Raw genomic sequence first — 56,894 nt, 5'->3', positions numbered from 1 at the left:
CGGGGAGAGCACGATCTTGTTGCCCCTGGCGACCGCCTCCGCGACGTCGGCGTCCTGGCCGTCGGTGTCCCAGAACTGCCCAACGGCCGAGGTGGGCGGGTCCACCTGCATGATCTCGTCCCAGCCGTAGATGGTCTTGCCGTACTTGGCGACCATCGGCATGACCCGGTCCATGAACTTCTTGTAGTCCTCGTCCGTGGTGGCGTGCGCCTCGTCCCCGCCGATGTGCAGGTACGGGCCGGGGGTCATCTCGGCTAGCTCGCGGATGACGTCCTCGACGAAGGTGTACGTGATCTCCGAGTCGATGCACAGCGAGCTGTAGCCGACCTCGATGTCGGTGCGCGGTGGCACCGCGACCCCGTCACAGTTCAGTTCGGCATAGGCGTGCTGAGCGGCGTTGGTGTGCCCCGGCATGTCGATCTCCGGGATGATCGTGATGTGCCGGGACGCGGCGTAGGCGTTCAGGTCGGCGTACTCGGCCTTGGTCAGGAAGCCAGGGCCTTCGCCGTCGACGCCGGTGCCGGGGCCGCCGCTCTTCGTGGTGAGGTCCGGCCAGCTGTCGATCTGAATGCGCCAGCCCTGGTCGTCGGTCAGGTGCAGGTGCAGGTAGTTGATCTTGTACGCGGCGATGTGGTCGATGTAGGCCTTGATCTCGTCCGGCTCGTGGAAGTGGCGGGCGAGGTCCAGCATCGCGCCCCGGAACTCGAACCGCGGGTAGTCCACGATGCTGCCGCCCGGCACCTTCCAGATCCGCGGCTGCGGGGAGTCCGCGGCGATCTGCGCGGGCAGCAGCTGACGCAGGGTCTGCGCGCCGGAGAACAGGCCGTCGGCGGTGTTGGCCTTGATGGTCACGCCGCGTTTGGTCACGTCGAGCTGGTACCCCTGGTCGCCGACGCGAGGGTCGGTCTTGCCCAGTTGCAACGAGATACTCGGCAGGAAGGAGTGCTTCGCCGAGGTCACCGGAAGGGGGTATCCGGTGGCGGGGCGCAGGGTGCTCGCGAGGTACTTGCCGACCTGTTTGGCCTCCGCCGAGCCGGGCTGGGTGCGGATGTGGGTGAACGGACTGAGCCAGAAGTCGGCCCTGGGGTTGGACTTGGCCTCGACGGGTGCCGGGATCACGTCCGACAAGCTCTGCTGGCCGTGTGACGCCGTGGACGACGTCGGCGGGGTCGCCGCCGCGGTGCCCATCCCAGCCGACAGGCCGAGGGTGGAAAGACCCAGCGTCGCCGCGGCGAGCAGGCTGGTCACGGGTATGCGCTTACGCACAGAACACCTCCGATACGGGGTGAGGAGACCCGTAAAGGTATAGACCAATCTCGTTCCGGGGAAATCCGCCAATTGGAGTACTCGTCCGTCGAGGGGCGCCCGTACCCCACCCGCCCACTTTCCCGGGAAAGTGCCGCGCGCGGCTGCTCCGCCCCCAGCTCCGGGCTTAACGCGGGCGCACTTTCCCGGGAAAGTGCGAGTTTCGGAGGCCCACTTTCCCGGGAAAGTGCGCGTGTGCGGGCCGCGCGGACTCAGGCCGGTCCGCGCAACACCTCGCGGAGCGCGTCGAGCACCGCCGGGTCCTCGATGGTGGACGGCACCGGCTCGTCCCGGCCGTCGGCGATCCCGCGCATCGTCCTGCGCAGGATCTTGCCGGAGCGGGTCTTCGGCAGCGCGTCCACCACGGCGACGTCCCGGAACGCCGCGACCGGACCGATGTCCGCGCGCACCGCGGCGACCAGCTCGTCCCGAAGCACCTTCTCTTCAATGTCCACACCGGACTTAAGGACGACGAAACCACGCGGCAGCTGACCTTTGAGCTGATCGCGCACACCGATCACGGCGCACTCGGCCACCGCCGGATGGGCGGCGAGCACCGCCTCCATCGATCCGGTCGACAACCGGTGCCCCGCCACATTGATCACGTCGTCGGTACGGCCCATGACGAACAGGTAGCCGTCGGCGTCCCGATACCCGGAATCCCCGGTGAGGTAGTAGCCGGGGTAGCGCGACAGGTAGGCCTCCACATAGCGCTCGTCGTCGCCCCACAGCGTCGGCAGCGCCCCAGGTGGCAGCGGCAGCCGGATCGCGATCGCGCCCTCCTGCCCTGCCGGGAGTTCCTCGCCGCTCTGGTCCAGGATCCGCACGTCCCAGCCCGGCATCGGCACGGTCGACGAGCCCGGTTTGACCGGCAGCGGTTCGAGGCCACGCGGGTTGGCCGAGATCGGCCAACCTGTTTCCGTCTGCCACCAGTGGTCGATGACGGGCACGCCGAGGGTGTCGCGCGCCCAGTGGTAGGTCTCGGGATCCAGCCGTTCCCCCGCGAGGAACAGCGTGCCGAAGCGGGAAAGGTCGTACTTGGCGAGCTCGGCCGCGTCCGGGTCCACCTTCTTGACCGCCCTGAGCGCGGTGGGCGCGGTGAACAGCGCCTTCACCCCGTGCTCGGCGATGACCCGCCAGAACGCGCCCGCGTCCGGGGTGCCTACCGGCTTCCCCTCGTACAGCACGGTCGTCGCGCCCAGCAGCAACGGCGCGTAGACGATGTAGGAGTGACCGACGACCCAGCCGACGTCGGACGCCGTCCACCAGATGTCACCGGGCTGGATGCCGTAGACGTTGCGCAGGGACCACGTCAGCGCGACCGCGTGCCCACCGGTGTCGCGCACGACGCCCTTCGGCTTGCCCGTCGTGCCGGAGGTGTAGAGCACGTAGAGCGGGTCGGTCGCGGCCACCGTAACCGGGGCCACGGGCTCGGCATCGTGCATCAGCCCGGCCCAGTCCAGGTCACGTTCACCGAGGTCGGCCCGTGCGGCGTCGCGCTGCAGCACGACCACCCGGTCGGGCTGGTGCTCCGTCGTCGCCAGTGCCGCATCGATGATCGGCTTGTACTCCACCACCCTGGTGGGCTCGATTCCGCAGGACGCGGCCACGATCACCTTCGGCTCGGCGTCCTCGACCCTGGCCGCCAGCTCCTTCGGCGCGAAGCCGCCGAACACCACCGAGTGCACGGCTCCGATCCGGGCGCAGCCCAGCATCGCGATCACGGCCTCGGGCACCATCGGCAGGTAGATGATCACCCGGTCGCCCTTGGTGACTCCGAGCGAGGTCAGCGCACCGGCGAACCGGGCGACCTGGTCCAGTAGCTCCGCGTAGCTGAACCGCTTTTTCGCTCCGGTCACCGGTGAGTCGTAGATCAGCGCGGTCCGCCCGCCGTGCCCGGCCGCCACATGCCGGTCGAGCGCGTTGTACGACGTGTTCAGCTCCCCGTCCGGGAACCACCGGTAGAGCGGGGCGGCGCTGTCGTCCAGTGCCCGGGTCGGGGGCCGGGTCCAGTCGATCGCCTTCGCCGCCTCCAGCCAGAAACCCTCCGGATCCTCCAGGCTGTGGCGGAAGGTCTCGGCGTACGCACCCATCGGCTCTCCTCCTACGGCATCGAGCGGTCTGCTCGCCTCATCATGAACCGTGTGCGCTCGAGCCGCGAGGGTTGCGTAGACGTGTCCAACCTGACGGCCGGGCAACCCCGCCAGTAGGCCACGCGCCATACTGTGTGGCGGCGTGACCGTGTGACGCGGCACGCGTTCGATCGGATCGGCCGGACCGGCGACAGCGAGGGAGCGAGGGGTGGATTCATTCGCGAGCTCGTTGCTGGTGCTGGCCTATGAGCTCTTCGCCCCGGGTTTCTGCCCTGGGGACTGGGTGTGGGCGACCAGCACCGCCGGGGCGCTGATCGCTCTCTTCCCGGTACTCGGCGCGGTGACCGTCGCGATCATCCGCAAGGGCACCGGCAACCGCTACAACGCGGTGACGATCTCCGTGTTCGCCGGAATCGCCGTGCTCTTCGTGTTGCTGCTGCCACTACTCCTGATGAACGGCATCTCCGGGATCTACCGGGCGGCGTTCTCCGGTGATCCGACCGGGCTCGGCGGCAACGGCGACTCGCTGAAGACGGAGTTGTGCGGTTTCGTCGGAGTTCAGTCGGAGTACCTCGGCGGCGGGCAGAACGTCTACGAGGTGCTGTTCTACCCGTCGAACGACGCGCTCGCCTATGGCTACTACCTGGGTGCGCTGGTCGGTCTTCCGCTGCTGGCCCTGCTGTTCATCGCGCTGCAGGCGCGCTCCGCGTTCCGCCGCGGGCCCAGCTGGCCGGGCCGCTTCTTCTGGGGCTCCTTCGTCGCACTGTTCTTCCTCTCCGTGCCGGTCGAGGCCAATACGGCTGTGCACCTCTGGCTCGGCTTCCTGCCGATCACGGTGCTCGGCATCATCCCGGTCGCGCTGATCGGCCCACCGAGCTGGAGCGCAATCAAGCGCTCGGAGCAGCAGCCGGAGCGGCCACCGGAACGCCCCCAGCCGCCGCCCTACGTGCCACCGGAGCCCGAGCCCGCACCGCCGCCGCAGCCCCCGAAGCAGTACCCGCCGACCTCGGTGGCGCCCGCCGCGCTCGCGGCCGCCCCGGGCCCGGTGCCGTTGCCGCCCGGAGCGGGGCAGTCGGGCAGCAGCCGCTACCGCCGCGTCCGCAGGCTCGGCCACGGGGGCTTCGGCACCGTGTGGGAGGCCGTGGACAACCAGCTCGGCCGCACCGTGGCGCTGAAGATCGCGCACGCTCCCGACCGGGACACCGAGGAGCGCATGCAGCGCGAGGCGCGGGCGCTCGCGGCGCTGAACCACCCCAACTGTGTGCGGGTGTACGACCTGGTCGAGGAGCCGGACGGGCTCGCGCTCGTGATGGAGTACCTGCAGGGGCAGCCGCTGGCCACCGTCGTGGACTCCGCGGGCGCGCTGGACGACATCGCGGCAGGCAGGCTGTGGGCGACGATGGCCGGAGCGCTCTCCGCCGCCCACGACAAGGGCGTGCTGCACCGGGACGTCAAACCGTCCAACATCATCCTCGACCCGGCGGGGCTGGCGCACCTGATCGACTTCGGTATCGCCCGCAGCAAGGGCGACTCCACGATGACCGCCACCGGAATGATGATCGGCACCCCGGACTACGTCGCGCCGGAGACAGCGGCCGGGGCCGCGGCCAGCCCGGCCTCCGATGCCTGGCAGCTGGCCGCGACCGTCAGCTATGCCCTGTCCGGCACCCCGCCGAGGGGGACGCGGGAGACCCCGATGGCGGCACTCATGGCCGCCGCGCGGGCGGAACCGCCGTCCCGGCTCCCGCGCCGCAGCGTGCATGCCCGGCTGCTGATCGCGTCGCTCGATCCGGAACCGCGCAACCGGCCGACACTGAAGTCCGTGCAACACGAGATCGAGGGCTGGTTGTCCCGGTCCGGGACATCGGCCGACGGCCCGGTGACCCGGATCGTGCCCCGGATCCGCTAGTTGTCGTCACGCGGCACCAGGTCAGAACGGCGTCAGGGTCACGGTGAACCGGGACGGGCTGCCGTCCTGGACGTAGGAGGCGTACTCCGCCACGTCGTCGTAGGCGAAGCCGTACGCCCGCCCGTCCACTGTGTTGGCGTGCATGATTCTGGCGTAGTGATTGGTGACGGGATCACGGTAGAAGGAGCCCGCGTCGGTCGTCGGCTGGTCGGCATGGCTGTGCAGTGTCGACCTGTTGAGCCCGGCGGCGAGAATGGCTCCGACAGGGCCGGTGATTCCGTCGTTCGGCGAGGTGAGTGCGCCGTCGCAGAACAGGACGTCCCGGGTGCTGGGCCTGGCGAATGGTGCGGTTCGTTCGCCGCCGTCGCTGAGGAATGTGAACTGGTCGGCGGAATCCACCCTGCCCGTGAACAGTCCCCTGTTCGTCCGGATCCGCAGGTCGGTTCCGCGGTAGGTGTGCCAAACCTTGTCCACATAGGAACGGTAGTAGCCGCTGTCGAACCGGCCCGCGTCCAGCCCGTGACCCGGTGCGAGAACGCGCAGGTCGTCCACCACAAGTGACGAGAAGCCAGCCTGGGCCCGGATCTGGGAGAAGATCTTCTGCCTGCCGCCGGCAACCAGCGTTCCCGTCGTCTGGAAACGGGAACCGTCCAGCCTGATGGCGAGCGGAACGCTGAACTGGTCGACCATCGTCGTGTTGCAGTACATGCCGGGATTGAGATCGCCGACACCCGGCGCGACATAGGTGAACTCGACGCTGTCGTGCAACAGCCGGAAGTTCGGATCGGACTCGACCCAGCCCGCCGGGTACTGCAGTGCCGGATTGCCGTTGCCGTCGGCGACGACCCTGAACTTCAGTTCCCCACCAAGGGCGAAGTAGATCCGGCCGGACATGCTCGGCAGGCTCAGCATGGTCTCGCCCGAGCCGGCCAACGGGATCGCGTAGTCGGCGAAACCGTCGGAGCCGTTGTCCGACAACGACACCGGAACCAGTCGGCCGTCGGCGGTCACCCGAGACTGCGTCTTCGTCTCCAGATCGGAACCGACGATGTACATCCGGATGGAACCGTTGCCGAACTCGCCGGAGTTGTTCACCACGGTGAGCGGAAGGCCTGCCTGCGCGGATCTGCGTCCGGGGCTCGCCCACGCGGTGGCTGTGGGCGCTGCCAGCGCCACTGCTCCGAGACCGGCAAGGAACGCTCTGCGACCAACCATGGCAAAACCCTTCGTCGGTGAAGTGGTCTATACCACCGTCGTCGGCTTTCTCGATTCCGGCAATAGGCGTATCAGGTGACAAGCCTGTCGCGTTTTGTCAGCCTCGTTCGCCGAGAATTGTCAGTGGCGGTCTATTTCCACGACGGCAGCCACAGTTGCGACTGCCAGTGGTCGTTCGTGATCGAGTCCCCGTTGAGGATGGGCCACAACCAGACGAAGTTCGCGACGACCAGTCCTGTGTAGAGGGCTACCGCGAGCAGACCTGTCCCGCGTCTTTCGACTCCGGCTCGAGCCCTGCCCAGTATCTGGCCGAGCGCCAGTGTCAGGCCGAGTATCAGGAACGGCGCCATCGGGGTCGCGTAGAAGAAGTACATCTGCCGGTCCAGGTTGAGGAACCAGGGCAGCAGGCCGGCCAGGTAGGCGACGAGCACGGCCGCGTAGCGCCAGTCCGCGCGGAACACCGAGCGCCACAGACCCCAGCCGATCATCGGCAACGAGAGCCACCACAACGCGGGTGTGCCAATCAGCATCGTGGCCCGCACACACTCCGACTGGCCGCAGCCTGCCGCGTTGTCACCGTTCTCGAAGTAGTAGAGCATCGGCCGCAGGCCCATCGGCCACGTCCACGGCTTCGACTCCCACGGATGCGGATCGTCCTTCGGTGTGGACAGCGACTCGTGGAAGTCGAGCACGTTGAACGTGTAGCTCAGCAGCGAGCGCAGTGCGTTGGGCACGAAGCCGAACGGGCCCGCGGCCACGTTCTCCATCTCGACGTAGTTGCGATCGGTCGCCGTCTCGCTGGCGAACCAGGCCCACCAGGTGCTCAGGTAGGCCAGCACGGCGATCACGCCGAGATTCCACATCGCGGGGCCGAGATCGCGCCGCAGCGCCCCGAGCCAGGGCTTGCGAACTCCGGCCGCGCGCCGGGCGGCGATGTCGAAGGCCACGCACAGCAGACCGAACGCGACGATGTAGTACGCGCCCGACCACTTGACGCCGGTGGCGAGACCGAGCAGCACTCCCGCGCCGAACCGCCACCAGCGGAAGCCGAGCCGGGGACCGTAGGGGCTCTCGTCGACCCAGCCCTCACGTACGGCGACGGCCAGTCGTTCCCGCACCTGCTCGCGGTCCATCAGCAGGCAGCCGAACGCGGCGAGCACGAAGACCGTGATGAAGATGTCCAGCATCCCCATGCGGGACTGCAGGTGCAGCACACCGTCGCAGATGACGAGGATCCCCGCGACGCCGCCGAGCAGCGTCGACCGGGTCAAGCGTCTTGCGATCCTGATGGTGAGCAGGATTATCAGGGTGCCGACGATCGCCGCGCTGAAGCGCCAGCCCCAGCCGTTGTAGCCGAACAGCCACTCGCCGACGGCGATGAGCTGCTTGGCCACCGGGGGATGGACCACGAGTTCGTAGCCCGCGTTGTCCTCGTACCCGCCGTTGCGCAGCATCTGCCAGGCCTGCGGGACGTAGTGCTTCTCGTCGAAGACCGGCGCGCCCTTGTCGGTCGGGAAGCCGAGGTTCTGCAGTCGCACGATGCCGCCGATGGCGGTGAGTACGAGCGTGACGATCAGGGCGCGGGCCCGATCGCCTGGCATGGGCCTGCCCAGTAGGGTCGCCTCGCGATCGCTCGGTGGTCGCGTCGACGGCTCCGGATCCGGACGTGCCCCGTCCCCGGACGTGCGGGTCAGCAGCGCGGTCACGAGGAGAGATCGTAGGCCCCGCCGTGTGAGATCGTCGTCCGTGCCTCGGTACCGCGATCGCGCGCTAGCCTGGATCGGTACCGAGAACAACGCGAGGAGTGCGAATGAGCAGCAGGCCACCGGCCGGTGGGCTGGTGCTGGCCGCCACCCCGCTCGGTGATATGGGGGACGCGTCCGCGCGGCTCGTCCAGGCGCTGGGCTCGGCGGACGTCATCGCCGCCGAGGACACGCGGCGCCTGCGGTCGCTGACCACGGCACTCGGTGTCACCCCGGCAGGCCGGGTGGTGAGCTTCTACGAGGACGTCGAGGTGGCCCGCCTGCCGAAGCTGCTGGGTGCGCTGCGGGACGGCGAGACGGTGCTGCTGGTGACCGACGCCGGCATGCCGAGCGTCTCCGACCCCGGCTATCGGCTGGTGGCGGCGTGCGTCGAGGAGGACCTGCCGGTCACCTGCCTGCCCGGCCCTTCCGCGGTCACCACCGCGCTCGCGCTGTCCGGGCTCCCTTCGGACCGCTTCTGCTTCGAGGGCTTCGCCCCGCGCAAGAGTGGGGAGAGGGCGCGCTGGTTCGCCGGACTGGCGGGCGAGGAGCGCACCACCGTGTTCTTCGAGTCACCGCACCGGCTCGCCGTGACGCTCGCCGATGCCGCGAAGGCCCTCGGCGGGGACCGCAGGGCCGCGGTGTGCCGGGAGCTGACCAAGACCTACGAGGAGGTCCGCAGGGGCGGGCTCGCGGAGCTCGCGGACTGGGCGGCCGACGGTGTCCGCGGGGAGATCACCGTGGTGCTGGCGGGCGCCGAGCCGCGCGAGGTGAGCATGGCGGACCTGGTCACCGAGGTGCGCGACCGTGTGGCGGCGGGCGAACGGATGAAGTCCGCGGCCGCCGAGGTGGCCACGGCCGCAGGCGTCTCCAAGAAGGAGCTCTACGACGCGGTCCTCCAGTCCCGCCCCTGACCCGACTTTGCACTTCCGGGGCCCGAGTTGGCAGTTCCGACGGTCGAATTTGCAGTTCCTGCGGGCTCCCTTCGAAGTCAGCGCAGCAGGGCGGCGACTGCCTCCCGCGCCTTGTCTGCGTCGGGCTGCCCGCCGGTGATGACGTCGGTGTAGATGAACGACTCGGCGATCCGGACCACCAGGTAGGCGAGGTCCGGCACGGGCAACGGCGGTGTCAGGTTGCCGAGGTGCACCTGCTCACGGATCACCTCGGCCAGCTTCGTGATCGTGCGCTGCTGGACGCCGCCTGCCTTCGTGGTCAGGACCCGCAGCGCCCGTTCCGGCTCCGCGCGGAGGAAGCCGCGGAACGCCTCGTCGGCGTTCACCGTCGCGGCGAACTCCCCGACGGTGGCGGCGACCAGATCGGCGCCCGTCTCGGCGCGCGCACGGTAGCGGCGGTCGAAGACGGGCTCGGCCAATGACCAGAGGATCTCGCCGAGCAGCTGGTCCCGGTTGCCCACCCAACGGAAGAGCGTGGCGCGGCTGACCCCCACCTCGGCGGCGAGGTCGCGCATGTCGATGCGCCTGCCCGCGAGGAACCAGTCTCGGGCAACCGCGTGGGCGCGGGCGGCATCGGGACGGGATGGTGCCACCGATGAAACATATCACTTGTATGTCTCATCGCTGATTGAGACATATGTAGGATCGTCTCATTCGAGCGAGAAGGGTGTGGTCATTTCATGCGTGCTGTGCAGGTCACCGAGTTCGGCGGGCCCGAGGTGCTGCGGCAGGTCGAACTGCCGGACCCGGAGCCGGGCGAGGGGCAGGTCCTCGTCGACGTCACCCATGCCGGAGTGAACTACGCCGACACCCACCAGGCGGAGAACACCTACCTCGCGCCGAGCGAGCTGCCGCTGGTGCCCGGCGGTGAGGTCGCCGGAAGGACCGGCGACGGCAGGCGGGTCGTGTCCCTGATCGACGGCGGCGGTTACGCGCAGCGCGCGGTGGCGGATCCGGCGCGGACATACGACATTCCCGACGGCGTTGACGAGCTGACCGCCCTGTCCTTCATCGTGCAGGGCACGACCGCCTGGATGCTGCTGCGCCGCAACGCACACCTGCGTGCGGGTGAGTCGGTGGTCGTGCACGCGGCAGCGGGCGGTGTCGGCACGATCGCGGTGCAGCTCGCCAAGGCCTGGGGCGCGGGCAGGGTCATCGCCACGGCGAGCAGCCAGGAGAAGCGCGACCTCGCGCGGAGCCTCGGCGCGGACGAGGCCGTGGACTCGCGCGCGGAGAACATGACCGCGGCCCTGCGTGCGGCCAACGGCGGTGAGCGCGTCGACATCGTCCTGGACATGACCGGTGGCAGGGTCACCGACGAAAGCCTTGCGGCACTCGCCCCGTTCGGCAGGCTCGCGTTCTTCGGAATGGCCAGCAGGGAGCAGCCGAAGCCCGTCGTACTGCCCACCCTGCTCAAGCACTCCACCACCGTGTCCGGGATGTGGCTGCCGCACGCCTTCACCCTGCCGGGCAACGTCTTCGGGGAGGCCATGTCCGAACTGTTCGAGCTGGCCCTCGCCGGTGACGTGCGGGCGATCTCGGGCGGGGTGTTCGGGTTGTCCGAGGCGCGTGCGGCGCACGAGGCGCTGAGGTCCCGCGGCACCACCGGAAAGCTGGTCCTCGACACCAGCAAGTGACGGGCGTGGGGTGGTGGTTGGGTTAGGGGCGAGGTGGTGTCCGCAGCAGTTCTTCGAGCGGAGCCGCCTTGTGCAGGCATTCCTGCCACTCCGCGGCCGGGTCGGACTCGGCGGTGATGCCACCACCGACCCCGAGGAAGACCCTGCCGTCGTGCAGTTCGAACGTCCGGATGGCGACATTGAACTCGAGCCCCGCAATCGGCGAGACCATGCCGACCGCACCGGTGTAGACACCGCGCGCGACCGGTTCCAGCTCGGCGATAAGGTCCAGTGCGCGCAGCTTCGGCGCGCCGGTGACCGAGCCCGGCGGAAACGTGGCGTGGAGCAGGTCGGCGTCGTCGTTGCCGACTGCCAGTGTGCCTTCCACTGTGGACTCTAGATGCCACACGCCGGGTGCGGGGGTGACGGTGAGCAGGTCGGGCACGTGCACGCTCCCGGTCTCGCACACGCGGCCGAGATCGTTGCGCACCAGGTCGGTGATCATCACGTTCTCCGCGACGTCCTTCGTGGACTCGCGCAGGCGGGCGGCCAGCAGGTCGTCGCCGGGGCCACGACGTGGCAGGGTTCCCTTGATCGGCGTCGAGCGGACGGTCCGGCCGGAGCGGGCGAGGAACAGTTCGGGCGACAGCGAGGCGACGGCGCCCCACTCGCCCGACAGGTAGGCCGCGCGCCGGGGCCGCATCCGCCGGACACCCTCGGCGAACAACTCGGCAGGGCAGCCGTCGAAGGTGCTCTCGAACCGGCTGCAGATGTTCGCCTGGAACAGCTCACCCGCCTCAATGGCCCGCACACAGGAGCGGACCGCGTCCTCGTGCAGCGTTGAGTCCGGCCGAGCCAGTCGTGCCGGTGTCCAGCCGGTCGGGACGGGAACCGGCCCGGCCAGTAGCTCCTCCAGTTCGTCGGCGAGGTCGGTGGGCTCCGGCTCGTCCGCCGGTACCAGAGCCTCGAACCACCATTGCGCTCGTGCGTCGAGCCGTAGCACGTGATCGGCCCAGCCACCGATGGCGGCGGGCAGCGGCGCGCTTCGGCCCTCCGGGTCGCTGAGCTGGTAGGAGAGGTAGCCGAACCAGCCGCCGCCGACCGCACCGTCGGTGGAGCCCGGCTCCACGGTGACCTTCCGGGCCACAGCGGCGAAGGCGTGTCCGGCGTTGTCGAGCGGTGAGGTCGCGAGGCTGGGTACGAGAACCGCACGGGAGGCGAACCACTCGCCGGACAGTGCGGCGGGCGCGGGCAGGCCACGGGCACGAGCGCGCGCCTCGAGCAGGAGCAGCGCCCGTTCCGGGGAGACCTCCGAGCGCAGGACCCTGCGCACCAACCGCATGTCCACATTGTCGCCTTACCGCCTTGGCGACCTTCGGCCCGTACGGTCGAAGCGTGGATCAATGGATCGCGGGCGGATCCAGGACCTCTCCCTCAAGCACCACGGCGTCACGTTCGGCCGCGCGGGCGAGTAGTTCGTCGCCGAGTTCGGCGAAGTTCCGCCCGAGCAAGCGCAAGGGGTCCGGGGGCAATTCGCCGCCATCCTGTTGCGCCATGATCTCGACCACCACCGTGCCGAGGTTGGAGTTCACCCTGCGCAGGCGAGCGAGGAGTTCCCTGTCGCGTTCGATCACTGCGGTCCGTCCTGGTGTTCGCGGTGGACGTCCTCGCAGGCGTGGCAGTCGTAGATGTGCGGTGAAGGCCGGTTGGCTTCCTCCGAATGCTCAAAGCCGCACAGCAGTGTCATCATCGCATTGTCTGCTGGTGGGACGGCCATTGGGATGCGATGTCGCAGACCGCCGATAATCGGGCGGTCGACCAGGGCCGGGTCGACCGCCCGAGCAGCTCGTCGGCGCACTCTGTCTGTCCAGAACATTCACCGCTCCGTTCGTTGGTCTTGGACATGTCGCAGCGTGCCGCCGTATGGAAGGCTGGAGGGACAGCGAAGGGACAATCGCGAGCGGAGTGACAATGACTGAGCAGGTCGGCGTCGGGGACCGGTTGCGCCAACTTCGCAAACTGCGTGGACTCACACAGCACCAGCTTGCTTTTCGCGCGCACTTCTCGTTGTCACTCGTGAAAAAGGTCGAGCAGGGTGCCGTTCCGCCGAGCGCGGCCTTCGTCGCCGGAGCCGCGCGGGCGCTCGGACTGCGCCCGTCGCACCTCTATGGCACCGACGAGCGGGAGATCGTGGAACAGCCCGCAGGCGAACTCGCCAACCTCGGCGCGCTGCGTACGGCGCTCGATGCCTACGACGATCCCGCCCCTGAGGGACCGGCGCTGCGGCTGGAGCCGGTCCTCGGCCGCCTCGCCGCCGCTGCCCACCATGTGTACGGACTTCGGTACGCGACGGCCGCGCACGAACTGCCCGACCTGCTCCACCAGTTGTATGTGCTGGCCGAGCAGCCCGGACATTCCGGCGAACGGGCGCGAGCGGCACTACACGATGCGTACCGAATGACGGCCACCGTGGCCGGACGCTTCCGGCAGGCGGACCTCGCCGCCGTCGCGTCCGAGCGGCACATCCGGCTCGCGCCGGAGACGGGCGACCCGCTGCGCATTGCGATCAGTGCCTATCACCGCTCCAGTGGGCACCTGCAGCACGGCGAGTACGCCTCCGGGCTCGGTGTCATCAGTCGCGCTCGGGAGCATGTCGGCACGCGGCGGGCGGGGCGCGCACTGACCGTGCAACTGAACTTGCGTGCCGCCGTGCTGGCAGCCAGGGCAGGCGACCGGCAGCAGGCCGACGGCTTTCTCGACGAGGCGAGGGCGCTGGCCGAGCAGTTTCGGCCACCCGAGACTCCGTACTACAACATCGATGCCAGCGCGACGAACATCGCGGTGCACTGGTGCGCGGTCCCCGTGGAGTACTACGACGGCACCGAAGCAGTGGGCCGCGCCGCGCGGGTACACGTTGTCGATCCACGTCGACCGGAGCGAGTCGGTCACCACCACATCGACATGGCCAGGGCATGGGCCCTGCACGGCGACCGAACGGAGGCTCTGGCGCAACTGAATGCCGCCCGTCGAGTCGCCCCGCACAACACCCGCCACCATCCGGCCGTGCGGGAGACGGTTCGCGCCTTGGCGAGCGCTGAGCGAGGCACGACCGACTCGCTCGCCCGATTCGCCCGGTGGGCCGGAATTCGGGTCTGATGCCGCGATCTCGCCAACCGGCGAGCCACGTGCGCACTGGGTAGCGTCGCGACCATGTCCGTTCGGCTCGTACCAGAAGTGACCACGCAGATCGCCACGGTGACCGGGGCTGGTTCGGTCAACCGCACCGACGAACGGTTCGGCATTCTCGCGACCGACCTCGGCATCCTCTGGGACGGCGGGGACGGCAGGGTGTTCGTGCTCTTTGGCGACACCTACGGCCGTGGCTGGGGCGGGAACGGCGCCGGCCCGCCGGACGCCGACTGGCGGTGCAACGTGCTGGCCTTCTCCAGCAACCGCGATCTGGACCGGGGGCTGCTGCTCGACGACGTGGTGGCCCGTCCGGACGGGGGAGCCACCCAGGTCATCGCCTCGGGCAGCGGCCGGGAGGCCACGATCATCCCGAACAGTGGCATCGCCGTCGACGGGAACCAGTTCGTGCACTACATGTCCGTGCGCGAGTGGGGCCGCCCGGGAACCTGGCGCACCAACTACTCGGGCGTGGCCGTCTCCACCGACGGCGGGGTCACCTGGGCCAAACCGCGTGCCGCGCGCTGGTCCAACAAGTGGGGCAGGAACAGCCGGTTCCAGATCGGCGCCTTCGCCCGTTCCGGCGAGCACGTCTACCTGTTCGGCACGACGCAAGGACGGTTCGGACCCGGGTACCTCGCCAGGGTCCACACAGCGGACATTCTTCGGTCATCGGCCTACGAGTACTGGACCGGCCGGGAATGGGCCGGTCACGAGTCATCGGCGGTACCGGTGCTGGACGGTCCGGTGGGGGAGCTCTCCGTGGCGTACAACGTCCACTTCGGATGCTGGCTGGCGATGCATCTGGACGAGGACCGGGCCGCGATCGTGCTGCGCGCAGCTGAGGAACTCACCGGGCCGTGGTCTCCGGGCGAGGTGGTGGTGTCCGGCCGGGACCATCCCGCGCTCTACGGCGGCTACCTGCATCCCTGGGCCCTCGACGGGCCGGATATCTACTTCCTGCTCTCCCAGTGGGAGCCGTACAACGTCTTTCTCATGCGCAGCAGGCTGATCCAGGGAGACTAGAGAAGCACGTCGGTCAGCGTGAAGGGATAGACGAGCGCGTCCCGGCCGTGCTCGTGCTGGTGCAGCCCGAGTCGGGCATGGAACCAGCCGGGTCTGCCGGGAATCCCGTTGTGCCGGGCCAGCCAGAGCACCACCTCGGAGTCGGCCCACTTGTCCGGGTGAAACGCGTGCGACCACTGCTCGAAGTCGGCGTAGACAAGTACGCGGCGGATGCCCGTGGCCTGGCGGACCGTCTTGATCCAACTGCGGATGAATCGATCGTCCACTCCCTCCACCCGGACGTCCAGCGCCGGTGCGAGGGAGCCGGGGGCGAATGCACCGAGCGGTTTCGCGATCCGGACGAAGTGCTCGGCCTGATCCGGCGCTCCACCGGGACGGGCGAAATGCCGGCCACCCGTATGCAATCCGGCCTGCTGAGCGCCCCCCAGGTTCCGTGCAGCGGCTGGATCGCTCCAGTTGGCACTCTCGGTGATCGTGATACTGGCGAAGTTGACACCGTCGGCGCGAACGGCGTGCCAGTCGTCCACCACCTCGTGGTGGGTCAGATTTATCCCGCGCGCCGGGTCCTGCATGGTCATTGTTGTGAGGCTATCCCTGTTGACGCGTCGAGGCGGGACAAACGCGCCAACAGGGATAATCGGTATCCGACTGTTCAGGCGTTCTCGCGCTGGAACGTTCTGGCGCCCCACAGCACCGCGAGCACGGTCATCACCAGAAGCAGTAGCCCTCCGGTGAACAAGGTGTCCATGCTGATGTCGCCCCGGAACACGGCTCGCTCGGCGTCGACCACATGACTGAACGGGTTGATCCGCGACAGGTTGTACAGCCACGCCGGAGCGAGGCCGACGGTGATCGGGATGAGGATTCCCGACAACAGCAGCAACGGAATCAGGATCGCGTTGAGCAGCGCGGGGAAGGCCTCCTCGCTCTTCAGTCGCAACGCGAGCGCGTACGACGAGGACGCCAGCGTCACGGCGAGCAGGCCGACCATGACCAGGCACAGCACGATCCCGCCGATGGGCGCACGCAGGCCGAAGACGAGGTACGCCAACACAATGATGATCACCGCCTGGGCGATCGCCTGCACGGCGTTCACGCCGACCTTGCCCAGCAACAGGGCGAGTCTGCTGGCCGGGGTGACCCGCAGCCGTTCCACAACGCCGGTGCGGTACTCCGCGAGCAGTCCGAAACCGACGAACGAGCTGCCGAACAGCGCGATCATCACGATCAGCGCGGGAGTCAGGATCAGCCAGACATCGCCGGGCGGAAAGCCGGGTGTGCTCTCGACGATCCGCTCCATCAACGGGCCGAACAGCACCAGGTACAGCAGCGGTTGCATGATCTGGATCAGTAGCCACGCCGGATTGCGGAGCGACACCGTCATGTCCCTGCGGAAGATCAACCACATGTCACGCCACATGGGACACCTCCGAAGAGGACGCGGTCTGGTTGCCGGTGCCCGCTTCGGCGTCGCGCAGCGAACGGCCGGTGAGCGTGAGGAACACGTCGTCGAGCGTGGGGCGATGCACCTGCATCGAGGTCATCACCACTCCGGACGTGTCCAGCGCGCGCAGTAGTTCCGGCAGGGCCGTGTCGCCACGTGGGACCCGGAACCGCACGGTGTCCTCTGTGGTCGTGACCTCGTGCGCACCTTCGAGCTTGGCCGCTGCCTCGGCGGCCCTCGGTACCGACTCCGCGGGCACGCCGATCGTCACCCCGTCACCGGAGACCCTGGCCTTCAACGAGTCCGGGGAGCCTTCCGCGACGATCTCCCCGTTGTCGATGACCAGGATCCGGTCACACAGTGAGTCGGCCTCGTCCAGGTAGTGCGTGGTGAGGAACAGGGTGACCCCGTGCTCGGCCCGCAGCCTGCGGATGTGGTCCCAGAGGTTCGCCCTGCTCTGCGGGTCGAGTCCGGTTGTGGGCTCGTCGAAGAACACGAGCTTCGGATCGTGGATGAGGCCGAGGGTGATGTCGAGCCTGCGCCGTTGGCCACCGGAGAGCGTTTTGGTCAGCCGCTGGTCCAGGTCGGCGATGTCGAGCCGTTCGGTGAGTTCGGCGCCCCTGCGGTGCGCGTCGGCCTTGCTCAGCCCGTACAACCTGCCCTGCAGTTCGATCTCCTCGCTCACCTTGCACTCAGGTGCGGTTCCGCCGCCCTGTGCGACGTACCCGATTCGCTTGCGGACCCCGAGGGGGTCACGTAAGAGGTCACAGCCGGCCACGGTCGCCGCACCCGAGGTGGGCCGCAGCAGGGTGGTGAGCATGCGCAGGGTCGTCGTCTTGCCCGCACCGTTCGGCCCGAGGAAGCCGACGAGCTCGCCCTCGGCGACATCGATGTCCACCCCCCGGACGGCGTCGACGGTCCGGCCCCGGGCGGCGAACCGCCGCGCGAGGCCGCGTGCCTTGATCATGGAAGTCCCTAAGGTATTCAAATTTGACTAGTTGGTGACGTCGACACTGTGCCCTACGCCTCAACGTTTGGTCAAACTTGACTAGCTGGGAGACTTCGGCGGGTAGGACGCGGGGTCGGTGTCATCGGCCATCGCGTACTCCCCGGCGCGCAGGCGCTCGATCAGGTCGTTCGTCCAGGTGCGGGCGGCCTCGATCTGGCTCAGCCACATCCGGTAGAGCGCGTTGACGTGCTCCGGCTGGCCCCAGTCGGAGCCGTGCAGGAGCACGGCGTCGAGGTTGGCCTTCTTTCCTTCGAGTTGCGTGAGGCGATAGGTGAGCAAACTGATCGCGCGCTCACGGGTCAACGCGGGCAGGAACGACAACGCGGCGGCGAGGTCGGTGCCGCCGCTGTCGTCGCGCACCTCGGCGAGCATCGTCTGCAGGAGCCGGTCGAACTGTGCCTCGCCCGAGGCGGTCACCCGGTACGCGACGCGATCGGGGCCCCCGGGCTCGCCGGTGGGCTCCACCAGCTCCAGCAGTCCTTCCTTGGTCAGCTTCTTCAGTGCGTGGTAGATCGAGCCCGGCTGCACGTTCGCCCATTTGTCCGCGTTCCAGGACAGCAACTCCTGCCGGACCTGATAGCCGTGGGCCTGCCCGTAGATCTGGACGACGCCGAGCACCAGTAACCGAGTCGCCGACACCCGTCGCCTCCGCTCCCTCGTGAAAAACAGCCAGAACGCTATCCGTAGGCTAAACAGGCATGAGCACCCCTGTGTTGACCGCGGTGGCCTGGCCCTACGCCAACGGCCCCCGCCACATCGGCCACGTGTCCGGTATCGGCGTCCCCTCGGACGTGTTCGCGCGTTATCAGCGAATGGCCGGCAACCGCGTGCTCATGGTGTCGGGCAGCGACGAGCACGGCACGCCGATCCTGGTCCAGGCGGACAAGGAAGGGCTGACCCCGCAGCAGACGGTCGACAAGTACCACAAGGTGATCGCCGAGGACATGCGCGGTCTCGGGGTGACCTACGACCTCTACACGCGGACCACTACCGGCAACCACACCGAGGTCACCCAGCAGATCTTCCTCTCGCTGTACCGCAACGGATACGTCGTGCCGAAGAAGACCACCGGCGCGATCAGCCCCTCCACGGGCCGGACCCTGCCCGACCGCTACATCGAGGGCACGTGCCCGATCTGCGGTTACGACGGCGCGCGCGGCGACCAGTGCGACAACTGCGGCAACCAGCTTGACGCGGCCGACCTGATCCGGCCGGTGTCCAGGATCAACGGCGAGTCCCCGAAGTTCGTCGAGACCGAGCACCTCTTCCTCGACCTGCCCGCGTTCACCAACTCGCTCGGCAAGTGGCTGTCCACCAAGACCGACTGGCGGCCCAACGTCCTGAACTTCACCAGGAACCTGGTGGACGACATGCGGCCCCGGCCGATCACCCGCGACCTCGACTGGGGCGTGAAGATCCCGCTGGACGGGTGGCGGGACGAGCCGCTGAAGCGTTTCTACGTCTGGTTCGACGCGGTCATCGGCTACTTCTCGGCCAGCGTCGAGTGGGCCCGCCGCTCCGGTGACGCCGACGCATGGCAGGAGTGGTGGAGCAACCCCGAGGCCCAGGTCGTGCACTTCATGGGCAAGGACAACATCACCTTCCACGCGCAGATCTGGCCCGCCCTGCTGCTCGGCCACAACGGCCAGGGCGACAAGGGCGGGGTGCCGGGTCCCTACGGTGAGCTGAACCTGCCCACGGAGATCGCGTCCAGCGAGTTCCTCACCATGAGCGGCTCCAAGTTCTCCACCTCCCGCGGCACGGTGATCTACCTGCACGACTTCCTCCGGGAGTTCGGCCCGGACACCCTGCGGTACTTCATCTCGGCCGCCGGTCCGGAGACCCAGGACGTCGACTTCACCTGGGAGGAGTTCGTCCGCAGGACGAACTTCGAGCTGGCCAACGAGTGGGGGAACCTGGTGAACCGCTCGATCTCGATGGCCCACAAGAACAACGGTGCCGTCCCTCGCCCGCAGGCGCCGCAGCAGGCCGACGAGGAGCTCAAGGCCCTGTCCAGGGCGGCGTTCGACACGGTCGGCGCGCATCTGCAGCGTTCCCGCTTCAAGCAGGCGTCGAGCGAGGCGATGCGCGTCGTGTCCGCGGCGAACAAGTACCTTTCCGACCAGGAGCCGTGGAAGCTCAAGGAGGACCCGGAGCGGCGCGACAGCGTGCTGCACACCGCGCTGCAGGTCGTTTCGGACGCCAACACGCTGCTCACCCCGTTCCTGCCGCACTCGGCCCAGAAGGTGCACGAGGCGCTCGGCGGCACGGGGATCTGGGCCTCGCAACCGGAGTTGCGGGAGGTGGAGGACCTCGACATCCCAGGGCGGATCAACCCCATCCTCACCGGGGACTACACGACCGAGCAGGCCAGCTGGGAGTCGAAGCCGATCGAGGTGGGCCGGCCACTGGCCAAGCCGTCCCCGCTGTTCGCGAAGCTCGACCCGAAGCTGGGCGAGACCGGACCCGAATGGGCACCCATTGAGCAAGGCTGAACTGCCACCGGTGCCGGATCCGCTTCCGGCGCCGGTGGTCGACGCGCACACCCACATGGACGCGTGCGGTGCTGCCACCGCAGAGGACGTCAGGGCGATGGTCGATCGGGCCGAGGCCGCCGGGGTGACCAGGGTGGTGACCGTCGCCGACGACCTCGCGGCCGCTCGCTGGGCCGTCGAGGCGTCCACCTGGGACTCCAGGGTTTTCGCCGCGGTCGCCGTGCATCCCACTCGTACCAAGGATTTCGGCGAGGCCGAGCGTTCCGAAGTGGAGCGTCTTGCCATGGGGGAACGGGTCGTGGCCGTCGGGGAGACCGGTTTGGACTACTACTGGGACTACTCCCCGGCCGCCGCCCAGCAGGAGGCGTTCCGCTGGCACATCGACCTCGCCAAGCGCCTCGGCAAGCCGCTGATGATCCATGACAGGGACGCGCACGAGGACGTGCTGCGCATCCTGACCGAGGAGGGCGCACCGGACGACGTGGTGTTCCACTGCTTCTCCGGGGACGCCGCGATCGCCCGCAGATGCGTCGAGGCGGGCTATGTGCTCTCGTTCGCGGGCCCGGTCACCTTCCGCAATGCGCGAGAGCTGCAGGAAGCCGCCAAGCTGGTGCCCGAGGGGCAGTTCCTGGTGGAGACCGACGCGCCGTTCCTGACCCCGCATCCGTTCCGGGGCAGGCCGAACGAACCGTACTGCGCGGCGTACACCGTCCGCGGGCTCGCCGAGTTGCGTGGTGAACCGGTCGAACAGGTCGCCAAAGCCGTCGACGCGACCGCTGACCGGGTCTTTCGGCTGAGAGCCTGCTGATGAACGGGAGTTGTGTCACGAGGGTGCCCCGAATATCTCGTGACGCGCGTTTGTCAACAGACGCTGAGATCGATTACGCCGTGTTGATCACGTTGCGACATTCGGGGAGCGTCAAGCGCCTACCTGGTGGAGTGACGAACATCACGACATTCCAGGGGGTGTTTGCGGAACCCGCCAGCCTTCGTTACTGTCCCGTGATCGTGCCCCTCGGTTCTCGACACCGAGTTTCGAGCGGCACGCCCACAGTCACGTCGGTGCACGTCGGGGAAGTGGCGCCGGGAACTTTCCGGGGTCACGAGGGATGGCGCTGGCTGCGGGAGCCCGAAGGTCCGGTGCGTGCGAACCTGCGCGCCGGGATGAAGGCAACGGCCTCTTTGTGAAAGGGATCGACCCAGTGACTGGTAGTTCCAGGCGAGCAGACGCGCGCCCCGACGCATCGCACGCTGCAGGTGTCGCGACTCTCGAGCGCCCTGACGGCGGCTCAGCCGGCTTCGACTACTTCGACTACTCGCCGGACCCCCGGGTCACGCCGCAGGACGTCTTCACCGCGCTGGGCCCCCAGGCCGACGACCTCATGGCCGAGGCCGACATCGACGTCGACGAACTGATCCGGCTGATCAACGCCGAGACCACCATGCTGCCCGCCATCGTCGTACCGGACGAGGCGAGCGAGGACAGGTCAGGACGCGGGCTGGCCGCCGAGGATGAGGAGCCCGTCGAGTCCGGCCTGCTGGCCGCGACCAGGACCTGGAAGAAGCGCTTCCTCAAGGGCACGATCCTTGCCGTTCTCATCACGCTGACCGGTGGCGGCGCCGCCGCGCTCGCGATGAACAAGAGCGTGACCGTCGACGTCGACGGTCAGCAGCAGACGGTGCGCAGCTTCGGCGACACCGTCGGCGAGGTGCTCCAGGACGCGGGCCTCTCGGTCGGCGCGCACGACGCGCTTTCCCCCTCCCCGCAGACCGCCGTCGGTGACGGCGGGGTCATCAAACTCGAGCGCGGGCGTCAGCTCAACCTCATCGTGGACGGCACCCCGCGCGAGTCGTGGGTGCGTGCCACCACTGTCGGTGAGGCGCTCGGCCAGCTCGGTCTGCAGGACCTGGTCAAGGAGGGCACGTGGTTCTCCACGGCCCCCGACGGTGAGGTGCCCCTCGACGGCATGACCCTGCACGTCAAGACACTGAAGAACATCACCCTCTTCGACGGCGGGAACGAGCCGAAGCAGCTCACCACCACGGCGGTGACCACGGAGGAGCTGCTCGCCGAGCTGAACCTGACGCTCGGCGCCGAGGACAAGGCCGAGGGTGGGCTGGACTTCAAGCTGCTCGACGGCGCCGATGTGCATATCAGTCGCACCGGCGTCTCGGTGATCAACGAGACCGAGGAGATCGAGCCTCCGGTCGAGGAGATCGAGGACTCCTCGATGCTCGTCGGCGAGGAGAAGGTCGAGGAGGAGGGTGTTCCGGGCGAGCAGATCGTCACCTACCGGATCACCAAGAAGAACGACAAGGAAGTTGCCCGCGAGGAGCTCTCCGCCAAGGTCGTCAAGGAGGCCGAGCCCAAGGTCGTCCGGGTCGGCACCAAGGAGCCCGAACAGCCGGTCATCTCCGACGGCGCGGTCTGGGACCGGCTCGCCCAGTGTGAGTCCACCGGCAACTGGGCCATCAACACCGGCAACGGCTACTACGGCGGGCTGCAGTTCGACAAGGGCACCTGGGACGCCTACGGCGGCGACCAATACGCCGCGTACCCGCACCAGGCCAGCCGGGAGCAGCAGATCGCCATCGCCACCAAGCTGCGCGACGACCGTGGCGGGTACGGCGCCTGGCCGCACTGCTCCAGCAAGCTCGGCCTCTGATCGACGGCATGACCTGGGTGGCTATGGTTGCCCGGTGAGTGAACCGTCGGCGACCACCCTGCTCGGCCCTGCCGAGATCCGCAGGCTGGCGGCCGAGCTGGATGTCCGGCCGACCAAGAAGCTCGGGCAGAACTTCGTGCACGACCCGAACACGGTGCGGCGCATCGTGGAACTGGCCGGCGTCGGCGATGACGACGTGGTGCTGGAGGTCGGCCCCGGACTGGGCTCGCTCACCCTCGGGCTGCTGGACGCGGGCTCGCGCGTCGTGGCCGTCGAGATCGACACCGTGCTGGCGGACCGGCTGCCCGCGACAGCACGTGAGCACGCACCCGGCGTGGCCGACCGGCTGACCGTGCTCCCCGCGGACGCGCTCCGGTTGCGCGCCGCGGATCTGCCGGAGCTGCCGACGGCGCTGGTCGCCAATCTCCCGTACAACGTGGCGGTGCCCGTGGTGCTCGGCCTGCTGGCCGAACTGCCCTCGCTCGTTCGCGGCCTGGTGATGGTGCAGACCGAGGTGGCCGACCGGATGGCGGCGGGGCCCGGTAGCCGCACCTACGGCGTCCCCAGCGTCAAACTGGCCTGGTACGGGCAGGCACGCAAGGTCGCGCCCGTTCCGCGCTCGGTGTTCTGGCCGGTCCCCAACGTCGACTCCGCGCTGGTGTCGTTCGAGCGCGGCGATGCCGTACCGGAGGGCGACCGCGCGGCCGTCTTCGCCGCGGTCGACGCCGCGTTCGCACAGCGGCGCAAGACGCTGCGTGCCGCACTGGCCGGTTGGGCGGGCTCCGCCGCGAACGCTGAGCGCATCCTGGTCGCCGCGGGCATCGACCCTCGCACGAGGGGCGAGCAACTCACGGTCGAGGACTTCGCCCGAATAGCCGCGGCCCGCTGAGTTCGCGATTCGCGGACAGGCGTGTGCATCCCATGGACACGGGTGTGCGTTCTGCACACGCGCCCCATGAAGGATCCCTCCAGCAGTGTGATTTGAGTCAACAGACTTGCGCTGTGACGTCCGTTTCGGGTCTACTCAAAGGGCATCCATCCCGAGCGGCTGAGAGACCTGGCTCGCCGACGCCGCAGCAACCACCCGAGCCCGGGCAGGTGCTACCGCCAGGACCGATGGAGGAATCCGTGTACAGGTCCCGAATGTTGACCAGACGCCGAGTAGTCGATGAAGGCCGCCGCACCGTGAGTGCGTGTCGAAGCCACACCGCCTCCGTCTGATCCTTTTCTCGTCTTCGCTGACTGTCCATTGCGGACGGTCTATTCGAGGTGGCAGCGCACCCGACGTGGTAGCGCGCCGCCATGGCGTACCTGGCTTTGGAGCAGTTGTGATCACCGTTGAAAACCTCAGCAAGACCTTCCCCGGCGCGGACGAACCGGTGCGTGCGTTGCACGACGTGAGCATCGATGTCGGTGCGGGTTCCCTGTTCGGCGTCGTCGGTCCATCGGGATCGGGGAAGTCGACCCTTGCCCGCTGCGTCGCGCTGCAGGAGCGCCCGGACCGTGGCGTCGTCCGGTTCGACGGGCTCAACACCGGTTCGCTCGACGGCAGGCGCCTGCGTGAGGCCCGTCGACAACTCGGTGTCCTCCCACAGCGTGCCGAGCTGCACGGCGAGCGCACTGTGGCGGGTAACGTCGCGGCGCCCCTCGAACTGCTCGGCCTGGACGGGCCACAGCGACGCAGGAAGGTCGGCACGCTGCTCGACCTGGTCGGCCTGACCAGGCGCGCGGGGCAGCACCCTGCTGACCTGACCCCGGGACAGCGCAGACGGATCGCGGTGGCACGGGCGCTGGCGACCGGCCCTTCCGTGCTGCTGGCCGACGATCCCACCGCCGGAGTGGAGCCCGAGGAGTCGGGCGCGGTGCTGGCGGTGCTCGACCGGGCCAGGGCCGAACTCGGTGTGACCGTGCTGGTGACCACACCCGACGCGGCGGTTGCCCGCAAGCTGTGCGACGACATCGCGCTGCTGGAGCAGGGGTCGCTGGTGGAGAGCGGCAACGTGCTCTCGTTGCTGTCCGACCCCGCGAGCAGGACCGCGCAGGCGCTGCTGCCTGCCATCGAGACCACCAGGACGCAGGCCGCGGCCTACGACCGCACGGCGGACGTGGTGTTGATCGGGTTCGCCACGGTCGGCGCGCTGCTGCCCGAGGCCACCACCCGCTTCGGTATCGAACTCGCGACCATCGGCGGCGGGCTGACGCGCGTGGGTGACACACCGGTCGCGCGGTTCCGGCTCGGCCTGCGTGGCGAGCGGGCGGACGCCGCCCTTGCCTGGATCGCCGAGCGTGGTGGCCATGTCACGCAGCAGGGACTCGGCCCCCAGGGGATCGCCGCCGCGTAGGAACAGCGGCTGGGGACGACGAAGCGCACTTTCCCGGGAAAGTGACATACGTGCGCACGCAAGGATGTCACTTTCCCGGGAAAGTGACATAACCGCCGAGTGTGCCCAGCCTCAGACGGTGACGGTATGTGGGCACGTAGGCTGGTCACGTGCTCGCAGTCGTCCCGCCTCCCGTCACGGTCCGGGTTCCGTCGAAGATCAACCTGCATCTTTCGGTCGGGGATCTGCGCAAGGACGGCTTCCACGAGCTGAACACCGTTTTCCACGCCCTCTCGTTGACCGACGAGGTCACCGTCGCCGCGGCCGAGGACTCGGGCGTCGAGGTGTACGGCGAAGGGGAGGACGTGGTGCCGACCGGCGCCAACAACCTCGCCTGGCGTGCGGTGCAGGCGCTGGCAGCCTACTGCGACAAACCCGCCGAGGAACCGAAGGTCCGCGTGGTGCTGCGCAAGGGCATCCCGGTCGCGGGCGGAATGGCGGGCGGCAGCGCCGACGCCGCCGCGACGCTCGTCGGGCTGGCCGCGCTGTGGCGGCTGGACATCACCCGCGACGAACTCGCCGGGGTCGCCGCGAAGCTCGGCAGCGACGTGCCGTTCGCGCTGTACGGCGGCACCGCGCTGGGCACCGGCAGGGGTGAGCAACTCGTCCCGGTGCTGTCCCGGCACACGTTCCACTGGGTACTGGCCTTCGACCACAAGGGCCTCTCGACGCCGCGGGTCTTCGGGGAGCTCGACCGCCTTCGCGAGGCCGGCGACCCGCCGCGTGTCGGATCGCACGCGCCCGTTGTCGAGGCGCTGGCCTCCGGCGATCCCAACCAGCTCGCACTGCTGCTGGGCAACGACCTGCAAGCCGCCGCGGTGTCGCTGCGGCCCGGACTGCGCCGCACCCTGCGGGCGGGGGTGAACGCGGGCGCGCTCGCCGGCATCGTCTCCGGGTCGGGGCCGACCTGCGCGTTCCTCTGCATGGACGGCCAGGCGGCGTTGTCGGTGGCGGCCGAACTCGCCGGTGCGGGCGTGTGCCGCACGGTGCGCGTCGCACACGGGCCGGTGCCCGGCGCCAGGGTCGTCAACGGTGACGAGCCGCCGAGAAGCCCACGACCGATTGGAACAGCGTGAGTGACATGCGGGATGCCGAGTTCGCCTTCCCAGGGCCGCTGCGGGACCGCCTGGTCGCGGCTGTGCTGAGCGGCGAGAAGACGTCGACAACCGGGCTGCTGGCCGAGTACGAGCACTATCGTGAGCCGCTGCCACGAGTCGGTGAGCGGGAACGGGTGATCGACTCGGCGGGCGCGGGGGTCGCGGTGATCGAGACGACCGAGGTTCACGTGGTCCCGTTGTCCGAAGTAGACATACAGCACGCGATCGGCGAGGGTGAGGGTTACACCAGCGTGGCCCAATGGCGCGCCGGACACGAGGAGTTCTGGCACAGCGACGAGATGCGCGCTGCCCTCGGCGATCCTGGGTTCAGCGTGGACGATTCAACCCCCGTAGTCGCAGTACGTTTCGAAGTCGTGGAGAGGTTCAGCTGAGACGATGGTCAACCTGGTCAACCTGGAGTCCGTGAGCAAGTCCTACGGGGTGCGCCCACTGCTCGACGGCGTCTCGCTCGGTGTCGCCGAGGGCGACCGGATTGGTGTCGTCGGTCTCAACGGCGGCGGCAAGACAACACTGCTCGAGGTGCTCGCGGGGGTCGCACCCGCGGACTCCGGCCGGGTGAGCCGGGTGAACGGACTGCGCATGGCGGTCGTCACCCAGCGCACCGAGCTGCCGGAGGGCAGCACCGTGGGCGAGGTCGTGCTGGCCGAGTTCGGTGCGGAACACGAGTGGGCCGCCGATGCCCGAGTGCGGTCTATCGTGGACGGACTGGGCATTTCCGCGCTCGGACTGGACAATCCGACGGGTTCGCTGTCCGGTGGGGAGCGCAGGCGGGTGGCGCTGGCCGCCGCGCTGGTGGCCGAACTCGACCTCGTCGTACTCGACGAGCCCACCAACCATCTCGACATCGAAGGTGTGCGCTGGCTCGCCGACCACCTGCTCGCCCGCAGGATCGCGGTCGTGGTCGTCACGCACGATCGCTGGTTCCTCGACACCGTCTGCGGGCGGACGTGGGAGGTCGTCGGCGGCAAGGTCGAGCAGTACGAGGGCGGCTACGCGGACTGGGTGTTCGCCAGGGTTGAGCGGGCGCGGCTGGCCGCGACCCTGGAGGAGAAGCGGCGCAACCTCGCCCGCAAGGAGCTGGCCTGGCTCCAGCGCGGGGCGAAGGCGCGCACCTCGAAGCCGCGCTATCGCATCGAGGCGGCCGAGGCCCTGATCTCCGACGTGCCCCCGCCGCGGGACTCCGTCGAGCTGCTGTCGTTCGCCAGGCGCAGGCTCGGCAAGACCGTCATCGAGCTGGAGGACATCACCCTCACGGTCGGGGACCGCACGCTGCTGGAATCGGAGACCTGGCGTATCGGTCCCGGTGAGCGGGTCGGGCTCGTCGGTGTGAACGGGTCGGGCAAGAGCACGCTCCTGCGCCTGCTGGCCGGGGAGCGGGAACCGGAGGCGGGTAGGCGGAAGCAGGGGCTGACCGTGCGCCTCGCCCACCTGCGCCAGGAACTCGACGATCTGCCCGGTCAGATGCGGGTACTGCAAGCGGTCGAGGATGTCGCGGCCAGGGTGGTGCTCGGCAAGCAGGAGCTGTCCGCGTCGCAACTGGCGGAGAAGCTCGGCTTCCCGCCCGCGCGGCAGTGGACGCCGGTCGAGGACCTCTCCGGCGGCGAGCGCAGACGCCTGCAACTCGTGCGGCTGCTGATGGCCGAGCCGAACGTGCTGCTACTCGACGAGCCGACGAACGACCTGGACATCGACACCCTGCAACAACTAGAGGATCTGCTTGACTCCTGGCCTGGCACCCTCGTGGTCGTCTCGCACGACCGGTATCTGATCGAGCGAGTGTGTGACACCGTGGTCGGCCTGCTCGGCGACCGGCACATCACCCACCTTCCCGGTGGCATCGAGCAGTACCTGGCTCGCCGGGACGTCCACCAGGCCCAGGCCGGGGCTCCCGCGGGCACCGGCAAGGGTTCGGCGGCGAAGGCCAGTGCGGCCGAGCGCAGGGCCGCCAGCAAGGAACTCGCCAAACTGGAACGCAGGCTCGGTGTGCTGGACGGCAAGGAGACCAAGCTGCACGACGCGCTTGCCGCCGCCGCGACGGATCCGCAACGGCTGATGGAGCTGAACACCGAGCTCAAGTCGGTGCGCGCGGAAAAGGACGATGTCGAGTCGAGATGGCTGGAGATCTCCGAAGCGGTGGAGTGACGCGAACTTCCGATCGGCGTGTGGATAAGGTGACGCCATGAGTCGGTTCGTGGACACGATGGTCGCCTCCGCGACCGGGGACGGTCAGCAGCGCGGCATGGTCACCGGTGAGCCGAACGAGCCCGTTCGCCGCACCTGGGCTGAGGTGCACGAGCAGGCCCGCAGGGTGGCGGGCGGTTTGGTCGAACACGGCCTCACCCCGGGCAGTTCCGTCGCCGTGCTGGCCGCCGCGCCCGCGCTGATCGCGCCGACCGTGCAGGGCACCTGGCTGGCCGGCGGCAGTGTCACGATGCTGCACCAGCCCACGCAGCGCACCGATCTCGCCGAGTGGGCCGAGGACACCGTGCAGGTGCTCCGCATGATCGGCTCCGAGCTGGTGTTGTTGGGCGAGCCCTTCGACCAGCTCGCGCCGGTGCTCACCGAGCGCGGCATCGGCTTCCGGATGATCGACGACCTGCTCGGGTCGGAACCGCTGGCGCAGCCGGTCGAGGTCGACGAGGAGTCGACCGCGCTGCTGCAGCTGACCAGCGGCTCCACGGCCGAGCCGAAGGCCGTCCGGATCACCCACCGCAACCTGTTCTCGAACATCAGCGCCATGGTCGAGGCCGCGGAGTTCGAGTTCGACACCGACGTGATGGTGTCCTGGCTGCCGACCTTCCACGACATGGGCATGGTCGGCTTCCTGACAGTGCCCATGACCTTCGGCGTCGAGCTGGTCAAGGTGACCCCGGTCGAGTTCCTCTCGGGCCCGCTGATCTGGCCGAAGCTCATCAGCAAGTACGGCGCCACCGCGACCGCGGCGCCCAACTTCGCCTACGCCATCGTCGGCAGGCGGCTCGCCCGGGTCGAGGACGACGACGCCTACGACCTGTCCAGCCTGCGGATTGCGCTGAACGGGGCGGAGCCCATCGACGAGACCGCCGTGCAGACGTTCACCGAGGCGGGTGCCCGGTTCAAGTTGTCTCCCGAGTCGGTGTTCCCGGCCTACGGCATGGCCGAGACGACGCTCGCCGTCTCGTTCGTGCCGCTGAACAGCGGTCTCACCCTCGACGTCGTGGATGCCGCTGCCCTGGAGAGCGAGAACAGGGCGGTCCCTGTCGCCGAGGACGATCCGCGCAGGGGCACGGATCAGGTGCGCGCATTCGCACTGCTCGGCAGGCCGCTGCCCGGGCTGGAGGCACAGATCGTCGACGAGCACGGTAAACGCCTCGGGGAGCGCGAGGTCGGCGAGATCCGGCTGCGCGGCGAGGCTGTCACGCCGGGATACCTGACCGTCAACGGTCCGCTGGACACCCAGGACGCCGAAGGCTGGCTGGCGACCGGTGACCTCGGGTACCTGGTGGACGGGCAGATCGTGATCTGCGGCCGGGCCAAGGACGTCATCATCATGGGCGGGCGCAACATCTACCCGACAGACATCGAACGCGCGGCCATGTCGGTGGACGGCGTGCGCGCGGGCAACGCCGTGGCCGTCCGGCTGGACGCGGGCACCAAGCGGGAGCGCTTCGCCGTCGTACTCGAGTCGAAACTGGCCGGTGACGCCGACACCGAGCGGGCACTGGCAAAGGAGGTCGCTGCCAGGGTCAGGTCGGCTGTGGACGCGCGGCCTTACGCCGTGGTGGTGCTCGGGCCGGGGAACCTGCCCAAGACGCCCTCCGGCAAGGTCCGGCGCGCCGCGACGGCCGAACTGTATGCCGACCGCATCGCTTCCGGGGCCAAGGCCGAGTAGCTGGTCGCGTCTGAGAAGCGCGCGATCGACGAACCCGCACGGGCCACTAGCTAACCGCGCCCGCGCCGCCACAGTGGTTTGCGTGCGTGGCTGTGTTCGAGCGCGGGGGCGATGTAGGGCGCGTGCAGGGCCGCGTCGGCGGGAACCTTCGCTACCAGCGTGCTTTCCACCCTGCGCAGGAAGTCGTCGACCGAAGCCTGGTCGTATCCGCGTTTGCCCAGCGGTGCCTTGCTGAACGCGACACCGTGCACGTCCGCGGCGGTGACCTCGTCCTCGCCGTCGAGGGTCGCGGCCACTCTGTCCAGGAAATCGTCCACCTCGATCTCGTTGTACCCGCGACTGCCGAGCGGAGCGCGGTCGAACCGAACGTTGTGCACGTCTTCGGCGGTCACTGCCATTGCTGCTCCCGCAAATGAAGTTGTCTGGCTTCGGATGGCCTACCGGTGTTCCGTTTCGTGCAACGAGGCAGGGACACGCGGTTGCCGCCAACGGCCGGGCGCGGTGGCCTGGTCGTGCTGCCGAGCCTCGGGCACTTGGTGGCCCGTGGGGTGCAGTCCGCTGCGGTTGAGCAGCTCGGTCTCGACTTCGTCCAGGAACTCGTCCACCTGTCGCTCGTCGTAACCGCGCTTGCCGATGATCGGCCTGCCGAACTCGACGTGGTGTACCTCGGCCGCGGTCAGGTCATCCTCCCCGGCGAGAGTTCGCGCGATGCGCAGGACGAATCCGTCGACGTCGTCCTTGGCGTAGCCACGACGGCCGATTGGGGCGTTGCCGAACTCGACGCGCGCGGCGTCGTCAGCGGTAAACGACATCGTTGAACTCTCTCCTGGGCTCAGCTCGGGTGCGTGTCCCGTATTCCGTCCTAGCCCTGAGAGTGGGGGTGGCGCCAGTCCCCGGGGCACCCGTCGACTCGAACAGGTGCGTCATCCAACGCCTTTGGGTGAGTCAGGGGAAACGCTCTGTGACAGGCGATACCGTTGTGAGGGTGACGTACGTCTCCCCGCCGGAGTCGGCTCAGCCCGCGTGGAACTGGTTCTGCGCCGCCGTCAGTCCGGAGCCCACGAGCGCTTCGACCGCGTCCGCGCAGCGATCGACGTTGAGTGCCAGTTCGCGTCGCTCCACCGTCGAGAAGTCCTTCAGGACGTAGTCCGCCGGGTCCATCCGGCCGGGCGGACGGTCGACGCCGAAGCGGACGCGATAGTAGTCCTTGCCACCCAACGACTTGGTGATCGAGCGCAGGCCGTTGTGGCCGTTGTCGCCACCGCCGAGCTTCAGTTTCAGTGCGCCGTAAGGGAGATCCAGTTCGTCGTGCACCACGACGACACCGGAGCGGTCCACCTTGAAGAAGCGTGCGGTACCGGCGACAGGGCCACCGGAGAGGTTCATGAACGAGCGCGGCTTCGCGAGCACGACCTTGCGGCCCGCGAGGTGTCCTTCGAGCACGTCCGCGCCTGCCTTGTGCGCCTTGAACTTCCCGCCGATCCGGCCGGCGAGTTCGTCGAGCACAAGGAATCCGACGTTGTGCCGGTTGCCCGCATAGCGGGGGCCGGGATTGCCGAGGCCGGCGAGCAGTACCTGCTCGCCGGCCCCCGGCAGATCTTGCTCCATGAACTGGTTACTCGGACGCGCTCTCGGCCTCGGGCTGGTCCTCGACCACGCCCGCACCCTCGGTGTCGACGTCGGCCTCCATGGACGCCTCGGAAGGCGCCTCGTTGACGGCGACGACCAGGTACTCGGGGTCGGTGGCCAGGCTGGCGCCCTTGGGCAGCAGCACGCCCGCGGCGAGGATCTGGGTGCCTGCCTCGGCGCCCTCGATCGAGACCTCGAGGTGGTCGGGGATGTCCTGCGCCTCGACCTCGACCTGAATGGTGTCGAGGTCCTGGTGCACCAGGGTGCCGGAGGCGGCGTTGCCGACGAGCGTGATGGGCACCTCGACGGTGACCTTCTCGCCGCGGTTGACCACGAGCAGGTCGACGTGCTCGATGTAGTTCTTCAGCGGGTGCACGGTGATGGTCTTGGTAAGGGCGAGTTCAGTGCCCTTCTCGGCCTTCGCCGCGGCACCGGCGACATCGAGGGTCAGCACGGCGTTGTTGCCGTTCTCCCTGATGACGCGGGCGAAGTCGACGGCGGGCAGTGCCAGGTGCCGCGGGTCGGCGCCGTGGCCGTAGAGCACCGCAGGGATCTTGCCGGCACGGCGCGTACGACGCGCGGCGCCCTTGCCGAACTCGGTGCGCGGCTCGACGGTCAGACGTACCTCGGACACGGTCTTGCTCTCCTTGCGGTGGGGATCAGGCGGTGTGCTACTGGCTGTTCGGCGGCGAGTTCCGGCGTGCACGGGCGCGTGGCTACTCAAGCCGCCGCGTCGATTACGTCGGGCACCGCGTGCGCTGGAGCCCGCCTCGCCGAGACAACCTGCACAGTCTAATGCAGCCGTTTCTGTTGTCGCGGCCGGGGCGAAACTACCAGTGCGCCCGCGTAGCGGCCTGCCCGGGAATGCGTCGCACTTTCCCGGGAAAGTGCCCTGGATCAAGGTGTCGACCTCGATAGGCCTCGCACTTTCCCGGGAAAGTGCGCTGCACGCATCCCGGGACGTAAAGCGTGTCCCGGGATGCGTGCGGCGCCTTCGGCGGACGGTTGTCGTGCGGTGCCGGTTTCGTTGCCGCCTCAGGCGCTACCGTCGAACAGGCTCGTCACCGAGCCGTCCTCGAACACCGCCTCGATCGCGCGGGCCAGCAGCGGGGCGATCGAGAGGACGGTCATCGAGGGGAATCGCTTGTCCTCGGGGATCGGCAGCGTGTTGGTGATGATCACCTCGCGCGCCTTGCAGTTCGACAGCCGCTCCGTCGCGGGGTCCGACAGGATGCCGTGCGTCGACGCGATCACCACGTCCGACGCACCCTCCTCGAGCAGCGCCTCGGTGGCCTTCACGATCGTGCCGCCGGTGTCGATCATGTCGTCGACCAGTACACAGAGCCGGTCCTTGACCTTGCCGACCACGCGGTTGGCGACCGCTTCGTTCGGCTTGTCCGGGTCCCGAGTCTTGTGGATGAACGCGATCGGCCGGTCACCGAGCTGCTGCGCCCACTTCTCCGCCAGCCGCACTCGCCCGGAGTCGGGGGAGACGACCGTGATGTCGGAGTTGCCGTAGGTCTCCTTGATGTGCTCGGCGAGCACGTTCTGCGCCAGCAGGTGGTCGACGGGGCCGTCGAAGAAGCCCTGGATCTGCGCGGTGTGCAGGTCGACCGTCATGATCCGGTCCGCGCCCGCTGTCTTGAACAGGTCCGCGATCAGCCGTGCCGAGATCGGTTCCCGGCCCTTGTGCTTCTTGTCCTGCCGCGCGTACGGGTAGAACGGCATGATCACGGTGATCCGCTTGGCGCTCGCGCGCTTGAGCGCGTCCACCATGATCAGTTGCTCCATCACCCACTCGTTGATGGGTGTGGTGTGGCTCTGCAACACGAAAGCGTCGGTGCCACGCACCGACTCCTGGAACCGCACGAAGATCTCGCCGTTGGCGAAGTTGTGCAGTGTCTGCGGGGTGATCGTGACATCGAGATGCTTGGCCACTTCCTCGGCCAGCTCCGGGTGTGCGCGACCGGAGAAGAGCATCAGGTTCTTCTGCGGCGTACCGGACTTCGGGCTCATGCTGGCGACTCCCCGTCGTGTGCTGCTGGATCCTGCGCGTTCTTTTCCTGCTCCACGGCACGAGCGGCCTCGGCCGCCTCGGCTGCGGGGGTGCCCGGCCTGCGCCGGACGACCCAGTCTTCGATGTTGCGCTGCGGCGCCCCGGACACCGCGAGCGCCCCTGGCGGAACGTTACGCCTGATCACCGTGCCGGCACCGCTGTATGCGCCGTCGCCGACCGTCACCGGGGCGACGAGCATGTTGTCCGAGCCGAGCCGCACATGGGAGCCGATGGTGGTGTGGTGCTTGTTCACGCCGTCGTAGTTGACGAACACACTGGAGCATCCGATGTTGCTTCGCTCGCCGATCGTGGCGTCCCCCACGTAGGTGAGGTGCGGCACCTTGGAGCCCGGCCCGATGTCGGCGTTCTTGGTCTCCACGAAGGTGCCGATCTTTCCGTTCTCCCCCAACCGGGTGCCTGGCCGCAGGTAGGCGAACGGTCCGACCTTGGCTCCGGCCGCGAGGACGGAGTCCGAGCCATGCGTGCGAACGACGGTCGCGCCCTCCCCGACGGTCACGTCGGTGAGCGTGGAGTCCGGACCGATGTGGGCGCCCTCGCCGACGGTCGTCGCGCCGTGCAGCTGGACTCCCGGAGCGAGTACGACATCGCGGGCCAGCTTCACGTCGGCACCCAGCCAGGTCGTCGCCGGATCGGTGACGGTGACCCCTTCGCGCTGCCACCGGCGCACGATCCGCCGGTTGAGTTCGGCGCCCAGCGTGGCGAGCTGAACCCGGTCGTTGACGCCCTCGGTGAGCCAGGGGTCGTCCACCACCAGGGCGCCGACCGGCCTGCCGTCGGCACGCGCGATGCCGAGCACGTCGGTCAGGTACAGCTCGCCCTGGGCGTTGTCGGTCGAAAGCCGGGACAGGCCGTCGGCGAGCACCGTGGCGTCGAAGGCGTACACCCCGGAGTTGATCTCGGTGACGGCCAGTTGCTCTTCGCTGGCGTCCTTCTGTTCGACGATGCCGGTGACCTTGCCGTCGCCGTCGCGCAGGATCCGCCCGTAGCCGGACGGGTCGGCGAGAACGGCGGTGAGCACGGTGACAGCGTTGCCGCCCTGCCGGTGCTCGGCCAGCAACGCGGCCAGGGTCTCGGTGTCCAGCAGCGGAACGTCGCCGTAGCTGACCAGCACGGTCCCCGTGAGGTCGGCGGGCAACTCGGCCAATGCGCAGGAGACGGCGTGCCCGGTTCCGTTCTGGCTCTCCTGAACCGCGGTCCCCACCGAGCGGTCGAGTGCCTTGCTCACGGTGTCGAGGTGCCCCCGCACCGCGTCCCTGCCGTGCCCGACGACCACGACCAGGTGATCGGGGTCGAGACCGGCAGCGGCGCGCACGGCGTGCTCGACCAGCGGTCTCCCCGCGATGGGGTGCAGCACCTTGGGCGTGGCGGAACGCATGCGGGTGCCCTCACCCGCAGCAAGGATCAGTGTGCTCAGCGGGCCGGTCACAGCACTCCTCGTTCGACGACATCGTCGGGTCACACGCTACTTGCGTATGTCACCTGACTGGCGGCTTCCGTACCGGGCCAGGATCCTACGTGTGTTCCTCGAGGTCCCACGTGGGGTCGGTTGGAGTGATGTCCTCGGACCAGCCGCCCATCGGGTCGCCCACCGCGGCCGTGGCGGACGCGATCTGGTTTCCGCCACGCCGTTTCGCCTGGTACATCGCCGCGTCGGCGCGGGAGAGCACCTGTTCCGCACGTTCCTGCGGACGCAGCGAGACCAGGCCGACCGACAGGGTCACGCCGTGCGAAAGGTGGTGCGGCAGGGAGGCGACCGCGGTGACCGCGCGGCCGAGCGCCTGTTTCGCGGCGGACACCGGCGCCCCCGGCAGCAGTGCGATGAACTCGTCGCCGCCGTACCTCGCCACCAGATCGTCACCGCGCAGGGCGTCGCGCAGCGTGCTGGCCACGACCCTGAGCACGTCGTCGCCCTCGGCATGGGAATGCCGGTCGTTGACGTCCTTGAAGCCGTCGAGGTCGACCAGCGCGACCGCGAGAGGTTGCGCGTTGACCGAACCGGCCAGCGTCCGCAGCCGGTCGTCCAGTGCCCTGCGGTTGGGCAGGCCGGTCAGCGGGTCCTGCAGCGCCTGTTGGGTGATCGCGCCGTGCTCCGCCGAGAGCCGTTCGTGTTCGCGGCGGGTGTTCAGGGTGGCGATCTGCGACTCCCGCAACGACCAGAGTTCGGCTTCCAGCGCGGCCGAGTAGGCGGCGAGCAGCGCCGCGGGCCTGTTGTCGGTCGGGCTGTCGATCTCGCCGGTGCCGTCGAGGGCGGCCGTCCCGGCGGTGGTGTCGATGGCACCCGCACTGCCGAGCCGGGCGATCTCGCGGAACAGGTTCAGCCGCATCGACGGCTGTGAGTTGTCCTCGGCCTGCAGGTGCTGCGCGTCGATCAGCAGGCGCATCGCCTCGTCCCTGCGCCCGTCACCGTCGAGGCAGCGGGCCAGTGCGATGGTGACGATGACGTGCTCGTGCGGCCAGCCCTGCTCGGCGTTGAGCTTGCTCAACCGGTCGATATGCGCTGAGCTCGGTGCGGCCAGCGCGAGAGAAGCGGCGAGCACGCCGACCTGATCGACGGCCGGAACCCCGGACTGCCGCGGGAACAGCGATTCGGCGAACGGGGCCTCGACGGCGATCGCCATCGAGGCGGCGGTGCGGAACTTCTCGCCGGCTTCCTCGTCGCGCCCGACGCGTTCGAGCCGTAGCCCCCAGCCGAGCAGCATCTTGACCCGGTTGATCAGCTGCAGCGTGATCTCGTGCGGGCCCGCGCTGTCCCGGACCGCCTGGTGCGCCCTGGCGATCACCTCTTCGGCGGCTTCGTAGACCCCGAGCTGGTTGAGCACGATCCAGCAGTCGATCAGGGCGGAGGAGAGCAAACGATCCCATGCCCGCCTGCCAAGTTGCACGTCCGGAGTGGGCGAGTCGTCGAGAATGGCCAGCGCTCTGGCGATCTCGGTCAGCGCCGCGTCCTCCTGCACGGAGAGCACGAGGAGTCTGCCGCGAATCGCGTGGGCGTCCGCACGCAGGAGCGCGAGGCCATGCCTGCGCGTGTGCGCGAGCAGCTCGTCGAGCAGGGGTTCGGCCTCCAGCGCGATCCCGCGGGTGACCAGCCGGGCCAGTGACGCCGCACGCAGCAGTTGCGCGATAAGAATCGGCTCGCCGCGCCGCTGGGTCTCCTCCAGCAGCTCGTCCACCGTACCGATGATCTTCAGCTGCTCGGTGCGGTCGCTGCGCTGCACGATGGCGTTGAGTTCGCGGGCACGACCGAGCAGCCAGGCATCGGACATGTCGCCCAACGCCGGGCCGGATGCGTCACGTGGCTCGCGAGCCTCGTCGTGCAGCCGCCTTCACCCCCTCGTCAACCCGTCTCCGAAGGACCCGCTCCGCCGCCAGGATTCGAACCTGAACTGTCAGAACCAAAATCTGAAGTGCTGCCAATTACACTACGGCGGATCGTGCCTGGTCAGGATAGTCACACTCATACGGGCCCTGTTCGGGGATCTGCCGATCGCCGCCCTCGGCTCGCTGACCTGCGATGATTCCGCCGGAATCGAGTGCACGTGCGCGGGTGACGAAGCTCCCCGCCAAGAAGGCCCGCTTCGGTCTGGTCTGAGATGGGAAACCTCCTGTACCGTAACCTACGGCATCGTAGGTAAGGCGACCCTTTGTCGGGTCACGCGTGGGAAGAAGTGACTGAATGACGGCAACCCTCGACCGCTCCGCCGGATCCGGCGAGCCGCCGGCCGCATCGGGACCGAAACCAGTAATCGACGGTCAGCGCTCGAACACCGTTCAGGCGACGGTGTACTTCGGTGTCCTCGCTCCACTGATCGCCCTTGTCGTGGCAGTTCCGTTTGCCTGGGGCTGGGGGCTGACCTGGGTCGACGTCGGGCTGTTCGTCATCTTCTATGCCATCTCCGGCCTCGGGATCACGGTGTCGTACCACCGGTACTTCACCCACGGGTCGTTCAAGGCCAAGCGCTGGCTCCGCATTGCCATGGCGATCGCGGGCAGTACAGCGGTACAGGGGCCGGTGATCACCTGGGTGGCCGACCACCGCAGGCACCACGCGTTCTCCGACCGCGACGGCGACCCGCACTCGCCGTGGGCGTTCGGCACGGGCCCGGTGGCGATCGCCAAGGGCTTCTGGCACGCGCACATGGGCTGGCTCTTCGAGCGGGACAGCACGAACGCCGAGCGGTTCGCGCCTGATCTGCTGCGGGACCCCGACATCAAGAAGGTGGACAGCCTCTTCGTGCTGTGGACCGTGCTCAGCCTGGTGCTGCCCGGTATTCTCGGCGGGCTGATCAGCTGGTCGTTCTGGGGAGTGGTGACCGGGATCTTCTGGGCCGGATTCGTCCGCGTGTGCGTGCTGCACCACGTGACGTGGTCGGTGAACTCGATCTGCCACATGCTCGGCGAGCGCCCGTTCACCGCGAGGGACAAGTCGGCGAACTTCTGGCCGCTGGCGATCCTGTCCTTCGGGGAGTCCTGGCACAACCTGCACCATGCAGATCCCACCTCGGCGCGCCACGGTGTGCAGCGCGGGCAGATCGACATTTCGGCACGGGTCATCTGGTTGTTCGAGAAGGTCGGCTGGGCCCACAACGTCCGTTGGCCGACACCGCAGCGGTTGGCGCGTCTTTCGACGTCAACCACGTCGAGTTGACGCACGGGGTTTACCCTCGAGCGTGTGGCGGCGAGACGGCGGGCTAAGCGTGATGCGGCGATCACCGGGGTGCGACCAGGCGCCCCGGTGACCCGTGTGCGGATGACCGGGACCGAGCGCAGGCAGCAACTGCTCAACGTTGCCCGCGCACTTTTCGCGGAAAAGGGATTCGACGGCACCTCGGTCGAGGAGATCGCGCACCGCGCCAACGTGTCCAAGCCCGTGGTGTACGAGCACTTCGGTGGCAAGGAGGGCATCTACGCCGTAGTCGTCGACCGGGAGACGCAGCTGCTGCTCGACCAGATGGTGTCCACTTTGCACGGTGGGCACCCGAAGGTGATGCTGGAGCAGGCGGCGACCGCGCTGCTGAGCTATGTCGAGGAGTCGCACGACGGTTTCCGGATCCTGGTGAGGGATTCGCCGGTCGCCAGTGCCGGGGGCACCTTCTCGACGGTGCTCAACGACATCGCCAGCCAGGTCGAGCACATCCTCGGCCAGCAGTTCACCGCCCGCGGCTACGACGACAAGCTCTCCGCGCTGTACGCGCAGGCGCTGGTCGGGATGGTCGCGCTCACCGGTCAGTGGTGGCTGGACGCGCGCAAGCCCAAGCGGGACGAGGTCGCCGCGCATTTGGTGAACCTGGCGTGGAACGGCCTTTCCCACCTGGAGCACAAGCCGAAGCTGCAGCTCAGCTGACGCGCTCCGCCTTGCGTTTCCGGCTGCGCCGCCTGTTGATTCCCAAGCCCAGCAGCACGAGGGCAGCCAGCGCGATCAGCAACGGGACGGCCCCGATGCCGTCCACCCACGCCGCGAGCACGGACTGGATCTCGCCCGCGGCGTTCACGACCGGGTCGTCGGCGGAGCCACCACCGTGGAACAGACGCAGTTCGTAGGCGCCGTAGTAGCCGACGTAGAGCCCCGCGAGCACCAGCAGCGCACCGCCGATGCGGTTGACGTAGGGCAGGATCCGGCGCGTGCTCCGCGTGGCGGCACTTCCGGCCAGCGCCACGGCGACGGCCAGCACCCCGACCACCAGTGCCATGCCCGCGCCGTACGCCAGGTATGCGACGACTCCCTCCAGTGGTGAACCGCCGCGGAAGGTCGTGCTGGTGACCGCAAGGAACGGGCCGACGGTGCAGGACAGGGACGCGATGGCGTAGGCGAAGCCGTAACCGAACATCGAGCCGAGCCTGCCGGTCGGCGCGCCCTTCGACGGTTTCGGTAGTAGCAGGGTGATCTCCCTGCCCGCCAGCATCCACGCGCCCAGCGCGAGCATCGCCACGCCGATCACCACGGTCACCGCGGGCAGGTACTCCTGCACGGAACTGGCCAGTGGGGCCACGACGAGCCCGAAAGCGCCGAACACGACCAGAAAGCCGGTGGCCATGACGGCCGTCGCGACGAGCGCCCTGCCGACGGCCGTGGCCTTCGACGTGCCGGTGGTCTCCGTCGTGCCGGTCACGACGAGGGTCAGGTAGGCGGGCAGCATCGCGAACCCGCACGGGTTCACGCTGGCCACCATGCCAGCGGCGAGCGCGAAGCCGAGTGTCTCGACGTCCATCGCGTCAGGAGCCGAGCTGCTCGACGCGGGAGTTCAGGTCTTCTTCGGACAGACGGTCCTTGACGACATCCACCGTGCCGTCCGCACTGACGAAGGCGTACGCGGGCTGGTAGGTGATGCCGAAACGCCGCCAGATGTCGGCGTTCTCGTCCTCGAGGTGCTGGAAGTTGCCGACGCCGTACTGGTCCACGAAATCGCGCATGGCGTCGGGACCGTCCTGGGCGGCGACGCCGACGAACGTGACGGAGTTGGCGTCGGCCGCCTTCGCGACCGAGGGGGCCTCCGCGCGGCAGTTCGGGCACCACGGCGCCCAGAACCAGAGGACCGCGGGCTTGCCGGCCAGGCTCGCCCCGGAGAACGGCTCACCGTCGAGAGTGGTTGCGGTGAAGTTCAGCTCCTCCGCCACGGTGGCGGGCTGCTCGCTCGGCTCCGCGGGTTCGGCGGATCCGGCCGGGGTCGTGACGGCGGTGGTGCCGGGAGCGCTCGCGGCAGGATCGTCCGTGGTGGCCGGTTCACCCCCGCACCCGGCGAGCGTCATGACCACTGCCGCGGCGAGCGCGATCCCGCTGAACGCGCTGCCGAAGGAACGAACCCCGACCATCGATGACCTCCTGTGAGCTGGTGCGCCCATCCTGACGCATTCCCACGTCCCAAATGCCCCCCGACGTCTTACAGACCGATGACATCCCGTCCCGCACTTTCCCGGGAAAGTGCGACCCCGCCTCCGACACTTTCCCGGGAAAGTGCGGGAGCCGGTGGGTCAGGGAGTGGGGGTTACGCGCAGCAGCTTGTCGTCGCCGCCGTTGGACGTGGTGACGTAGAGCGCGCCGTCGGGGCCGCTGCGTACGGAGCGCAACCTGCCGTAGTCCTCCAGTTCGGGTGGTAGCGTCACCTCGGTCACCTCGCCGGACTCGTCCAGCGTGAGCAGCAGCATCTTCTGCCCCTTCAGCGCCACGACGGCGAGCGCACCGTCCAGGCCGCCCCACTGCCCACCGGAGACGAAGGCGGCGCCACAGATCGCCTCGGTGATGCTCCCGGATGTCCACACTGGACGAACGGCGTCCGGGAACCGTTCGGTGTCGGTCATCGGGACGCTCTCGTCATAGGACTCCTCGGTGCCACCACGGGAGGGGTCCCAGCCGTAGTTGCCGCCGGGCCGGATCACGTTGACCTCGTCGTCCACGGACGGGCCGTGCTCGGCGGCGAAGATCTGACCGTTCCCCGGTCGTACGGCCATTCCCTGGATATTGCGGTGACCGTAGCTGTAGACGCGCTGTTCGGCGGGGTCCTGTGAGTCGGCGAACGGGTTGTCCGGCAGTGCCGCGCCCGTCTCCAGATCGATCCGCAGCACCTTGCCGCCGAGGCTGCTCCGGTCCTGCGGCACCGGCGCCGCGGCGGAGTCGCCGGTGCCGACGAGCAGCTCCCCTTGCGGGCCGATCGCGGGGCGGCAGCCCGAGTGCCGTCCGCTGGAGTTGAGCGGCAGGCCGGTCAACAGGTCGGCGCCGCGCTCCGCGCTGCTCCCGTCCTGCGACAGTGTCCAGGTCACCAGCCGCACGTCCACCGGCTGGCCGTTCTCCTGGTGGGTCTGGCAGGTGGTGAACCGGCGGGTCTCGGCGAAGTCGGGATGCACCACGAGCCCCATCAGACCGCCCTCGCCCCGCGCGTACACGTCGGCGAGGTCCGCCTGGACCTCCGTGACGGCTGAGCCGGGCGTGGTCCCGGAGACCAGCGCGATCCGGCCGGGGCGTTGCGGGACGAGTACCTCGCCGCTGGGCAGGAACCCGGCGTCCCATCCGTGTTCGAGACCGCCCGCCACCTCCTCCACCTTCAGCGCCGTCGCCACGCTGCTCGTCGCGGGCGCGGGGCCGGGCAGATCCTGCGGCTGGGCACTGCCGCAGGAGACCCCGAGTGCGGCAAGGGGGAGAAGCGTCGCGATTCCGGCTTTTCGTGCACGCATGGGGCCAGCATTCCCTCATCCGCGTCTGATCGCCGTATGAGACCTGCGGACACGACGTTCGGGTGCGCACGTACCCTGGGGTCAGACCCCTTACCCCGCTGGTCCAGGGAAGGGGTATGTCCGTGTGTAAGGGGAACCCTTGGTGACCATGACCAGCCCTGCTTGCCTGTCCGGACTGTTGTCCGCGGTGTTGCCCGATCCCGCGCTGCGCGGTGTCGTGGAGCGCGTCGGCGCACCTCACCTGGAGCTCGAGGGGGCCACGGCCACCCGCCAGCTCGTCGCGGCCGCACTGGCCGCGCCGGAGAGCGCAGGGGGTGCCGACCGCCCGGTGCTCGCGGTCACCGCGACCGGCAGGGAGGCCGACGAGCTGACCGCTGCCCTGGTCAGCCTGCTGGGGGCCGACGCGGTAGTGGACTTCCCTTCCTGGGAGACGCTGCCACACGAGCGGCTCTCCCCGCGCGCCGACACCGTCGGCAGACGGATGGAGGTGCTGCACCGGCTCACCCAACCGCACCACGGCGGCCTGCGCGTGGTCGTGTCCACGGTCCGCAGCCTGATCCAACCGATGGCGCCCGGCCTCGGCTCGCTCGCGCCGATCGAGCTGCGGGTCGGTGAGGAACAGCAGTTCGAGGGCGTACTGGAGCGCCTGGTCGAGCTGGCCTACTCGCGTGTGGACATGGTGGAGAAGCGCGGCGAGTTCGCCGTTCGCGGCGGCATCCTCGACGTCTTCGGCCCCACTGCCGAGCACCCGTGCCGAATCGAGTTCTGGGGCGACGAGGTCAGCGAGATCCGCGCGTTCGCGGTCGCCGACCAGCGGTCGTTGCCGGGGGAGATCCAGGAGGTGATCGCGCCACCCTGTCGCGAGCTGCTGCTCACCGGCCAGGTCAAGGAGCGGGCGAGGGAACTGGCGGAGACCCATGCCTCCGACGCGGCGCTGGCGGAGATGCTCACCAAGCTCGCCGACGGCATTCCCTGCGAGGGCATGGAAGCCCTGATCCCGGTGCTCTGCGAGGGCGAGCTGGAGCTGCTCACCGACGCGATGCCGGAGGGCACCCACGTCCTGCTGGCAGATCCGGAGAAGATCCGGGCCAGGGCGCACGACCTCGTGCGCACCGGGCAGGAGTTCCTCGAGGCTTCGTGGTCGGTCGCGGCGGCAGGCGGCAGGGCGCCGATCGACCTCGGCGCCTCGGCCTACCGTGACCTCGAGGAGATCGGGCGGCACGCCCGCGACACCGGCAGGTCGTGGTGGACGCTGTCCCAGCTGACCAGTGAGGGCGACGTCTACCGGGTTTCCATCGACGGCGTTCCCGGGTACCGCGGTGAGTTCGAGCGTGCGACCACGGATCTGCGGGCGCACGCGGCGGCGGGCGGCGCCGCGGTGCTGGTGATGCCGGCCGCGGGTACCGCAACGCGTGCCGTGGAACAGCTCAGCGCGGCCGAGGTGCCGACGACGCTGTCCGCCGATGGCATCACCGAGCCACCACGCAGCGGAATGGTCACCGTGACCTGCGGCGGGCTCACCGACGGTTTCACGGCGCCGGAACTCGCGCTGGTGGTCCTGAGCGAGTCCGATCTGACCGGACGCGGCGCCTCGGCTGGGCAGTCCACAAGGGACCTCAACACGAAGATGCCGTCCCGGCGGCGCGGCGGAGTGGATCCGGTCGCGCTCAAGTCCGGCGACTACGTGGTGCACAACCAGCACGGCATCGGCCGGTTCGTGGAGATGGTGCAGCGCACCGTCGGCGGTGCCACGCGCGAGTACCTGCTGCTGGAGTACGCCTCGTCCAAACGCGGCCACCCCGGTGACCGGTTGTTCGTCCCGACCGACCAGCTCGACGAGGTCTCTCGCTACGTCGGTGGTGAGCTGCCGACCCTGAACCGGCTCGGTGGGTCGGACTGGAAGAACACCAAGGCAAAGGCGCGCAAGGCGGTCAAGGAGATCGCGGCGGAGCTGGTACAGCTCTACGCCGCGCGGCAGGCCGCTCCCGGCCACGCTTTCGGGCCGGACTCGCCCTGGCAGGCAGAGCTGGAGGACGCCTTCCCGTTCGTCGAGACCGGTGACCAGCTGGCCGCGATCGACGAGGTCAAGTCCGATATGGAACGCAGCGTTCCGATGGACCGGGTCATCTGCGGCGATGTCGGCTACGGCAAGACCGAGATCGCTGTGCGGGCAGCGTTCAAGGCCGTGCAGGACGGCAAGCAGGTCGTGGTGCTGGTCCCGACGACGCTGCTCGCGCAGCAGCATCTGAGCACCTTCATCGAGCGGATGCGCGCGTTCCCGGTGAAGATCAAGGGGATGTCGCGGTTCACCGATCCGCACGAGGCCGAGCAGACGATGGAAGGGCTCTCGAGCGGCGAGGTCGACATCGTGATCGGTACGCACCGCCTGCTGCAGACGGGCGTCCGGTACAAGGACCTCGGACTGATCATCGTGGACGAGGAACAGCGGTTCGGCGTCGAGCACAAGGAGCACATCAAGGCGTTGCGGACGCACGTCGATGTGCTCACCATGTCGGCGACACCCATCCCGAGGACCCTGGAGATGAGTCTCGCCGGCATTCGCGAGATGTCCACGATCCTGACCCCACCGGAGGACCGGCACCCGATCCTGACCTACGTCGGTGCCTATGACGACAAGCAGGTGGGTGCGGCGATCCGGCGTGAGCTGCTGCGCGACGGTCAGGTCTTCTACGTGCACAACCGGGTTTCGTCGATCGAGAAGGCCGCGAAACGGTTACGCGAGCTGGTCCCGGACGCGCGGATCGTCACCGCGCACGGGCAGATGAACGAGCACAAGCTCGAGCAGATCATCGAGGGGTTCTGGGAGCGCGAGTACGACGTGCTGGTGTGCACGACGATCGTGGAGACCGGACTGGACATCTCCAACGCGAACACGCTGATCGTGGAGCGAGGCGACATGCTCGGGCTGGCGCAGCTGCACCAGCTGCGCGGCCGCGTCGGGCGTGGCAGGGAGCGCGGATACGCGTACTTCCTCTACCCGCCCGAGGCCCCGCTCACCGAGACCGCGCACGACCGGCTCGCCACGATCGCGCAGAACACCGAACTCGGCTCCGGCATGGCGGTCGCGATGAAGGACCTCGAGATCCGCGGCGCGGGCAACATCCTCGGTGCGGAGCAGTCGGGGCACATCGCCGGTGTCGGCTTCGATCTGTACGTCCGGCTGGTCGGGGAGGCCGTCGACGCCTTCCGCAAGCATGCGGGCGCGGGCACCGGTGAGGAGGAAGAGGCTCCTGCCGAGGTGCGGGTGGACCTGCCGATCGATGCGCACATTCCGCACGACTACGTGCCCGGCGAGCGGTTGCGGCTGGAGGCCTACCGCAAGATCGCGGCCGCGCCGGACGCCGATGGCCTCGATGCGGTGCTGGACGAGCTGATCGACCGCTACGGTCAGCCACCGGCCTCGGTGCGCAGGCTGCTGGCGGTGGCGAACTTCCGGCACGCCTGCAGGGCGGCCGGGGTGACCGAGGTGACGGCGCAGGGCAACACCATCCGGTTCGCGCCCTTGCCGCTGGCCGACTCGCAGCTGGTCAAGCTCAAGCGGCTGTACCCCAAGGCGGTCTACAAGGCGGTCACCAACACCGTCTCGGTGCCCAAGCCCACGGAAGGCGCAGCAGGCGGTCGAATAGGCGCCCCACCCCTGCGCGACGAGGCCCTCCTAGCCTGGTGCACCCAACTCCTCCAGGCCCTCACCCGCCAACCAGCCCCCACTCCCGCCTGACTTGGCAGTTCCGGAGCTCGAGTTCGCAGTTCCGGCGGCTGACTTGGCAGTTCCGGGGGCTAGCCTCCCGGGGTGACCGAGCTGATCGAGGACGAAAGTTTCACCCGGGACGACTGGTACGGCGAGGAGTGGTCCGGCCGCAGCTATCAGCGCTGCACGTTCAGTGAGGTCGACTTCACCGAGGCCACGACGCGGGGTGTGGTCTTCAACGAGTGCTCCTTCGGCAACGCCTGGTTCAACGCATCCAGGCACTTCGACACCGCGTTCACGAGCTGCGATTTCACCCGGTGCAATTTCTTCGACACCGAGTTCGAGGGCTGCAAACTGGTGGGCAGCCGGTTCCAGGAGTCGGAGCTGCGGCCGATGCGGGTCACCGGAGGGGACTGGTCGTTCGTCGGACTGCCGGGGGCCGACCTGCGCCGGTGCGGCTTCCACGGGGTGCGGATGCGGGAGGCCGACCTGACGGGGGCGAACTGCGCCGAGGCGGCGTTCGCCACCGTGGACCTGTCCGGTGCGCAGCTACACAGCGCGAAGTTCACCAAGGCAGATCTGCGAGGCAGCAACATCGAGGCGCTCGATCCGTATCACGCGGAACTCACCGGCGCGCTGATCGACCCGGAGCAGGCGCTCGTGCTCGCCACCTCCATGGGGCTGCGGATCGGCTGACATTGTCCGCCTTGCCCCCGTGGCAAACCAGCATCCGATGTAGTGAATGCGGGACAGCGCAGGGGCGGTGGCCGCACTGACTGCTGCAATCGGAGACCTATGTTCGGGAACTGCTGCGGTGGGGCGGGCGAGTACGCGAGGACCGCTTCGAGTTGCTCGTGCGCGCCCGCCTGCAACGCCAGCGAGTCCTGCGTCGCCGCTTGCCACCCCGCTTCCGGGTGTTCGTCCATGAACACGCGCTGCGCGGCGTGGTGGGCGGGCCGCGAGTAATGCACGAACAGGCCGACTCCAGGGACTGGCTTGCCCGCCTGGCACTCGAGTACGGCCGTGCCGACCCCGTCGCACTTTCCCGGGAAAGTGCGACGAGCCGAACGGTGACTACCCGGTCTTGCGATTGCCCTGTGGGGCTGTGAGAGGGTAAGGCTTGTGACGAGGATCATCGGCCGCCCTCGGGTGCTGCTTACCGCTGTTGCCACCGCTCTTGTGCTCGCCGGTTGCGGGTCGGGGCCCAGTCAGGCCACCTCCGCCGCGATCGTCGGCGATCGCTCCATCGCCCTCGACGATGTGCAGCAGGAGATCCAGTGGCTGCTGGACAACGTGCCGGAGGCGCAGCAGGCGAAGCAGCAGCGCAAGTTCGACATCGAGTCGCGCAAGATCGTGCAGAGCCGGGTCGTGCACCAGTTGCTCACCGTCGCGGCGGAGCGCGACGGCCTGCGGGCCGATGATCAGCAGATCGCGGAGCTGATCAACTCCAGCGGTGGTCGCGAGGCCGCCGCACGAGCCGTCCGGGTGGAACCGGAACGGCTTGACGACGTCGCGGGGGACCAGCTGTTGCTGCAGCAGCTCGGCCAGAAGTACGTCGACCGCCTCTCCGTCAGCCTGATCGGCACCACGATCAGCAGCGAGAGCCCCGGCGCCACCGCGGAGGACGCGGCGCTCGATCTCGGCCGCCGGATCTCCGCCGATCCCGGCAACGCCGCGTCCATCATCCAGTCGGGTGGCCACCAGGTGCTGGACGAGCGGTTCAGCCTCGCGGAGGCGTTGCAGGCCAGTCCGGAACTCGCCGTGAGCGCCGTGTTCGGCGCTGACGAAGGCGATGTGCTGGTCATCCAGCCCAGCAGGGAACAGACCGGTTGGCTGGTCGCGCTGGTGCGGGAGCGGACGGTTTCCGGCGCCGCCGGCTCCGGTTCGGACGCCGCCGCGCAGTCCGACCCGCAGATGCTTTACCAGGTCGGCTTGCGGATGTTGCAGCCGCTGGCCGACGAACTCGGCGTGCGCATCAACCCGCGGTACGGCGTCTGGGACCAGACCGCGATGACCGTGGCCGCCAGCGAGGACGAGTTGACCGGCTACCAGTTGCAGCCGCGTACCGTGCAGCCATGACCGTTTCGCCCCCCACCGTGGTGCTCGTCTCGGCCACGTTGCCAGGGGTGCTCCCGGCAGGCGCGTGGCCCGTGCTGCGGACGGCCGAGTCGGTCTTCGCCGCCGCGGATCTGCCCGAGTCGACGAGAACCGAGCTGGACGCCAAACCGGCGCCGAGTCCTGCCGAACTCGTCGGTCTTCCCGGCGTCGTCCTTATCGCGGCCAGTGTCGACGAGGCCGGCGCCGCCGCGCTGATCGCGGCAGGTGCGGCCGTTGTCGCCGCGCCGGTGCCGCCGATCGTGCGTGCCGTCGAGGTGATGGACCGCCTGCGGTCGCCGGGCGGATGCCCGTGGGACGCGGTGCAGACGCACGACTCACTGCGCCAGTACCTCGTGGAGGAGACCTACGAGTTGCTCGACGCGATCGAGGAGGGCGACCGGCCCGCGCTGCGCGAGGAACTCGGTGACGTGCTGCTCCAGGTGCTCTTCCACGCGCGGGTCGCCGCGGAGCACGAAGGGGACCCCTTCGGTATCGACGACGTCGCGGACGACCTGGTCGCCAAACTGGTCGGCAGGCACCCGCACGTCTTCGCGGACGGGGAGCGGGTGGACACCGCCGAGCACCAGCAGGTCCGCTGGGAGGAACTCAAGCAGACCGAGAAACGCCGTGAGTCTGTTGTGGACGGTGTCGCGCTCGGTCAGCCCGCGGTGGCGCTCGCCGGCAAGCTTGGTCACCGCACCGGACGCGCCGGGGTGCCGTTCGACCTGATGCCCGCCGCCACCGACGAGGCCACCAGGATCTTCCGTCTGGCCGCCGCCGCGCGCAGAGCCGGGATCGACCCCGAGGGCGGGTTGCGGTCCGTGGCCAAGGAGTTCGCCCGACGGGTGCGAGTTGCCGAGCGCGCGGCGCGCGCCGACGGTGTCGAGCCCGCGGCCCTGGACGCGGATGGCTGGCGCCGGTACTGGCCCACGTAACCTGAACGGGTGGTCGATCCCACTCCATCAGGTTCCGGTCCCGCAGGAGAGCCCGGCGAACCGTGGCAGCCGCCGCGCCGGTACGTCGGCCGGATCCTGCTCGCACTAGGCCTGGTCGCGACCGGCCTCGTGCTCATCCTGACCATCGGGATCCACCGCTACGACGACCCGGCCGGCGACGGCAGTGACGTCGTCGTGCAGGAGCGCAGGCCGCAGCCACGGGCCGAGGTGCCCCAGCGCGCGCGTGCCGCACCCGAGGATCGGCTCAACGCCTCCGACCAGGCCGAACTCGACAGCTGGGCCGACGAGGTCGCGGAGGCCACCGAGATTCCCGCCCGCGTGCTCGTTGCCTACGGCAGGGCCGAGATGTGGATGCGCTCGGCCGCGCCCGACTGCAGGCTGTCCTGGGGCACGCTCGCCGGGATCGGCAGGGTCGAGTCGCGGCACGGCAGTCTCGGCGGCGCGGATGTCGAAGACGACGGGACGACCACCAAACCCATCATCGGCGTGCCCCTCGATGGCTCGGCAGGAGTGCGGGCGATCCCGGACTCCGACGGCGGCAAGCTGGACCGCGACACCGAGTGGGACCGTGCGGTCGGGCCGATGCAGTTCCTCCCTGCCACCTGGGCGAAATGGGGCACCAGGGCGGGCAGGGACGGCGCCCCGGCGGATCCGCACAACATCGACGACGCCGCGCTGTCCGCCGCCACTTTCCTCTGCTCCGGCGGGGCCGACCTGAGCACTCCACGAGGCTGGTGGGACGCGGTGCTCGCGTACAACCAGTCCGTGGAGTACGGCCAGGACGTCTTCAGCGGCGCCGCGGCCTACGCCGAGGCGACCACCGGATAGCGGCGTCACGCCGCGGTGTAGACGCCCTCGTGCACCAGTTCGGCGTTGATCGACATCGCGGCCCGAGATCCGTCCCCCGCCGCGCTGACCAGCTGTGCCGACAAGTCGACAGCGTTGCCCGCGGCCCATACCCAGGACACACTCGTGCGACCGAATCGGTCGACCCGGACCTGCCCGTTCTCGTCCCGCTCGCAGCCGAGGGTGCCCAGCAACGCGTCCTTGGGGACGAACCTGGGGCCGACGAACACGGCACTTCTCGGTACCTCGGTGCCGTCAGCCATGCGGACACCGCGGAGGCGATGGCCTTCGGTGAGCAGCCGCTCGACCTTGCCGGGAACCACGTCGACACCGCGTGTTCGCAGGTTGGCGAGGTCGTCGTCGGTCAGGTCCATCGTGTGCGGAAACAGTGTGACGTCCTTGCTCCACTGCCGGATGAGCTGCGCCTGATGCATGGTCAGAGGGGAGCCGCCGAGCACCCCGATCGGCTGATCGCGCACCTCCCACCCGTGGCAGTACGGGCAGTGCAGGACGTCGGAACCCCACAACTCGCGGACTCCGGGGATCTCCGGCAGCTCGTCGGTGAGCCCGGTCGTCACCAGCACCCGCCGAGCCGCGAGGACGGAACCGCCCGCCAGCTCCACCGACCGGTCATGCCGGATCCGGGTGACGACGTCCTCGACGAACTCGCCGCCGTAGCCCTCGATCTCCGCCCTGCCGACGCGCAGCAACTCGCGCGGGTCCAGGCCGTCACGGGACAGGTACCCGTGCAGGTGCGCGGCTGGGGCGTTGCGGGGATTTCCCGCGTCCACGACCACGACCCTTCGTCTCGCCCTGGTCAGTACCAGCGCCGCGCTGAGCCCCGCCGCTCCACCGCCCACGATCACCACGTCGTATGTCTCGGTCATCTCGACCACCTCCGCGGACCACAGTCCGCCACCCAGGGCACTATTGGCAACATTTGTTGCCGATATAGCAAACCTGGTGTCTGGTCACGGATTGTCGAGGGTGAGCCGAGCGCTCACTTCGCCGATGGCGTCCTGGTACTCCGGCGCCGAATGCATCGCCGAGGCCATCCGCAACTGGCCGAGCGCCTCGACGAGGCGACCGAGGCGTTGCAGAGTCCTGCCGAGAACGAACCGCGCGTAGTGGTCGGCCGGGTCGAGTTCGACCACGCGGGACAGTGCACGCTCCGCGCGCCGCAGTTGGGCTGAATGGAAGTAGGCGCGTCCCGCGAGTAGTTGCACGCTCGGTTTGTCCGGCTCGGCGTCGAGCACGGGCTCCAGCGCCTTCAACGCGTCGAGTGGTCGTGTGCGAACCAGATTCTCCGCCTGCCGGAACGCCCGGAGCGGATCTTCCCCGGGCTCCTGCGGTGCTGGTTCCTGCTCAACCATGGTCCGCTCGACGTTACCGCCTCCCGCGAGTCGCTAACACCCTTGACAGCAATGCCGATCACCAAGCGAAACGAAACTGGGAGGGCTTCAGTTGGGACAACTCCGCGGCCCGCGGCGGCGGTTCCCTGCCGGACGGTCGATTCTGCTGGCAGGGGTCCTGCTCGCCGTCGTGGCGGGCGGGTTTTACCTCGCGCGGCCCGACGAAACGAAGCATTCGCCGGATGCCGCTGCTGGTCTTCCCGTGACGTGGGAGCTGGATCCGGAACGTCCCTTCGCGGGCACTCCGGCGCAGGACTGGCCGGACGGAGCGGCCGGGATAGTGCCGCCGGAGCCAGCCGCGGTCGGTGACCACACCGCGGCGGAGGTTGCCGCGGCGCTGGCCGATGTGCGCGACCTGCTGGTGATTTCGCGACTGGAGCGTTCGGTCATCGAGGGCGGTGACGTGGAGCCGTACCTGTCCATGCTGGCGCCCGCCGAGCGGGAGGCGCGCCGGGCGGAGTTCTCGGGCGAGGGCGACAACGGGCCGGGCACCCTGGCCACCCGCATCGACCCCGCCTTCCGGTTGTTGCCCGCCGAGCCGAAGGTGAGCGGCAGGATGTGGGCAGAGGAAGGGGCGGACGGCGCGTTGACGATCCGCACGAACTACGTGTTCGCCTATGCGTTCGATCCCGGTGCGCAGACGCGACTTAGGTCGCCGCTCGACGCGGTGGCGATGGTCCGTGCCGATGTCGACTACGACGTCCGTACCGGTTCGCGCTGGTACGAGCGGGATCGGGGGATCGCCTTCGGCGGCGGGCAGATCGGGGTCTACTCCATGGCGTGCGAGCCGACCCGCCGTGGCCTGCTGGCACCGGCGTACAGCGAGTCGGAATTCACCGGACTGCCCGACGACCGGGGCCCCGGCGAATACTTTGATCATGCCCGGCCGATGGAATTCGGCAATAGTTGCGCGTGATATCCGCGGGTCAGCTACCACTGCGAAAGACAGGTGTGATGAACTTGTCCGCCATGACGGACCCCGAGAACATCGATTCGGCGCCCCGCTATCTCGGACTGGCGCCGTATCTGTACTACGCCGATGCCAACGCCGCCGTCGAATGGCTCACCCGCGTTTTCGGCTTCACCGAGAAGGTGCGGTACGTGGACTCGGCAGGCGCGATCTTCCAGGCGACGCTCCTCGCGGGCACCGCGGAGATACAGCTGACGGGCGTGGGCTCGGACTACTGGGACGCCAAGGGCGTCGACGGTCCGGTCGGCCAGCTCAATGTCATCTACGTGGACGATGTCGACGCCCAGTACGAGCGGGTGTGTGCGGCACTCGGCGAGCACGCCGAGGTGTCCCAGCCCCAGGATCAGCCGTACGGCGCGCGGCTGTTCACCGTGCAGGACTGCGGTGGGAACAACTGGGCCTTCTGGCAGTGGATCTCCGACACGGTCGATCTCCCGACCGGCTGGCAGGAAGTGCGGCCCGACTGAGGCCGGTGACCTCGGTCACTCCTGCTCCGATCACCTGTTGGGAACGTCACGACTGACCTGCGTGCCTCCAACGGGTGATCAGCGCTGGCCGCTACGCTGGGATCTGAACTGGCTTGGCACAACCGGGTGAGGAGCAAGGCGTGGCTGTCATCGAGCAGGTAGGCGCCCGCGAGATTCTGGACTCGCGGGGCAATCCGACCGTCGAGGTGGAGGTGGCTCTCGACGACGGGACGCTCGCACGCGCTGCCGTGCCCTCCGGGGCGTCGACCGGGGTGTACGAGGCCGTCGAACTGCGTGACGGGGACAGTGGCCGTTACCTCGGCAAGGGTGTCGAACGCGCGGTGGCCGCCGTGCTCGACGAGATCGGCCCGGACCTGGTCGGTGTGGACGCCGTCGACCAGCGGATCGTGGACCAGAAGCTGGTCGACCTCGACGGCACGCCGGACAAGTCGCGGCTGGGCGCCAACGCCATCCTCGGCGTTTCGCTGGCCGTGGCCAAGGCGGCGGCCGACTCCTGTGAGCTGGAGCTGTTCCGCTACCTCGGCGGGCCGAACGCGCACGTGCTTCCCGTGCCGATGCTCAACATCCTCAACGGCGGCGCGCACGCCGACACCGATGTGGACATCCAGGAGTTCATGATCGCGCCGATCGGCGCGGAGTCCTTCCGTGAGGCACTGCGCTGGGGCACCGAGGTCTACCACTCGCTGAAGTCGGTGCTGAAGGGCCGCGGCCTCTCCACGGGGCTTGGCGACGAGGGCGGCTTCGCGCCGAGCCTGGCGAACAACCGCGAGGCGCTCGACATCATCGTCACCGCCATCGAGAAGGCCGGGTACGTCCCCGGCCGGGACGTGGCGCTCGCGCTCGACGTCGCCGCGACGGAGTTCTTCTCCGACGGCGCCTATACGTTCGAGGGCAGCAAGCGCAGTGCCGAGCAGCTCATCGGCTACTACACCGAACTGGTCGACGCCTACCCGCTGGTCTCCATCGAGGACCCGCTCGGCGAGGACGACTGGGACGGCTGGGTGCGGATGACCGCCGAGCTCGGCGAGCGCGTGCAGCTCGTCGGCGACGACCTGTTCGTCACCAACCCGGACCGGCTCGAGGAGGGCATCACCCGCCGCGCGGCCAACGCGCTGCTGGTGAAGGTCAACCAGATCGGCACCCTTTCGGAGACGCTGGACGCGGTCTCGCTGGCCACCTCCTACGGCTACAAGAGCATGATGAGCCACCGCTCCGGCGAGACCGAGGACACGACGATCGCCGACCTGGCCGTCGCGACCGGCGTCGGCCAGATCAAGACCGGCGCGCCGGCTCGTGGTGAGCGGGTCGCGAAGTACAACCAGCTGCTGCGGATCGAGGAGACACTCGGTGACGCGGCTCGGTATGCGGGAGACCTCGCCTTCCCGAGATTCACGCCGGAGAGCTGATCCTCGGTGGCGGAGCGGGGCAGGCCGCGGAGCAGGCGCGCCGGGGGACGGGCGCAGAGCTCGTCCCCACGCCGTCCTGAGCGCGAACGGACCCAGCGTGATCGCACCAGGCGCGACGGCAGGAGGGCCCGGCTCAGGAGGGGCCTGAGTGCGACCCGGGCCTCCGGTGCGGCAAAGGTGCTCGGCCTCTCCAACACGAGGCGGGCCGCGGTGGCTGCCATCGTGGTGTGCGCGCTGGCCTTCACCGTCGCCGTGCCGCTGCGCACGTACCTGACCCAGCGTTCCGACATGACCGTGCAGGAGCAGCGTCAGGCGGAGCTCGAGGCGGAGGTCGCCGACTGGGAGCGCCGCAAGGCGCAGCTGGAGGATCCGGCCCAGATCGAGGCGGAAGCGCGGCGCAGGCTCCGCTACGTCATGCCCGGCGAGACGCCGTACATGGTGCAGCTGCCCGAGGACAAGCCGAAGGCAGCGCAGCCGGCACCCGATCAGGAGCCCGAGGTGGACGGCGCGTGGTACCAACGCCTGTGGGAAGGCACGGCAGGCCGTTAGCCGGTCGGCGCGCCGCGGAGGACCTCCACCAGGCTGGCGAAGCTGTTCCTGCCGTGGCCCGCGTCGATTCCCCGGTCGGTCAGCGACTTGATGAGTTCGGGCAGAGCGTTGTCGAGGCCACGGGTTCGTCCGGCTTCGATGAGGTGGTCCATGAGCGGCGCGTCGAGTTCGAGCCATTCCTCGTCGCCCGGGTAGTGCTGTTCGTCGACCTGCCGTGCGTAGTCAGCGATGACGTCGCTGACCGTGGTGGACAGCCAGCGGGTCAGCAACGGCGCCACCGTGGCGGCCGGGACCTGCGCGGTGCCGAGCAGGGCTGCGGTCTGCAGGAAGCCGATCAGCGTGGCCCAGGCGAGACCGAGCATCGCGACGTCGTACAGGGCCGCGGTGCCGACGGACTTCCCGAGGTAGGTAGCGCCGCCGAGGTGCGCGAGCAGGGTCTCGTGGCGTTCGAACACCTCGCCCGAGCCGCTGTAGACCAGCACCGTGTCCGGCTTGCCGACGTGTTCGGGATGGGCCATCAGCGCGGCGTCGAGATAGTGGCTTCCCCTGGCGTCCAGCCACGCCTCGACCTGCTCGGCCTCGGCGCTCGTCCCCGAGGTCAGGTTGAGCACGTCGACGCCGCCGACGTGCGACTCGGCTCGTTCGAGGACGCGTTGGACAGCGTCGTAGTCCTCGACGCACAGCAGGATCAGCGACGCCGCCGCGAACGCCGTCCGAAGCGAGTCGGCGCGGGAGACTCCGCGTGCGGGCAGCGTGTCGGCCAGGACGGTGTCCTCGTCCCACACCGTCACGGCAGTTCCTGCTGCCGTGAGGGCGCGAGCCAGCGCCGTTCCGCGTGGGTTCAGTCCGATCACTGTCACCGATGCGTTCGTGCGTCGATTCATGAGCCCTCACTTCTCGAACAGCTGGTGTGAATTCCGTACGCTGAAGCTAAACCTTCACATCGATGTGAGAGTCAAGGGAGCTGGGCGTGCGTATCGGAGAACTGGCTCGGCGGACCGATGTCAGCCCACGGCTGTTGCGCTATTACGAGGAGCAAGGCCTGCTGCGGCCGGTTCGGCGACCGAGCGGATACCGCGAATACCGCGTCGCCGATGTGGAACGGGTGCGCCGAATCCGCACCTTGCTCGCCGCCGGACTGAACACCACCACCATCGCCGAGGTGCTGCCGTGCACCGTCGACACCGGAAACGGGTTGGCTGCGGCATGTCCAGACCTGTTGACGGACCTGCACCGTGAGCGCGACCGGATCACCACCGCCATCACCGAGTTGCGATCCGCCAGGACGATGCTCGACACGATCATCCAGGCCACCCCGCGTTGAGGCCCGCGGCCGTGGACCCGACGTCTGTGCCGGGACCACCCGGAAGGCCTGCCCTGCCCACGCGGCTAACCTTCCCGGGTGGGTAACAGCGAGGCGCAGCAGTTCGAACCGGTCACCGAACACGACCGGGAGGTGATCGCGGAGCAGCTCGGCAGGCCGCCGAGGGCGCTGCGGGCGGTCGCCGCACGCTGCCCCAGCGGCCACCCCTCCGTGGTGCAGACCAGTCCGCGACTGGAGAACGGCACCCCGTTCCCGACGCTGTACTACCTGACCTGTCCCCGGCTGGCTTCGCTCGTCGGGAAGCTGGAGGCCTCCGGGGTGATGCGGGAGATGACGGACCGCCTCGCCGAGGACCCGGAGCTGGCGGCGGCATATCAGCGGGCCCACGAGTCCTACCTGGCCGAGCGGGACGCCATCGAGTCACTCGGGCACGAGGTGACGGCGGGCGGCATGCCGGGGCGGGTCAAGTGCCTGCACGTCCACCTGGCACACACCCTGGCGAAGGGCCCTGGGGTGAACCCGTTCGGCGACGAGACCGTGCGGCTGCTCAGCGAGGAATGGCCCTCGGGTGACTGCGCGGCTCCGGAACCGGACAGGAAGCCGGACACGAGTTCGGCTGTCCTGCCGGACACGTCGCGGTAACGATCCCGTCCCGGTCGGTCCCGTTGCTCCAGATGGAGCAATTCACCGGTCATTTGTTGTCGAGATCTTCGTGTGCGCCGGTAGCGATGCGAGTCTGTGAGGGTCCGAATACGGGGGTTTCACACCCGCCGGACGAGGATCGGAAATTCCGGACAGGTTCGACGTGTTCGTCAGGGGAGGCTGGGGCGTGCGGGTTTATCGAGGACCCCGAGCGGTCGGTGGCGCGGTCCGCAAGGCGGCGGTGCGGCACAAGGCCGCCAGTGCCGCGCTGGCCGGCACACTCGCGGTACTGCCCGCGGTGGCGGCGACCGGTGGGGCGGCCAGTTGGGTCAACCTCGCGAGCGTCCAGAACATCGGTGAGGTTCCCGGCACCTCGGATGTACTCGCGTTGCAGGGCGGAACGGACACGGGCCTCACGCCGGTCGCGGTGAACGGCAGCCTGCCCGACGCCGCGCAGCCGCAGACCCTGCCGGCCTACGAGCTGCCCGAACCGTCCGTGGGTGCGTTGGGGATTCCGGGGTCGGCGTTGCAGGCCTACCGCAAGGCGGCCGAGCGGATGGCCGCCGAACAACCCGGCTGCGGGATCGACTGGGCCCT

General features: G+C 68.9%; 52 protein-coding genes, 1 tRNA gene, 1 pseudogene and 1 riboswitch (1 of these 55 running past the window's edge). Of the genes and pseudogenes, 29 read left to right on the top strand and 25 right to left on the bottom strand.

The annotated features are described in order from the left end of the window. Both BM199_RS20895 and BM199_RS20890 read right to left on the bottom strand, forming a co-directional pair. A protein-coding gene (locus BM199_RS20895; RefSeq protein ID WP_091675120.1) for a beta-N-acetylhexosaminidase crosses the window boundary here: on the bottom strand, positions 1–1,188 show its 5' portion. The gene continues 357 nt to the left of window position 1, outside the view; only the first 1,188 of its 1,545 coding nucleotides appear in the window; its start codon is at positions 1,186–1,188; its stop codon lies off the left edge, out of view. Positions 1,189–1,517: 329 nt separating this feature from the next. Next, entirely contained in the window at positions 1,518–3,398 is a 1,881-nt protein-coding gene (locus BM199_RS20890; protein ID WP_091674983.1) for a propionyl-CoA synthetase, read from the bottom strand. A gap of 208 nt (positions 3,399–3,606) precedes the next feature. Between BM199_RS20890 and BM199_RS20885 the strand changes: the two genes are divergently transcribed. Next, positions 3,607–5,307 carry a serine/threonine-protein kinase gene (locus BM199_RS20885; RefSeq protein ID WP_091674982.1) on the top strand — a complete coding sequence of 567 codons (1,701 nt, stop codon included), beginning with the start codon at positions 3,607–3,609 and terminating at the stop codon, positions 5,305–5,307. Positions 5,308–5,328: 21 nt separating this feature from the next. Here the strand turns inward: BM199_RS20885 and BM199_RS20880 are convergent, their stop codons facing one another. Beyond that, positions 5,329–6,522, bottom strand: coding sequence for a beta-1,3-glucanase family protein (locus BM199_RS20880; protein ID WP_091674981.1), 1,194 nt, complete (start codon positions 6,520–6,522; stop codon positions 5,329–5,331). 131 nt (positions 6,523–6,653) lie between these two features. After that, positions 6,654–8,228, bottom strand: coding sequence for a dolichyl-phosphate-mannose--protein mannosyltransferase (locus tag BM199_RS20875; protein ID WP_091674980.1), 1,575 nt, complete (start codon positions 8,226–8,228; stop codon positions 6,654–6,656). A 104-nt stretch (positions 8,229–8,332) separates the two neighbouring features. Between BM199_RS20875 and rsmI the strand changes: the two genes are divergently transcribed. Beyond that, positions 8,333–9,178 (top strand): 16S rRNA (cytidine(1402)-2'-O)-methyltransferase, encoded by an 846-nt coding sequence (gene rsmI, locus BM199_RS20870; RefSeq protein ID WP_091674979.1) that lies wholly within the window; start codon positions 8,333–8,335, stop codon positions 9,176–9,178. Positions 9,179–9,255: 77 nt separating this feature from the next. Here the strand turns inward: rsmI and BM199_RS20865 are convergent, their stop codons facing one another. Then, positions 9,256–9,810, bottom strand: a complete 555-nt coding sequence (locus tag BM199_RS20865) for a QsdR family transcriptional regulator (protein ID WP_091674978.1) — start codon at positions 9,808–9,810, stop codon at positions 9,256–9,258. 87 nt (positions 9,811–9,897) lie between these two features. Between BM199_RS20865 and BM199_RS20860 the strand changes: the two genes are divergently transcribed. Continuing rightward, positions 9,898–10,854 carry a quinone oxidoreductase family protein gene (locus BM199_RS20860; RefSeq protein ID WP_091674977.1) on the top strand — a complete coding sequence of 319 codons (957 nt, stop codon included), beginning with the start codon at positions 9,898–9,900 and terminating at the stop codon, positions 10,852–10,854. A gap of 22 nt (positions 10,855–10,876) precedes the next feature. Here the strand turns inward: BM199_RS20860 and BM199_RS20855 are convergent, their stop codons facing one another. Together BM199_RS20855 and BM199_RS20850 are read right to left on the bottom strand one after the other, a co-directional pair. After that, positions 10,877–12,175, bottom strand: a complete 1,299-nt coding sequence (locus tag BM199_RS20855) for an aminodeoxychorismate synthase component I (RefSeq protein ID WP_091674976.1) — start codon at positions 12,173–12,175, stop codon at positions 10,877–10,879. A gap of 58 nt (positions 12,176–12,233) precedes the next feature. Further along, positions 12,234–12,467 carry a hypothetical protein gene (locus tag BM199_RS20850; RefSeq protein ID WP_091674975.1) on the bottom strand — a complete coding sequence of 78 codons (234 nt, stop codon included), beginning with the start codon at positions 12,465–12,467 and terminating at the stop codon, positions 12,234–12,236. 337 nt (positions 12,468–12,804) lie between these two features. Between BM199_RS20850 and BM199_RS20845 the strand changes: the two genes are divergently transcribed. Together BM199_RS20845 and BM199_RS20840 are read left to right on the top strand one after the other, a co-directional pair. Further along, positions 12,805–13,989 (top strand): helix-turn-helix domain-containing protein, encoded by a 1,185-nt coding sequence (locus BM199_RS20845; RefSeq protein WP_177242715.1) that lies wholly within the window; start codon positions 12,805–12,807, stop codon positions 13,987–13,989. A 54-nt stretch (positions 13,990–14,043) separates the two neighbouring features. After that, on the top strand, positions 14,044–15,045 hold the full coding sequence (locus BM199_RS20840) for a glycoside hydrolase family 183 protein (protein WP_091674973.1): 1,002 nt from the start codon (positions 14,044–14,046) through the stop codon (positions 15,043–15,045). On the opposite strand, the gene BM199_RS20835 is transcribed toward BM199_RS20840, so the two are convergent. The 4 genes from BM199_RS20835 to BM199_RS20820 all read right to left on the bottom strand — a co-directional run bounded on the left by BM199_RS20835 (position 15,042) and on the right by BM199_RS20820 (position 18,137). Continuing rightward, positions 15,042–15,623 carry a glycoside hydrolase family 25 protein gene (locus BM199_RS20835; RefSeq protein WP_091674972.1) on the bottom strand — a complete coding sequence of 194 codons (582 nt, stop codon included), beginning with the start codon at positions 15,621–15,623 and terminating at the stop codon, positions 15,042–15,044. The two genes, BM199_RS20840 and BM199_RS20835, sit on opposite strands and share 4 nt — an antisense overlap. Positions 15,624–15,697: 74 nt before the next feature. Further along, positions 15,698–16,465 (bottom strand): ABC transporter permease, encoded by a 768-nt coding sequence (locus BM199_RS20830; protein ID WP_091674971.1) that lies wholly within the window; start codon positions 16,463–16,465, stop codon positions 15,698–15,700. Next, positions 16,455–17,456: an ATP-binding cassette domain-containing protein gene (locus BM199_RS20825; protein ID WP_091674970.1), complete on the bottom strand. Its 1,002-nt coding sequence runs from the start codon at positions 17,454–17,456 to the stop codon at positions 16,455–16,457. The genes BM199_RS20830 and BM199_RS20825 overlap by 11 nt, the downstream gene beginning before the upstream one ends. 81 nt (positions 17,457–17,537) lie before the next feature. Next, positions 17,538–18,137 carry a PadR family transcriptional regulator gene (locus BM199_RS20820; RefSeq protein WP_091674969.1) on the bottom strand — a complete coding sequence of 200 codons (600 nt, stop codon included), beginning with the start codon at positions 18,135–18,137 and terminating at the stop codon, positions 17,538–17,540. Between the two features lie 59 nt (positions 18,138–18,196). Here BM199_RS20820 and metG point away from each other — a divergent pair, with 59 nt between their 5' ends. From metG to BM199_RS20775, 9 genes are all read left to right on the top strand, one after another. Then, on the top strand, positions 18,197–19,993 hold the full coding sequence (gene metG / locus BM199_RS20815) for a methionine--tRNA ligase (RefSeq protein ID WP_091674968.1): 1,797 nt from the start codon (positions 18,197–18,199) through the stop codon (positions 19,991–19,993). Continuing rightward, on the top strand, positions 19,980–20,801 hold the full coding sequence (locus BM199_RS20810; RefSeq protein WP_091674967.1) for a TatD family hydrolase: 822 nt from the start codon (positions 19,980–19,982) through the stop codon (positions 20,799–20,801). The genes metG and BM199_RS20810 overlap by 14 nt, the downstream gene beginning before the upstream one ends. A 394-nt stretch (positions 20,802–21,195) precedes the next feature. Next, a complete protein-coding gene (locus BM199_RS20805) occupies positions 21,196–22,659 on the top strand; it encodes a resuscitation-promoting factor (RefSeq protein ID WP_245788489.1) in 1,464 nt (487 codons plus the stop codon). Positions 22,660–22,693: 34 nt separating this feature from the next. Beyond that, entirely contained in the window at positions 22,694–23,548 is an 855-nt protein-coding gene (gene rsmA, locus BM199_RS20800) for a 16S rRNA (adenine(1518)-N(6)/adenine(1519)-N(6))-dimethyltransferase RsmA (protein WP_177242714.1), read from the top strand. A 143-nt stretch (positions 23,549–23,691) separates the two neighbouring features. Continuing rightward, positions 23,692–23,782: riboswitch (SAM riboswitch) on the top strand. A 205-nt stretch (positions 23,783–23,987) separates the two neighbouring features. Continuing rightward, positions 23,988–25,001, top strand: a complete 1,014-nt coding sequence (locus BM199_RS20795) for a methionine ABC transporter ATP-binding protein (protein WP_091674965.1) — start codon at positions 23,988–23,990, stop codon at positions 24,999–25,001. 149 nt (positions 25,002–25,150) lie between these two features. Beyond that, positions 25,151–26,116, top strand: coding sequence for a 4-(cytidine 5'-diphospho)-2-C-methyl-D-erythritol kinase (locus BM199_RS20790; RefSeq protein WP_091674964.1), 966 nt, complete (start codon positions 25,151–25,153; stop codon positions 26,114–26,116). Positions 26,117–26,121: 5 nt separating this feature from the next. Beyond that, positions 26,122–26,529, top strand: coding sequence for an ASCH domain-containing protein (locus BM199_RS20785; protein ID WP_091675118.1), 408 nt, complete (start codon positions 26,122–26,124; stop codon positions 26,527–26,529). 4 nt (positions 26,530–26,533) lie between these two features. Then, complete coding sequence (locus BM199_RS20780) at positions 26,534–28,300, top strand: ABC-F family ATP-binding cassette domain-containing protein (RefSeq protein ID WP_091674963.1); 1,767 nt, start codon at positions 26,534–26,536, stop codon at positions 28,298–28,300. 37 nt (positions 28,301–28,337) lie between these two features. Next, complete coding sequence (locus BM199_RS20775) at positions 28,338–30,029, top strand: fatty acyl-AMP ligase (RefSeq protein ID WP_091674962.1); 1,692 nt, start codon at positions 28,338–28,340, stop codon at positions 30,027–30,029. Between the two features lie 50 nt (positions 30,030–30,079). On the opposite strand, the gene BM199_RS20770 is transcribed toward BM199_RS20775, so the two are convergent. The 8 genes from BM199_RS20770 to BM199_RS20735 all read right to left on the bottom strand — a co-directional run bounded on the left by BM199_RS20770 (position 30,080) and on the right by BM199_RS20735 (position 37,164). Continuing rightward, positions 30,080–30,427: a DivIVA domain-containing protein gene (locus BM199_RS20770; RefSeq protein ID WP_091674961.1), complete on the bottom strand. Its 348-nt coding sequence runs from the start codon at positions 30,425–30,427 to the stop codon at positions 30,080–30,082. A gap of 39 nt (positions 30,428–30,466) precedes the next feature. Continuing rightward, complete coding sequence (locus tag BM199_RS20765; protein ID WP_091674960.1) at positions 30,467–30,841, bottom strand: DivIVA domain-containing protein; 375 nt, start codon at positions 30,839–30,841, stop codon at positions 30,467–30,469. Between the two features lie 202 nt (positions 30,842–31,043). Continuing rightward, positions 31,044–31,637 (bottom strand): aminoacyl-tRNA hydrolase, encoded by a 594-nt coding sequence (gene pth, locus BM199_RS20760; protein ID WP_091674959.1) that lies wholly within the window; start codon positions 31,635–31,637, stop codon positions 31,044–31,046. A 7-nt stretch (positions 31,638–31,644) separates the two neighbouring features. Beyond that, positions 31,645–32,292, bottom strand: coding sequence for a 50S ribosomal protein L25/general stress protein Ctc (locus tag BM199_RS20755; protein ID WP_091674958.1), 648 nt, complete (start codon positions 32,290–32,292; stop codon positions 31,645–31,647). A 401-nt stretch (positions 32,293–32,693) separates the two neighbouring features. Next, positions 32,694–33,674, bottom strand: a complete 981-nt coding sequence (locus BM199_RS20750) for a ribose-phosphate diphosphokinase (protein WP_091674957.1) — start codon at positions 33,672–33,674, stop codon at positions 32,694–32,696. Continuing rightward, a complete protein-coding gene (gene glmU, locus BM199_RS20745) occupies positions 33,671–35,161 on the bottom strand; it encodes a bifunctional UDP-N-acetylglucosamine diphosphorylase/glucosamine-1-phosphate N-acetyltransferase GlmU (RefSeq protein ID WP_091674956.1) in 1,491 nt (496 codons plus the stop codon). The genes BM199_RS20750 and glmU overlap by 4 nt, the downstream gene beginning before the upstream one ends. Before the next feature lie 85 nt (positions 35,162–35,246). Further along, positions 35,247–36,998, bottom strand: a complete 1,752-nt coding sequence (locus tag BM199_RS20740) for a GGDEF domain-containing protein (protein WP_091674955.1) — start codon at positions 36,996–36,998, stop codon at positions 35,247–35,249. Positions 36,999–37,092: 94 nt separating this feature from the next. Beyond that, positions 37,093–37,164: transfer RNA gene (locus BM199_RS20735), tRNA-Gln, on the bottom strand. A gap of 244 nt (positions 37,165–37,408) precedes the next feature. On the opposite strand from BM199_RS20735, the gene BM199_RS20730 reads away from it, so the two are divergent. Then, positions 37,409–38,380, top strand: a complete 972-nt coding sequence (locus BM199_RS20730; RefSeq protein WP_091674954.1) for an acyl-CoA desaturase — start codon at positions 37,409–37,411, stop codon at positions 38,378–38,380. A 102-nt stretch (positions 38,381–38,482) separates the two neighbouring features. Beyond that, positions 38,483–39,076: a TetR/AcrR family transcriptional regulator gene (locus BM199_RS20725; RefSeq protein ID WP_177242728.1), complete on the top strand. Its 594-nt coding sequence runs from the start codon at positions 38,483–38,485 to the stop codon at positions 39,074–39,076. Here BM199_RS20725 and BM199_RS20720 read toward each other — a convergent pair. From BM199_RS20720 to BM199_RS20710, 3 genes are all read right to left on the bottom strand, one after another. Then, a complete protein-coding gene (locus BM199_RS20720; protein WP_091674952.1) occupies positions 39,069–39,941 on the bottom strand; it encodes a cytochrome c biogenesis CcdA family protein in 873 nt (290 codons plus the stop codon). The two genes, BM199_RS20725 and BM199_RS20720, sit on opposite strands and share 8 nt — an antisense overlap. A 4-nt stretch (positions 39,942–39,945) precedes the next feature. Next, entirely contained in the window at positions 39,946–40,542 is a 597-nt protein-coding gene (locus tag BM199_RS20715) for a protein disulfide oxidoreductase (protein WP_177242713.1), read from the bottom strand. 159 nt (positions 40,543–40,701) lie between these two features. Continuing rightward, positions 40,702–41,898 (bottom strand): PQQ-dependent sugar dehydrogenase, encoded by a 1,197-nt coding sequence (locus tag BM199_RS20710; protein WP_091674951.1) that lies wholly within the window; start codon positions 41,896–41,898, stop codon positions 40,702–40,704. 148 nt (positions 41,899–42,046) lie between these two features. Here BM199_RS20710 and mfd point away from each other — a divergent pair, with 148 nt between their 5' ends. The 6 genes from mfd (at position 42,047) to BM199_RS20685 (ending at position 49,488) form a co-directional block, all read left to right on the top strand. Further along, complete coding sequence (mfd, locus tag BM199_RS20705; protein ID WP_245788488.1) at positions 42,047–45,637, top strand: transcription-repair coupling factor; 3,591 nt, start codon at positions 42,047–42,049, stop codon at positions 45,635–45,637. 72 nt (positions 45,638–45,709) lie between these two features. After that, positions 45,710–46,303, top strand: coding sequence for a pentapeptide repeat-containing protein (locus BM199_RS20700; RefSeq protein WP_091674950.1), 594 nt, complete (start codon positions 45,710–45,712; stop codon positions 46,301–46,303). 80 nt (positions 46,304–46,383) lie between these two features. Beyond that, entirely contained in the window at positions 46,384–46,716 is a 333-nt protein-coding gene (locus tag BM199_RS34605; RefSeq protein WP_342741723.1) for a Scr1 family TA system antitoxin-like transcriptional regulator, read from the top strand. A gap of 13 nt (positions 46,717–46,729) precedes the next feature. Then, on the top strand, positions 46,730–47,686 hold the full coding sequence (locus BM199_RS20695) for a SurA N-terminal domain-containing protein (protein WP_091674949.1): 957 nt from the start codon (positions 46,730–46,732) through the stop codon (positions 47,684–47,686). Then, positions 47,683–48,639 (top strand): nucleoside triphosphate pyrophosphohydrolase, encoded by a 957-nt coding sequence (locus tag BM199_RS20690; protein WP_091674948.1) that lies wholly within the window; start codon positions 47,683–47,685, stop codon positions 48,637–48,639. The genes BM199_RS20695 and BM199_RS20690 overlap by 4 nt, the downstream gene beginning before the upstream one ends. Positions 48,640–48,648: 9 nt before the next feature. Beyond that, positions 48,649–49,488: a lysozyme family protein gene (locus BM199_RS20685; RefSeq protein ID WP_425425560.1), complete on the top strand. Its 840-nt coding sequence runs from the start codon at positions 48,649–48,651 to the stop codon at positions 49,486–49,488. Between the two features lie 5 nt (positions 49,489–49,493). Here BM199_RS20685 and BM199_RS20680 read toward each other — a convergent pair whose 3' ends face one another. Both BM199_RS20680 and BM199_RS20675 read right to left on the bottom strand, forming a co-directional pair. Beyond that, positions 49,494–50,393: an NAD(P)/FAD-dependent oxidoreductase gene (locus tag BM199_RS20680; protein WP_091675114.1), complete on the bottom strand. Its 900-nt coding sequence runs from the start codon at positions 50,391–50,393 to the stop codon at positions 49,494–49,496. 84 nt (positions 50,394–50,477) lie between these two features. Next, positions 50,478–50,879 (bottom strand): tetratricopeptide repeat protein, encoded by a 402-nt coding sequence (locus tag BM199_RS20675; RefSeq protein ID WP_091674947.1) that lies wholly within the window; start codon positions 50,877–50,879, stop codon positions 50,478–50,480. Positions 50,880–50,970: 91 nt separating this feature from the next. Here BM199_RS20675 and BM199_RS20670 point away from each other — a divergent pair, with 91 nt between their 5' ends. The 4 genes from BM199_RS20670 to BM199_RS35215 all read left to right on the top strand — a co-directional run bounded on the left by BM199_RS20670 (position 50,971) and on the right by BM199_RS35215 (position 54,331). Further along, entirely contained in the window at positions 50,971–51,834 is an 864-nt protein-coding gene (locus BM199_RS20670; RefSeq protein WP_091674946.1) for a hypothetical protein, read from the top strand. 53 nt (positions 51,835–51,887) lie between these two features. Continuing rightward, complete coding sequence (locus tag BM199_RS20665; protein WP_245788487.1) at positions 51,888–52,355, top strand: VOC family protein; 468 nt, start codon at positions 51,888–51,890, stop codon at positions 52,353–52,355. A 140-nt stretch (positions 52,356–52,495) separates the two neighbouring features. Next, positions 52,496–53,782, top strand: coding sequence for a phosphopyruvate hydratase (eno, locus tag BM199_RS20660; RefSeq protein WP_091674944.1), 1,287 nt, complete (start codon positions 52,496–52,498; stop codon positions 53,780–53,782). 210 nt (positions 53,783–53,992) lie between these two features. Beyond that, positions 53,993–54,331 (top strand): FtsB family cell division protein, encoded by a 339-nt coding sequence (locus BM199_RS35215; RefSeq protein WP_425425559.1) that lies wholly within the window; start codon positions 53,993–53,995, stop codon positions 54,329–54,331. On the opposite strand, the gene BM199_RS20650 is transcribed toward BM199_RS35215, so the two are convergent. Continuing rightward, positions 54,328–55,215 carry an NAD(P)-dependent oxidoreductase gene (locus tag BM199_RS20650; protein ID WP_091674942.1) on the bottom strand — a complete coding sequence of 296 codons (888 nt, stop codon included), beginning with the start codon at positions 55,213–55,215 and terminating at the stop codon, positions 54,328–54,330. The two genes, BM199_RS35215 and BM199_RS20650, sit on opposite strands and share 4 nt — an antisense overlap. Before the next feature lie 86 nt (positions 55,216–55,301). Between BM199_RS20650 and BM199_RS20645 the strand changes: the two genes are divergently transcribed. From BM199_RS20645 to BM199_RS20635, 3 genes and pseudogenes are all read left to right on the top strand, one after another. Beyond that, the gene (locus BM199_RS20645; protein WP_091674941.1) at positions 55,302–55,655 is read left to right on the top strand and encodes a MerR family transcriptional regulator; all 354 of its coding nucleotides are present in this window, start codon (positions 55,302–55,304) and stop codon (positions 55,653–55,655) included. A gap of 78 nt (positions 55,656–55,733) precedes the next feature. After that, on the top strand, positions 55,734–56,297 hold the full coding sequence (locus BM199_RS20640) for a DUF501 domain-containing protein (RefSeq protein ID WP_091674940.1): 564 nt from the start codon (positions 55,734–55,736) through the stop codon (positions 56,295–56,297). A gap of 187 nt (positions 56,298–56,484) precedes the next feature. Further along, positions 56,485–56,894: pseudogene (locus tag BM199_RS20635) on the top strand (lytic transglycosylase domain-containing protein); the annotation flags it as partial.

It is taken from the genome of Amycolatopsis marina, from assembly GCF_900111885.1.
GTDB classification, from domain to species: Bacteria; Actinomycetota; Actinomycetes; order Mycobacteriales; family Pseudonocardiaceae; genus Amycolatopsis; species Amycolatopsis marina.
The sequence above is the reverse complement of the archived record's forward strand: the minus strand, read 5'-3'. Positions and strand labels throughout refer to the sequence as shown.

What these genes read in the sequence shown, in the direction of transcription:
- BM199_RS20720 (WP_091674952.1), bottom strand. Translation starts at nt 39,941, where the DNA reads ATGGACGTCGAGACACTCGGCTTCGCGCTCGCCGCTGGCATGGTGGCC.
- BM199_RS20690 (WP_091674948.1), top strand. Translation starts at nt 47,683, where the DNA reads ATGACCGTTTCGCCCCCCACCGTGGTGCTCGTCTCGGCCACGTTGCCA.
- BM199_RS20665 (WP_245788487.1), top strand. Translation starts at nt 51,888, where the DNA reads ATGACGGACCCCGAGAACATCGATTCGGCGCCCCGCTATCTCGGACTG.
- mfd (WP_245788488.1), top strand. Translation starts at nt 42,047, where the DNA reads ATGACCAGCCCTGCTTGCCTGTCCGGACTGTTGTCCGCGGTGTTGCCC.
- BM199_RS20725 (WP_177242728.1), top strand. Translation starts at nt 38,483, where the DNA reads ATGACCGGGACCGAGCGCAGGCAGCAACTGCTCAACGTTGCCCGCGCA.
- BM199_RS20765 (WP_091674960.1), bottom strand. Translation starts at nt 30,841, where the DNA reads ATGTCGTTTACCGCTGACGACGCCGCGCGCGTCGAGTTCGGCAACGCC.
- BM199_RS20770 (WP_091674961.1), bottom strand. Translation starts at nt 30,427, where the DNA reads ATGGCAGTGACCGCCGAAGACGTGCACAACGTTCGGTTCGACCGCGCT.
- rsmI (WP_091674979.1), top strand. Translation starts at nt 8,333, where the DNA reads ATGAGCAGCAGGCCACCGGCCGGTGGGCTGGTGCTGGCCGCCACCCCG.
- BM199_RS20890 (WP_091674983.1), bottom strand. Translation starts at nt 3,398, where the DNA reads ATGGGTGCGTACGCCGAGACCTTCCGCCACAGCCTGGAGGATCCGGAG.
- BM199_RS20750 (WP_091674957.1), bottom strand. Translation starts at nt 33,674, where the DNA reads ATGAGCCCGAAGTCCGGTACGCCGCAGAAGAACCTGATGCTCTTCTCC.
- BM199_RS20845 (WP_177242715.1), top strand. Translation starts at nt 12,805, where the DNA reads ATGACTGAGCAGGTCGGCGTCGGGGACCGGTTGCGCCAACTTCGCAAA.
- metG (WP_091674968.1), top strand. Translation starts at nt 18,197, where the DNA reads ATGAGCACCCCTGTGTTGACCGCGGTGGCCTGGCCCTACGCCAACGGC.
- BM199_RS20780 (WP_091674963.1), top strand. Translation starts at nt 26,534, where the DNA reads ATGGTCAACCTGGTCAACCTGGAGTCCGTGAGCAAGTCCTACGGGGTG.
- BM199_RS20650 (WP_091674942.1), bottom strand. Translation starts at nt 55,215, where the DNA reads ATGAATCGACGCACGAACGCATCGGTGACAGTGATCGGACTGAACCCA.
- BM199_RS20880 (WP_091674981.1), bottom strand. Translation starts at nt 6,522, where the DNA reads ATGGTTGGTCGCAGAGCGTTCCTTGCCGGTCTCGGAGCAGTGGCGCTG.
- BM199_RS20835 (WP_091674972.1), bottom strand. Translation starts at nt 15,623, where the DNA reads ATGACCATGCAGGACCCGGCGCGCGGGATAAATCTGACCCACCACGAG.
- BM199_RS20785 (WP_091675118.1), top strand. Translation starts at nt 26,122, where the DNA reads ATGCGGGATGCCGAGTTCGCCTTCCCAGGGCCGCTGCGGGACCGCCTG.
- BM199_RS20830 (WP_091674971.1), bottom strand. Translation starts at nt 16,465, where the DNA reads ATGTGGCGTGACATGTGGTTGATCTTCCGCAGGGACATGACGGTGTCG.
- BM199_RS20840 (WP_091674973.1), top strand. Translation starts at nt 14,044, where the DNA reads ATGTCCGTTCGGCTCGTACCAGAAGTGACCACGCAGATCGCCACGGTG.
- BM199_RS20680 (WP_091675114.1), bottom strand. Translation starts at nt 50,393, where the DNA reads ATGACCGAGACATACGACGTGGTGATCGTGGGCGGTGGAGCGGCGGGG.
- BM199_RS20775 (WP_091674962.1), top strand. Translation starts at nt 28,338, where the DNA reads ATGAGTCGGTTCGTGGACACGATGGTCGCCTCCGCGACCGGGGACGGT.
- BM199_RS20825 (WP_091674970.1), bottom strand. Translation starts at nt 17,456, where the DNA reads ATGATCAAGGCACGCGGCCTCGCGCGGCGGTTCGCCGCCCGGGGCCGG.
- BM199_RS20740 (WP_091674955.1), bottom strand. Translation starts at nt 36,998, where the DNA reads ATGTCCGATGCCTGGCTGCTCGGTCGTGCCCGCGAACTCAACGCCATC.
- BM199_RS20675 (WP_091674947.1), bottom strand. Translation starts at nt 50,879, where the DNA reads ATGGTTGAGCAGGAACCAGCACCGCAGGAGCCCGGGGAAGATCCGCTC.
- BM199_RS20855 (WP_091674976.1), bottom strand. Translation starts at nt 12,175, where the DNA reads ATGCGGTTGGTGCGCAGGGTCCTGCGCTCGGAGGTCTCCCCGGAACGG.
- BM199_RS20730 (WP_091674954.1), top strand. Translation starts at nt 37,409, where the DNA reads ATGACGGCAACCCTCGACCGCTCCGCCGGATCCGGCGAGCCGCCGGCC.
- BM199_RS20710 (WP_091674951.1), bottom strand. Translation starts at nt 41,898, where the DNA reads ATGCGTGCACGAAAAGCCGGAATCGCGACGCTTCTCCCCCTTGCCGCA.
- BM199_RS20715 (WP_177242713.1), bottom strand. Translation starts at nt 40,542, where the DNA reads ATGGTCGGGGTTCGTTCCTTCGGCAGCGCGTTCAGCGGGATCGCGCTC.
- BM199_RS20860 (WP_091674977.1), top strand. Translation starts at nt 9,898, where the DNA reads ATGCGTGCTGTGCAGGTCACCGAGTTCGGCGGGCCCGAGGTGCTGCGG.
- pth (WP_091674959.1), bottom strand. Translation starts at nt 31,637, where the DNA reads ATGGAGCAAGATCTGCCGGGGGCCGGCGAGCAGGTACTGCTCGCCGGC.